The 56,913-nt window shown below is 64.7% G+C and carries 53 protein-coding genes (2 of these 53 only partly in view); 30 read left to right on the top strand and 23 right to left on the bottom strand.

All coding sequences use genetic code 11. The features are described 5' to 3' along the window. Window positions 1-54, bottom strand: the 5' portion of a protein-coding gene (locus B1756_RS17495) for an amphi-Trp domain-containing protein (protein ID WP_086889712.1). It extends 279 nt beyond the left edge of the window; 54 of the gene's 333 nt are visible here — the first part of the coding sequence; the start codon lies at window positions 52-54; its stop codon lies off the left edge, out of view. 123 nt (window positions 55-177) lie between these two features. On the opposite strand from B1756_RS17495, the gene B1756_RS17500 reads away from it, so the two are divergent. The 3 genes from B1756_RS17500 (at window position 178) to B1756_RS17510 (ending at window position 3,208) form a co-directional block, all read left to right on the top strand. Then, window positions 178-1,368 (top strand): M24 family metallopeptidase, encoded by a 1,191-nt coding sequence (locus B1756_RS17500; protein WP_086889713.1) that lies wholly within the window; start codon window positions 178-180, stop codon window positions 1,366-1,368. Between the two features lie 96 nt (window positions 1,369-1,464). Continuing rightward, complete coding sequence (locus B1756_RS17505) at window positions 1,465-2,751, top strand: O-acetylhomoserine aminocarboxypropyltransferase/cysteine synthase family protein (protein WP_086889714.1); 1,287 nt, start codon at window positions 1,465-1,467, stop codon at window positions 2,749-2,751. A gap of 67 nt (window positions 2,752-2,818) precedes the next feature. Beyond that, window positions 2,819-3,208: a DUF7522 family protein gene (locus B1756_RS17510; protein ID WP_086889715.1), complete on the top strand. Its 390-nt coding sequence runs from the start codon at window positions 2,819-2,821 to the stop codon at window positions 3,206-3,208. Here the strand turns inward: B1756_RS17510 and B1756_RS17515 are convergent. Beyond that, window positions 3,174-3,533, bottom strand: a complete 360-nt coding sequence (locus B1756_RS17515; protein ID WP_152031336.1) for a hypothetical protein — start codon at window positions 3,531-3,533, stop codon at window positions 3,174-3,176. The genes B1756_RS17510 and B1756_RS17515 overlap by 35 nt on opposite strands. Before the next feature lie 189 nt (window positions 3,534-3,722). On the opposite strand from B1756_RS17515, the gene B1756_RS17520 reads away from it, so the two are divergent. Further along, on the top strand, window positions 3,723-4,250 hold the full coding sequence (locus B1756_RS17520; protein WP_086889717.1) for a DUF5813 family protein: 528 nt from the start codon (window positions 3,723-3,725) through the stop codon (window positions 4,248-4,250). 60 nt (window positions 4,251-4,310) lie between these two features. On the opposite strand, the gene B1756_RS17525 is transcribed toward B1756_RS17520, so the two are convergent. Then, on the bottom strand, window positions 4,311-4,541 hold the full coding sequence (locus B1756_RS17525) for an Lrp/AsnC family transcriptional regulator (RefSeq protein WP_086889718.1): 231 nt from the start codon (window positions 4,539-4,541) through the stop codon (window positions 4,311-4,313). Beyond that, window positions 4,541-5,257 carry a potassium channel family protein gene (locus tag B1756_RS17530; protein WP_086889719.1) on the bottom strand — a complete coding sequence of 239 codons (717 nt, stop codon included), beginning with the start codon at window positions 5,255-5,257 and terminating at the stop codon, window positions 4,541-4,543. The genes B1756_RS17525 and B1756_RS17530 overlap by 1 nt, the downstream gene beginning before the upstream one ends. 122 nt (window positions 5,258-5,379) lie before the next feature. Between B1756_RS17530 and B1756_RS17535 the strand changes: the two genes are divergently transcribed. Beyond that, on the top strand, window positions 5,380-5,610 hold the full coding sequence (locus B1756_RS17535; RefSeq protein ID WP_086889720.1) for an Lrp/AsnC ligand binding domain-containing protein: 231 nt from the start codon (window positions 5,380-5,382) through the stop codon (window positions 5,608-5,610). Window positions 5,611-5,656: 46 nt separating this feature from the next. On the opposite strand, the gene tmk is transcribed toward B1756_RS17535, so the two are convergent. Then, on the bottom strand, window positions 5,657-6,265 hold the full coding sequence (gene tmk, locus B1756_RS17540; protein WP_086889721.1) for a dTMP kinase: 609 nt from the start codon (window positions 6,263-6,265) through the stop codon (window positions 5,657-5,659). Window positions 6,266-6,368: 103 nt separating this feature from the next. Here tmk and B1756_RS17545 point away from each other — a divergent pair, with 103 nt between their 5' ends. The 3 genes from B1756_RS17545 (at window position 6,369) to cofC (ending at window position 9,537) form a co-directional block, all read left to right on the top strand. Continuing rightward, window positions 6,369-7,268 carry a complex I NDUFA9 subunit family protein gene (locus tag B1756_RS17545; RefSeq protein WP_086890247.1) on the top strand — a complete coding sequence of 300 codons (900 nt, stop codon included), beginning with the start codon at window positions 6,369-6,371 and terminating at the stop codon, window positions 7,266-7,268. A 214-nt stretch (window positions 7,269-7,482) separates the two neighbouring features. Continuing rightward, window positions 7,483-8,661 carry a tubulin/FtsZ family protein gene (locus B1756_RS17550; protein WP_086889722.1) on the top strand — a complete coding sequence of 393 codons (1,179 nt, stop codon included), beginning with the start codon at window positions 7,483-7,485 and terminating at the stop codon, window positions 8,659-8,661. 150 nt (window positions 8,662-8,811) lie between these two features. After that, window positions 8,812-9,537, top strand: a complete 726-nt coding sequence (gene cofC, locus B1756_RS17555) for a 2-phospho-L-lactate guanylyltransferase (RefSeq protein ID WP_086889723.1) — start codon at window positions 8,812-8,814, stop codon at window positions 9,535-9,537. A gap of 69 nt (window positions 9,538-9,606) precedes the next feature. Here cofC and B1756_RS17560 read toward each other — a convergent pair whose 3' ends face one another. The 4 genes from B1756_RS17560 to B1756_RS17575 all read right to left on the bottom strand — a co-directional run bounded on the left by B1756_RS17560 (window position 9,607) and on the right by B1756_RS17575 (window position 13,175). Then, the gene (locus tag B1756_RS17560) at window positions 9,607-10,641 is read right to left on the bottom strand and encodes a dipeptide epimerase (protein WP_086890248.1); all 1,035 of its coding nucleotides are present in this window, start codon (window positions 10,639-10,641) and stop codon (window positions 9,607-9,609) included. Window positions 10,642-10,651: 10 nt separating this feature from the next. Continuing rightward, window positions 10,652-11,668 (bottom strand): N-acetyltransferase DgcN family protein, encoded by a 1,017-nt coding sequence (locus B1756_RS17565; protein ID WP_086889724.1) that lies wholly within the window; start codon window positions 11,666-11,668, stop codon window positions 10,652-10,654. A gap of 62 nt (window positions 11,669-11,730) precedes the next feature. Further along, window positions 11,731-12,663: a Vms1/Ankzf1 family peptidyl-tRNA hydrolase gene (locus B1756_RS17570; protein WP_086889725.1), complete on the bottom strand. Its 933-nt coding sequence runs from the start codon at window positions 12,661-12,663 to the stop codon at window positions 11,731-11,733. 92 nt (window positions 12,664-12,755) lie between these two features. Beyond that, window positions 12,756-13,175, bottom strand: a complete 420-nt coding sequence (locus tag B1756_RS17575) for a DUF5802 family protein (protein WP_228434407.1) — start codon at window positions 13,173-13,175, stop codon at window positions 12,756-12,758. Window positions 13,176-13,456: 281 nt separating this feature from the next. Between B1756_RS17575 and B1756_RS17580 the strand changes: the two genes are divergently transcribed. Both B1756_RS17580 and B1756_RS17585 read left to right on the top strand, forming a co-directional pair. Beyond that, window positions 13,457-14,656: a hypothetical protein gene (locus tag B1756_RS17580; protein WP_086889726.1), complete on the top strand. Its 1,200-nt coding sequence runs from the start codon at window positions 13,457-13,459 to the stop codon at window positions 14,654-14,656. Window positions 14,657-14,740: 84 nt separating this feature from the next. After that, the gene (locus B1756_RS17585; protein ID WP_086889727.1) at window positions 14,741-15,400 is read left to right on the top strand and encodes a metalloregulator ArsR/SmtB family transcription factor; all 660 of its coding nucleotides are present in this window, start codon (window positions 14,741-14,743) and stop codon (window positions 15,398-15,400) included. A 191-nt stretch (window positions 15,401-15,591) separates the two neighbouring features. On the opposite strand, the gene B1756_RS17590 is transcribed toward B1756_RS17585, so the two are convergent. Next, window positions 15,592-15,792, bottom strand: a complete 201-nt coding sequence (locus B1756_RS17590; RefSeq protein ID WP_086889728.1) for a DUF7835 family putative zinc beta-ribbon protein — start codon at window positions 15,790-15,792, stop codon at window positions 15,592-15,594. A 219-nt stretch (window positions 15,793-16,011) separates the two neighbouring features. Here B1756_RS17590 and B1756_RS17595 point away from each other — a divergent pair, with 219 nt between their 5' ends. Beyond that, window positions 16,012-16,749, top strand: coding sequence for a fumarylacetoacetate hydrolase family protein (locus B1756_RS17595; protein WP_086889729.1), 738 nt, complete (start codon window positions 16,012-16,014; stop codon window positions 16,747-16,749). 19 nt (window positions 16,750-16,768) lie between these two features. Here B1756_RS17595 and B1756_RS17600 read toward each other — a convergent pair whose 3' ends face one another. Further along, window positions 16,769-17,056 (bottom strand): DUF357 domain-containing protein, encoded by a 288-nt coding sequence (locus B1756_RS17600; RefSeq protein WP_086889730.1) that lies wholly within the window; start codon window positions 17,054-17,056, stop codon window positions 16,769-16,771. Between the two features lie 162 nt (window positions 17,057-17,218). On the opposite strand from B1756_RS17600, the gene B1756_RS17605 reads away from it, so the two are divergent. Beyond that, the gene (locus B1756_RS17605) at window positions 17,219-18,538 is read left to right on the top strand and encodes an FAD-dependent oxidoreductase (protein ID WP_086889731.1); all 1,320 of its coding nucleotides are present in this window, start codon (window positions 17,219-17,221) and stop codon (window positions 18,536-18,538) included. Window positions 18,539-18,568: 30 nt separating this feature from the next. On the opposite strand, the gene B1756_RS17610 is transcribed toward B1756_RS17605, so the two are convergent. Next, window positions 18,569-19,309 carry an SDR family NAD(P)-dependent oxidoreductase gene (locus B1756_RS17610; RefSeq protein ID WP_086889732.1) on the bottom strand — a complete coding sequence of 247 codons (741 nt, stop codon included), beginning with the start codon at window positions 19,307-19,309 and terminating at the stop codon, window positions 18,569-18,571. A 160-nt stretch (window positions 19,310-19,469) separates the two neighbouring features. On the opposite strand from B1756_RS17610, the gene B1756_RS17615 reads away from it, so the two are divergent. Then, window positions 19,470-19,928: a universal stress protein gene (locus B1756_RS17615; RefSeq protein WP_086889733.1), complete on the top strand. Its 459-nt coding sequence runs from the start codon at window positions 19,470-19,472 to the stop codon at window positions 19,926-19,928. Window positions 19,929-19,991: 63 nt separating this feature from the next. Next, window positions 19,992-20,456, top strand: coding sequence for a universal stress protein (locus tag B1756_RS17620; protein WP_086889734.1), 465 nt, complete (start codon window positions 19,992-19,994; stop codon window positions 20,454-20,456). Between the two features lie 104 nt (window positions 20,457-20,560). Here B1756_RS17620 and B1756_RS17625 read toward each other — a convergent pair whose 3' ends face one another. From B1756_RS17625 to B1756_RS17640, 4 genes are all read right to left on the bottom strand, one after another. Further along, window positions 20,561-22,261, bottom strand: coding sequence for an acyl-CoA mutase large subunit family protein (locus B1756_RS17625; protein ID WP_086889735.1), 1,701 nt, complete (start codon window positions 22,259-22,261; stop codon window positions 20,561-20,563). Window positions 22,262-22,328: 67 nt separating this feature from the next. Then, the gene (locus B1756_RS17630; protein ID WP_161493204.1) at window positions 22,329-22,880 is read right to left on the bottom strand and encodes a DedA family protein; all 552 of its coding nucleotides are present in this window, start codon (window positions 22,878-22,880) and stop codon (window positions 22,329-22,331) included. Between the two features lie 64 nt (window positions 22,881-22,944). Further along, on the bottom strand, window positions 22,945-23,748 hold the full coding sequence (locus B1756_RS17635; RefSeq protein WP_086889737.1) for a CBS domain-containing protein: 804 nt from the start codon (window positions 23,746-23,748) through the stop codon (window positions 22,945-22,947). A 54-nt stretch (window positions 23,749-23,802) separates the two neighbouring features. Further along, window positions 23,803-25,281 carry a DHH family phosphoesterase gene (locus B1756_RS17640; RefSeq protein ID WP_086889738.1) on the bottom strand — a complete coding sequence of 493 codons (1,479 nt, stop codon included), beginning with the start codon at window positions 25,279-25,281 and terminating at the stop codon, window positions 23,803-23,805. A gap of 118 nt (window positions 25,282-25,399) precedes the next feature. Here B1756_RS17640 and B1756_RS17645 point away from each other — a divergent pair, with 118 nt between their 5' ends. From B1756_RS17645 to B1756_RS17655, 3 genes are all read left to right on the top strand, one after another. Beyond that, window positions 25,400-26,134 (top strand): competence/damage-inducible protein A, encoded by a 735-nt coding sequence (locus B1756_RS17645; protein ID WP_086889739.1) that lies wholly within the window; start codon window positions 25,400-25,402, stop codon window positions 26,132-26,134. Between the two features lie 93 nt (window positions 26,135-26,227). Further along, window positions 26,228-26,893, top strand: coding sequence for an MBL fold metallo-hydrolase (locus B1756_RS17650; protein WP_086889740.1), 666 nt, complete (start codon window positions 26,228-26,230; stop codon window positions 26,891-26,893). 62 nt (window positions 26,894-26,955) lie between these two features. Further along, window positions 26,956-27,537, top strand: a complete 582-nt coding sequence (locus tag B1756_RS17655; protein WP_086889741.1) for a molybdopterin-guanine dinucleotide biosynthesis protein B — start codon at window positions 26,956-26,958, stop codon at window positions 27,535-27,537. A gap of 36 nt (window positions 27,538-27,573) precedes the next feature. Here the strand turns inward: B1756_RS17655 and B1756_RS17660 are convergent, their stop codons facing one another. Next, on the bottom strand, window positions 27,574-27,840 hold the full coding sequence (locus B1756_RS17660) for a hypothetical protein (protein WP_086889742.1): 267 nt from the start codon (window positions 27,838-27,840) through the stop codon (window positions 27,574-27,576). A 342-nt stretch (window positions 27,841-28,182) separates the two neighbouring features. On the opposite strand from B1756_RS17660, the gene B1756_RS17665 reads away from it, so the two are divergent. The 8 genes from B1756_RS17665 to B1756_RS17700 all read left to right on the top strand — a co-directional run bounded on the left by B1756_RS17665 (window position 28,183) and on the right by B1756_RS17700 (window position 43,042). Continuing rightward, window positions 28,183-28,398 (top strand): hypothetical protein, encoded by a 216-nt coding sequence (locus tag B1756_RS17665; RefSeq protein ID WP_086889743.1) that lies wholly within the window; start codon window positions 28,183-28,185, stop codon window positions 28,396-28,398. Window positions 28,399-28,405: 7 nt separating this feature from the next. Next, the gene (locus B1756_RS17670; RefSeq protein ID WP_086889744.1) at window positions 28,406-30,460 is read left to right on the top strand and encodes a sensor histidine kinase; all 2,055 of its coding nucleotides are present in this window, start codon (window positions 28,406-28,408) and stop codon (window positions 30,458-30,460) included. 179 nt (window positions 30,461-30,639) lie between these two features. Then, a complete protein-coding gene (locus tag B1756_RS17675) occupies window positions 30,640-31,755 on the top strand; it encodes a response regulator (RefSeq protein ID WP_086889745.1) in 1,116 nt (371 codons plus the stop codon). Between the two features lie 66 nt (window positions 31,756-31,821). Then, window positions 31,822-32,658 (top strand): winged helix-turn-helix transcriptional regulator, encoded by an 837-nt coding sequence (locus B1756_RS17680; protein ID WP_086889746.1) that lies wholly within the window; start codon window positions 31,822-31,824, stop codon window positions 32,656-32,658. 198 nt (window positions 32,659-32,856) lie between these two features. Next, window positions 32,857-40,443, top strand: coding sequence for a right-handed parallel beta-helix repeat-containing protein (locus B1756_RS17685; RefSeq protein ID WP_161493205.1), 7,587 nt, complete (start codon window positions 32,857-32,859; stop codon window positions 40,441-40,443). A gap of 201 nt (window positions 40,444-40,644) precedes the next feature. Further along, window positions 40,645-41,313, top strand: a complete 669-nt coding sequence (locus B1756_RS17690; RefSeq protein ID WP_086890249.1) for a helix-turn-helix domain-containing protein — start codon at window positions 40,645-40,647, stop codon at window positions 41,311-41,313. Window positions 41,314-41,516: 203 nt separating this feature from the next. Then, window positions 41,517-42,284 carry an enoyl-CoA hydratase/isomerase family protein gene (locus B1756_RS17695; RefSeq protein ID WP_086889748.1) on the top strand — a complete coding sequence of 256 codons (768 nt, stop codon included), beginning with the start codon at window positions 41,517-41,519 and terminating at the stop codon, window positions 42,282-42,284. A gap of 119 nt (window positions 42,285-42,403) precedes the next feature. Beyond that, complete coding sequence (locus B1756_RS17700) at window positions 42,404-43,042, top strand: hypothetical protein (protein WP_086889749.1); 639 nt, start codon at window positions 42,404-42,406, stop codon at window positions 43,040-43,042. 144 nt (window positions 43,043-43,186) lie between these two features. On the opposite strand, the gene B1756_RS17705 is transcribed toward B1756_RS17700, so the two are convergent. From B1756_RS17705 to pyrB, 3 genes are all read right to left on the bottom strand, one after another. Next, window positions 43,187-44,023: a hypothetical protein gene (locus B1756_RS17705; RefSeq protein WP_086889750.1), complete on the bottom strand. Its 837-nt coding sequence runs from the start codon at window positions 44,021-44,023 to the stop codon at window positions 43,187-43,189. Window positions 44,024-44,377: 354 nt separating this feature from the next. Further along, the gene (gene pyrI / locus B1756_RS17710) at window positions 44,378-44,854 is read right to left on the bottom strand and encodes an aspartate carbamoyltransferase regulatory subunit (protein WP_086889751.1); all 477 of its coding nucleotides are present in this window, start codon (window positions 44,852-44,854) and stop codon (window positions 44,378-44,380) included. Then, window positions 44,847-45,776: an aspartate carbamoyltransferase gene (pyrB, locus tag B1756_RS17715; RefSeq protein WP_086889752.1), complete on the bottom strand. Its 930-nt coding sequence runs from the start codon at window positions 45,774-45,776 to the stop codon at window positions 44,847-44,849. The genes pyrI and pyrB overlap by 8 nt, the downstream gene beginning before the upstream one ends. A 289-nt stretch (window positions 45,777-46,065) precedes the next feature. Here pyrB and B1756_RS17720 point away from each other — a divergent pair, with 289 nt between their 5' ends. Then, complete coding sequence (locus tag B1756_RS17720; protein WP_086889753.1) at window positions 46,066-46,692, top strand: RAD55 family ATPase; 627 nt, start codon at window positions 46,066-46,068, stop codon at window positions 46,690-46,692. Window positions 46,693-46,838: 146 nt separating this feature from the next. On the opposite strand, the gene B1756_RS17725 is transcribed toward B1756_RS17720, so the two are convergent. Together B1756_RS17725 and B1756_RS17730 are read right to left on the bottom strand one after the other, a co-directional pair. Continuing rightward, on the bottom strand, window positions 46,839-48,455 hold the full coding sequence (locus tag B1756_RS17725) for a uracil-xanthine permease family protein (protein WP_086889754.1): 1,617 nt from the start codon (window positions 48,453-48,455) through the stop codon (window positions 46,839-46,841). Between the two features lie 62 nt (window positions 48,456-48,517). Continuing rightward, window positions 48,518-50,740: a VWA domain-containing protein gene (locus B1756_RS17730; RefSeq protein WP_086889755.1), complete on the bottom strand. Its 2,223-nt coding sequence runs from the start codon at window positions 50,738-50,740 to the stop codon at window positions 48,518-48,520. Between the two features lie 35 nt (window positions 50,741-50,775). On the opposite strand from B1756_RS17730, the gene cobN reads away from it, so the two are divergent. From cobN to B1756_RS17745, 3 genes are all read left to right on the top strand, one after another. Then, a complete protein-coding gene (cobN, locus tag B1756_RS17735) occupies window positions 50,776-54,672 on the top strand; it encodes a cobaltochelatase subunit CobN (protein WP_086889756.1) in 3,897 nt (1,298 codons plus the stop codon). 124 nt (window positions 54,673-54,796) lie between these two features. Then, window positions 54,797-55,483 carry a precorrin-8X methylmutase gene (locus B1756_RS17740; protein WP_228434631.1) on the top strand — a complete coding sequence of 229 codons (687 nt, stop codon included), beginning with the start codon at window positions 54,797-54,799 and terminating at the stop codon, window positions 55,481-55,483. Further along, window positions 55,480-56,280: a cobalt-precorrin-7 (C(5))-methyltransferase gene (locus B1756_RS17745; protein WP_086889758.1), complete on the top strand. Its 801-nt coding sequence runs from the start codon at window positions 55,480-55,482 to the stop codon at window positions 56,278-56,280. The genes B1756_RS17740 and B1756_RS17745 overlap by 4 nt, the downstream gene beginning before the upstream one ends. Before the next feature lie 12 nt (window positions 56,281-56,292). On the opposite strand, the gene B1756_RS19740 is transcribed toward B1756_RS17745, so the two are convergent. Then, complete coding sequence (locus B1756_RS19740; protein WP_186336480.1) at window positions 56,293-56,457, bottom strand: hypothetical protein; 165 nt, start codon at window positions 56,455-56,457, stop codon at window positions 56,293-56,295. Window positions 56,458-56,642: 185 nt separating this feature from the next. Here B1756_RS19740 and B1756_RS17750 point away from each other — a divergent pair, with 185 nt between their 5' ends. Continuing rightward, on the top strand, window positions 56,643-56,913 hold the beginning of the coding sequence (locus tag B1756_RS17750) for an ROK family protein (protein ID WP_086889759.1). The gene runs 701 nt beyond the window's last position; the window shows 271 of its 972 coding nt (coding positions 1-271); its start codon is at window positions 56,643-56,645; the stop codon falls past the right edge of the window.

Below are 56,913 nucleotides of genomic sequence, written 5' to 3' on the forward strand. Positions count from 1 at the left end.
GACCTCGATGAGTTCCTCCTCTCTCTCCGCTTGCTCGTTCTCCTCGTCGGTCATACGTCGCCCCTTCAACCATCGAAAGGAAAAAGACGGGGCCTGCGTCTCACCCCGTGTCGTCCGAGTCGCCGATTTCGGTCCCAGCGCCGAACAGTTATGTCCCGAACGCGACCACTGTGGTGCATGGACATCGACCCCGATACCGCGCCCCTCGAGCGCCGACTCGAGGCGCTCGGCGTCGACGGCTACCTGATCGACGACGACGCGTCGGACCCGGACCAGCGCTACCTCTCCGGCTTTTCCGCCCCGGACCCCTATCAGACGCTCATTACCGCCGGCGAGACCGTCTTGCTGGTCTCCGGCCTCGAGTACGGCCGCGCTCGATCGGAGGCCACAGCGGACACGGTCGCCCGCCTGTCGGAATACGATTACCAGGACCACGTCGCCGAACACGGCCCCTTCGAGGGCAAGATTCGAACGATCGCGGCGTTTCTCGCAGATCACGGCGTCGGCTCGGTCGCGGTCCCGCGCCGGTTCCCGACCGGGACGGCAGACGGCCTGCGCGACCACGGGCTGTCGGTGACCGTCGAAACCGAGGGCGTCGTCGCGGGCATTCGAGCGACGAAGACCGCGTGGGAGATCGACCAGATCCGTGCGACCCAGCGGGCCAACCAGGCCGCCATGGGCCGTGCAGAGTCCCTGATCGCGAGCGCCGACGTTGCCGCGGACGGGACGCTCATCCACGACGACGAGCCGCTGACGAGCGAACGCGTGAAGACGGAGATCGAGCAAACGCTGCTCGAGTACGGCTGCGGACTCGACGAGACGATCGTCGCCTGTGGGGCCGACGGCGCAGACCCACACGACCGTGGCAGCGGGCCGCTCGAGGCCCACGAGCCGATCGTGATCGACATCTTCCCGCGGGACAAGGAGACCGGTTACTTCGGGGATATGACCCGGACCGTCTCCCACGGCGACCCCGGCGAGGAGGTCCGTCGACGATACGAGGTGACCCGCGAGGCCTACGAGGCGGGGCTCGAGGCCGTCGAACCGGGCGTAACCGGCGCGGCCGTCCACGACGTCGTCTGCGACGTGATCGAAGACGCCGGTTACGAGACGCTCCGGAGCGATCCGACCACAGAAACGGGGTTCATCCACAGCACGGGTCACGGCGTCGGCCTCGACATCCACGAGGAGCCCCGACTCTCGCCGGCCGGGGAGGAACTCGAGCCCGGCCACGTCGTCACCGTCGAGCCCGGAATCTACGACCCGGCGGTGGGCGGCATCCGCATCGAGGACCTCGTGGTCATCACCGAAGACGGCACGGAGAACCTCACCGACTACCCCGTCGCCCTCGAGGCGACCCTGCGGTAGCCACCGGTCACACGCCGCAAATCGACCGTCGCCGAAATCGGCGCGATTTGTGAGGACTTGCGGTTTTACGTTCCTACGCTATCAAGGTCCGGCCGTATGACCGACGACGGAGCAGATCGACAGTTCGCGACAGACAGCATTCACGCCGGACAGGAACCCGATCCGACCACGGGCGCGCGGGCACCACCGCTCTACCAGACTACCTCCTATCAGTTCGACGATACCGAACACGCCGCCGCGCTGTTCGGCCTCGAGGAGGCCGGCAACATCTATTCGCGGATCATGAACCCGACGAACGCGATGGTAGAGGAACGCATCGCCGCGCTCGAGGGTGGCGTCGGGGCGCTGGCCACCTCGTCGGGAATGGCTGCCTTCGACCTCGCGACGTTCATCCTCGCGGACGTCGGCGACAACATCGTCTCGGCGTCGTCGCTGTACGGGGGAACCTACACCTACCTCACTCATACCGTCGCCAAGCGCGGTATCGAGACGAAGTTCGTCGACACGCTCGACTACGAGGCCTACGAGGAGGCTATCGACGACGATACCGCCTTCGTCCACCTCGAGACGATCGGTAACCCCGCGCTCGTCACGCCGGACATCGAACGGATTGCCGATATCGCGCACGAAAACGACGTGCCGCTGTTCGTCGACAACACCTTCGCGACACCGTTCCTGTGCCGACCACTCGACCACGGCGCAGACCTCGTCTGGAACTCGACGACGAAGTGGATCCACGGCGCGGGCTCGACCGTCGGCGGGGTCCTCGTCGACGGCGGCTCGTTCCCCTGGGACCAGGGAGACTATCCCGAGGTTGCGGAGCCGAACCCCGCGTATCACGGCGTCAACTTCTACGAGACCTTCGGCGAGGCCGCTTTCGCGACCGTCGCCCGGACTCGCGGGCTGCGCGACCTCGGCAACCAGCAGTCGCCGTTCGACGCCTGGGTTACCCTCCAGAAACTCGAGTCGCTTCCCCTGCGCATGGAAAAACACTCCGAGAACGCGCTGGCCGTCGCCGAGTACCTCGAGGACCACTCGAAGGTCGACTGGGTCACCTATCCCGGCCTCGAGAGTCACGAGACCCACGAGAACGCGACGAAGTATCTCGAGGGCGGCTACGGCGGCATGATCACCTTCGGCCTCGAAGGTGGCTACGATGCCGCCGAGACAGTCTGCAACGAGGTCGAACTGTTCAGTCTGCTCGCGAACGTCGGCGACGCGAAGTCGCTGATCATCCACCCGGCGAGTACGACCCACCAGCAGCTCACCGAAGAGGAGAAGCTCTCGAGTGGCGTCACCGACGACCTCGTGCGGATCTCGGTCGGTATCGAGGACGTCGACGACATCATCGCGGATCTGGACCAGGCGATCGATCAGGCCTGACCGGTGCCGTTCTCGAGAACGGCAGGCCGCCCCCGCGGTTAAGTCCCCCGGGACCCCATCATCACGTATGGGAACCGGGTTACTCACGTCCGAGGCGGCCGATCGAATCGTCACCACCTGTCGGACAGCAATCGGCGACAGTCTCCGATCGGTGACCTACTTCACGCGCGACGACTACGAGCAGGTGTACCTGCGGAGCGACCTCGAGCGCGACGCCGACCTCTCGACGTTCATCGGCCACGAGTGGCGCGGGTTCAAAACAGCACAGACTGCCTACGAGGGCTCGGAACTGGGCGATTACAACTACACGATCCGCGTCTTCGACAACGGCTTTCTCCTTCGCGTCACGAGCCAGAGCGAAGGGGTCTTCGTCACGACTGACGGCCTCACGATGAACGACTTCGACGCGGTCGCGACGGCGATCAACGCGTTTCTCGAAGAACGAGACGTGAACTGATCGACCGGGTACCCTCCCGGTCCTGATCGCGGTCGTCGTCGTGGCCGTGGTCGTGGTCGCTGTCGGCTTCGCCGTCGGGATCCGGAATGGGATCGCTCGGCCGGTCACCGTCGATTTTCCCACCGGCCGTCGATCGCGGCGGTTCGTCGCGATGTCGGGCCGCGCCGGCACCGTTCGCATCGCCGATACTCGAACCGCCGCCCGAGCCGGTCGCTGCCGACCGGCGCCTGCGTGCCCGCACGGGGAGTCCCGACCCTTGCGCACCGTCCACGCCGAGAAGGCGCGCGAATCGTCGCCGGTCCACGGCGTTTCTGTCGAGTGTCATGCCGGCGAGCAACACCGAGGCGCGACGTAGTAATAGACGACGTTTTCGTTGGAAACCACCAGCTACCCGTTCGAAACGATAGCCGACTGCGGTTTCCGGGTTCGAGCGGTTTCGGGTGGCCGACGGTAACCACCGAACTGCGAGATATCGAGCGTAACGCCCTTCTCCGTCACGGACCTACCGCGAGTAATGAGTGATTCTGACCTCCCCCACGCCGTCGAGCGCGAACTCGAAACCCACGACGCGTTCGAGCGGACCGACGACGAGTTCGGCCTCGAGACGACCGTCTTCGAGGCGACAGTTGGAGCGAGCGAGGCCGAAGGGAAGCGCGACGGCGTCTTCACGGTCACCGTGACGATGCCGAGCCTCGGTGGGGCGACGGTCGACGAGGTCGCCCCCATCGTCGAAACCGACTGGGTCGAGACGTTCGAGCGCCGCCTCGAGGACGTCTTCACCGTCGCCCACACGAGCAGTCACGAGGAGCCGCGACTCGAGCACGAAGACGATGCGGTGACCGTCACCCTCGAGTACGTCGCCTGGGATGCACGGGAGGGCGTCGAGGACGCCAAGGCCCTGATCGAGTTCGTCGAAGGGACCTATGCACAGGGGATCATCCCCGGCTACGAGTATCGAGGCGAGGCCGCCGCGTTGCTCGAGAGCGCCCAGCGTCGCGGACAGGACGCAGCCGATGGTGAGCGTGGCGGGATGCCGATGTGACGAACTGGATCAGCCACGAAGACGGTTTCGTGATGGACGGAGTTCTCCGGGAAGGACACGCTAGTCCATCGCGATGTAGGTCTGGGTGTCCTCGATCCCCTCGACCTCCTGAATTCGCGTGGCGGCGATCTCTTTGACCGCCGCCGGCGTATCGACGCGCGCTTTGGCGATGAGGTCGACGTCGCCAGCGACGATGTACGCGGATTCGACGCCCTCGATGTCCTCGATATCGGTTCGCAAGCGGTCCGCCTCTCCCGTGTTCGCTTTGATCATGACGAATGCCGTAACCATCAGTTGACACCTCCCGTTCCGGTTCCTGCCTTCCCCGCGTTCGCGATCGCTTCCGTCGGCGACTCGCCGACGAGTAACTGCCGGACGTTGCTCAACTCCTCGAACGCCGCGAGGACGACCAGTCGATCACCCTTCTCGAGTGATTCGTCCTCGGTGGGTATCTCGAGGGGCTGATCCCGTTTGCCGAACGCGAGAATCCGCGCGTTGGCGGGGAGTTCGAGTTCGCCCATCGTGTAGCCGTTGACCGGGGCCTCGTTCCTGATCGTCAGTTCGACGATCTGGAGGTTCGGTGCGACGTCGGCGATGGCACGAATGGTCCCGCCGAGGAGCGCGTTCTTGGCACCGATCGCGCCGAGACGCTCGGGATAGATCACCTCGTCGACCTCGTCTGCGTACTTGCGATAGATCTCCTCCCGGTAGGCCTCGTCGATGCGCATGACCGTTCGACAGCCATGGTGGTTGGCGATCATGCTGGCGGTGAAGTTGACGTTGATGTCACTTGTCAGCGCCCCGACTGCGTCAGCCGACTCGACGCCAGCCGCCTCGAGTACTTCCTCCCGGGAGCCGTCCCCGTCGATGACGGTGAACGATTCGTTCCGGGCCCGCCTGACTCGTCTCTCCGCACACTCGACGAGCGTCACGTCGTGTCCTTCCTCACGGAGGACGCGTCCAGCGCGCAGCCCGACCCGTCCGGCCCCGATGATCACGAACCGCATGGGACCGAGTACGTCGGCACCCGTCAATAAGGTTGTGCCACTTTGACACGGCACCGATCGGCACAGTCTCGCGTGGTGGGCAAAGGCTTTAGTCGTGTCAGAGAGTACCACACCAGTGATCGATGGTTCACGCGTTCGTCATGGTGAAGACGGCAGCCGGGAAATCCGAGGGTCTGCTCGAGTCGATCCGCGACCTCGAGGCGGTCGGCGACGCCCACATCGTCGCGGGAAATTACGACATTATCGCCGAGGTAGACGCGCCCGAGATCTACGACGTCTTGCAGGCTGCCTCGACGAGTATCCAGGGACTCGAGGGCGTGACGGACACGAAAACGTACATCGCGATGGATTGACGTCGGTCCTCGTCAGTCGCGCAGGTTCCCGTCGATTCCCCGGCGTTCAGTCAGCCCCGTTCTCGCGGTGCTCGGCGAGCGCGTCCACTACGTCGGCGAGCACGGTATCGGTTTCCTGACCCGCGTCGATCCGGACGAATCGGTCCGGTTCAGCCGCGAGCAACCGCTCGTAGTTCCGGTGGACCGACTCGAGGTACTCGGCCCGTTCGAACTTGTTGGTTGCGCCCGCGCGCTCGGCCGCGACGGCGGGATCGACGTCGAGGTAGATCGTCAGATCGGGATCGATCGTAAACGGCGCGTGGAGCTCACGAACGTACGCGAGCGGGTCGTCGACGTCCAGACGGTCGAATCCCTCGAGAGTGGCGCCCTGATAGGCGTACCGGGAGTCTGCGTACCGGTCGGAAATTACGAGGTCGCCGCGCTCGAGTGCGGGTTCGATTACGCGCGAGAGGTGGTCGGCGTGGTCGGCGGTGTAGAGGAAGAGTTCCGCCAGCGGATCGGCCTCGTCGTCACCGATCGACCGGTAGACGGCATCCCCGTACCAGGAGTCGTCGGTCGGTTCGCGCGTGAACGTCGCCTCGGGATACCGCTCCCGGAGTGCCTCCCGGACCGTCGTCTTGCCGCTGCCGTCCAGCCCCTCGAGCGTGACCAGCATGGTCGCCTCTCGTGGCGAGAACTACTTAGATGGACCTATCGACGGGAGGACCCTCCTCACGGAGGCAACTACCTATTTGTCGATCGAACTGTACGTTCCACGTATGAAGGTCCTCGTCGCTGGCGGTACCGGCTTCATCGGGACGAACCTGTGTGCGGAACTGGCCGAACGCGGCCACGACGTTACGGCGCTCTCACGCAACCCTGGCCAGAGCGGACTCCCTGCAGGTGTCGACACGGCCGTGGGCGACGTCAACGCCTACGACTCGATCACCGACACCGTCGCCGCACACGACGCAGTCGTCAATCTCGTTTCCCTCTCGCCGCTGTTCCAGCCACCGAGTGGGCTCGATCACGAGACGGTTCACCTCGGGGGAACGGAGAACCTCGTCCGTGCCGCCGAAGCCGGCGATACGGATCGATTCGTCCAGATGAGTGGCCTCGACGCAGATCCCAACGCCCCCACCGCGTTCCTTCGCGCGAAGGGGCGCGCCGAGGAGGAAGTCCAGGCGTCGAGCCTCGAGTGGACGATCTTCCGGCCGTCGGTCGTCTTCGGCGACGGTGCGGAGTTCGTCGAGTTCACGAAGACGTTGACGACGCCGTACCTGACCGGCCTCCCGGGCGGCGGTGACACCCGATTCCAGCCGATCTGGGTGGGTGATCTCGCACCGATGCTCGCGGATGCACTCGAGGACGACGGCCACGTCGGCGAAATCTACGAGGTCGCCGGTCCCGAGGTGCTGACGCTCGCAGACGTGACGGAACTCGCCTACGAAGCAGAGGGCCGATCGGTCACGGTCCTTCCGATTCCGATGGCGCTGGCGAAGGTCGGCCTGACGGTGGTCGATCCCGTTCCGATCGTCCCGTTCGGTGCGGACCAGGGCCGCTCGCTGCAGGTTGACAACACCGTCGCGACAAACGACGTGACGGCCTTCGACCGTACGGAGTCAGAACTGCTGACACTCCCGGAATACCTCGGTCTCACCGGTCGACGGCCAAAATAGCCCTCGAGATCGGTCCGTCAGGGTCGAAATGCAATTTTATAAACGTTGCGCATCAGAGTAATGATACAGTAGTTATAGGTAACGCCTGAACGAGTATCAAGCAACGCTGTCTGTCGATTTCTTCTGACTTCTTGCTGTGAGAGAAATTCACATAATCAAAAGACTTATACTCCTGATTGCACTGGTGCAAGCCAACGGAGCCCCCTGACAAACAATGAAGCTGGCGATGATCGGATTTGGACAGGCCGGTGGGAAGATCGTCGATCGATTCCTCGATTACGACGATCGAACGAACAGCGGAATCGTCCGCGCGGCAATCGCGGTCAACTCCGCGAAAGCAGACCTCATGGGTCTCGATCGCATCCCACAGGAGAATCGCGTACTCATCGGCCAGGCCCGGGTAAAGGGCCATGGCGTGGGTGCAGACAACGAACTCGGCGCGGAAATCGCCGAAGAGGACATCGACGAGGTACAGAACGCGATCGATCAGATCCCGACCCACGAGGTCGACGCGTTCCTGATCGTCGCCGGTATGGGTGGCGGCACCGGTTCCGGTGGCGCACCCGTCCTCGCAAAACACCTCAAACGGATCTACACGATCCCCGTCTACGGGCTGGGCGTCCTGCCCGGAACGGACGAGGGTGGCATCTACACCCTCAACGCGGCCCGCTCGTTCCAGACGTTCGTCCGTGAGGTCGACAACCTGCTCGTCTTCGACAACGACTCCTGGCGACAGACCGGCGAGTCCGTCGAGGGCGGCTACGACCAGATCAACGAAGAGATCGTCCGACGCTTCGGGATTCTCTTCGGTGCCGGTGAGGTAAGCGGTAATCAGGACGTCGCAGAGAGCGTCGTCGACTCCTCGGAGATCATCAACACGCTCTCGGGCGGCGGCGTCTCGACCGTCGGCTTCGCGAGCGAGGGCGTCGAACTCAACAGCGGCGGCGGCCTCCTCTCCCGCTTCACGGGCGACGACAGTGGCGGCGACGGTCTCGACGCTGCGAACACGACCAACCGCATCACGAGCCTCGTCCGCAAGGCCGCCCTCGGCCGGCTCACGCTCCCCTGTGAGATCGAGGGAACCGAACGCGCGTTGCTCGTAGTCGCCGGCCCCTCGGAGTACCTCAACCGGAAGGGCATCGAACGCGGCCGCAAGTGGCTCGAAGAGGAGACCGGCAGCATGGAAGTCCGCGGCGGCGACTACCCGCGACAGGAACCGGAAGTCGCCGCGACAATCCTGCTCTCGGGCGTTACCAACGTCCCGCGCATCAAGCGTCTCCAGCAGGTCGCCATCGAGGCACAGGACAACATGGAGGACATCAAAGCCGAGAGCGAGGAGAACCTCGAGTCGCTGGTCGACGACGGCGAAGACGAACTCGAGCCGCTGTTCTAGACGCTCACAGCACCGAACCGACGGACGGCGACGACAACCGTCGTGTCGGGGGGCACGAATCGGTTGTTCTCTGTGGTGGACGCGACCGTACGGTCGAGTAGCCCAACCAAGTCGACGTTCTTTTGCCACGTCGGTCGATACTCCGGACAGATGGAGGTTCTCGTCCCGTTCGCCGCCGAGAGGCCGAAAACCCGCCTCGAGCCGGTGCTCTCGGCCGAGGAACGAGCGGCGTTCGCGCGGGTGATGCTCGCCGACGTCCTCGAAACCGTCACCGAGACTGGACACGACCCGGTGGTGCTCTCGACGGCACCGCTCGAGGATCGAGCGGTCGAGTCGGAGAGGCTGTCGCGAGAACCGGAGGTCGATCCGCGCGGAACCATCGAGGGCATCGACCCGCAAATCGTGATCGACGATCGATCGCTCTCGGCGGCCGTCGGCGGCCGTCTTCCCGGACCGGGTGACGATCCCGTCGCCGTGGTGATGGCCGATCTCGCGCTGGTGACACCTGTGTCACTCGAGACACTGTTCGAACCGCTCGTGGGTGACGGACCTCGAGGCGAGTCCGTCCCGGACGTCGTCATCGCGCCGGGCCGTGGCGGCGGGACGAACGCACTCGTCGTCGACCACCCCCAGTTTTCGGTCGACTATCACGGCGCGTCCTACCGTGACCACGTTCGGATCGCCCGCGAAGCCGGCGCGACTGTCGAATCCGTCGACTCCTACCGGCTGGGGACGGACGTCGACGAGCCAGCGGACCTGGTCGAAGTGGTACTCCACGGCGAGGGGCAAGCCGCTGCCTTTCTGGATGCACTCGGCTTCGACCTCGAAACGGGCAGTGGCCGGGTTACCGTCGCTCGAGACAGTGGTCCGATTTAGCTGAAAGGGAGGGCGCTAAGCCCCCGTCCTCAAGGAACCTGTGGTAGCAGGCGAGTAGGGCGGAGTAGTTCACCGAACGCCGGTCCCCGGCCGATCGAGTCCAGTGAGATCGATCTCGCCGTCAGGCATCGGGACGCCCTCGAACGGATCGTCGGCGAGCAACAGCGCACCGTCGAGATCCGCGTAATCGAGCAACGGCGAGAGGTGGCAGGCCGCAGCGATCGAGGCGTTCGACTCGAGCATACAGCCGCCCATCACCTCGAGGCCGTGGGCGCGGGCAGCGTGGACGAGACGGATCGCCTCGCGGATGCCACCGCACTTCATGAGTTTGCAGTTGACGACGTCACAGCGGTCGGCGATCCGGGGGACGTCTGCTGCTGTGAGACAGGATTCGTCGGCGACGATCGGGAGTGACGAACGCTCGAAGACCTCGCGCATGCCCGTCGGGTTCTCGGCTGGCACGGGCTGTTCGACGAGCGTTACGTCGAAGTCGGCGAGCCAGTCGATCCGGGTGATCGCGTCGGTCGGCGTCCACGCCTCGTTCGCGTCGACGAACAGCCGGACGTCGGGCGCGACCGACCGAATCGTCTCGATGATCTCACGGTCGCGGTCGGTTCCGAGTTTGACCTTGAGCGTCCCGAAGCCGCGGTCGACGGCTCGCTCGGTCTTCTCTCGCATCGTCTCGAGGTCGTCGATGGCGATCGTGTACGACGTCTCGAGGGCCTCGGCTGGATCGAGCCCCAGATAGCGATAGAGCGGTACCCCGAGCTGTCGGGCAACGAGATCGTGACAGGCGATGCTCACCGCCGTACGGGCCGCGGGGTTGGCCCGAACGGTTTCGCGCATCCGACGCTCGATCCGCTGGAGGTTGTGGCGATCGTCGACCTCCTCCACGGCTGCGAGAAGATCCGGGAGGACCGCCTCGACGGTCGCCGGCGTCTCCCCGTAGTGGGCCGCTGGTCCTGCCCCGCCGATACCCACGTTCCCGTCGTCGTCTTCGAGCCTGACGGTCACGACCTCCGCCGTCTTCTGGGTCCCGCGGGCGATCGTAAACTGGTCTTCGAGCGGAAGCGAGCGCCGTTCGAACGAGTGGCTGAGTGTCATCGTGGTCACCTCAGCAGACGGCCTCGAGGACGGTTTCGGGATCGAACCGGACCACGTCGGTCGCCGGCGCGCCGAGTTCGTCGGCGTAGTCGTCGATTGCGGCTCGAGCGGCGTCGCCCTCGAGCCCGGCGGTGTTCAGCGCACCGGCGACGACCTCGGCCTCGCTGACGGGATCGGCGAGCGACTCGTACTGCTCGACGTAGTACTCGATCGGGGGGAGCTCGAAGGAGTCGTAGCCGTGGATCACCTCCCGGGTCGGGTCGTGACAGATGACGAGCCGATCCGGCATCGAGCCGTGGAGGATCGCACAGGTCACGCCCGAGTACGCCGGGTGAAAGATGCTGCCCTGGCCCTCCACGAAGAGGTAGTCGTGCTCGTCGCCCGCCTCGAGGATCATTTCCTCGACGGCACCGGCCGCGAAGTCGCTGATCACCCGGTCGACGGGAGTGCCCCAGCCCTCGATCATGATCCCCGTCTGGCCAGTCGGGACGACGGCCGCATCGTAGCCGGCATCGCGTGCAGCCCGCGCGAGTTCCATCGTCGTCGTCATCTTCCCGACCGAACAGTCGGTGCCGACGGTGCAGATCACCTCTGCGTCGACCCTGTCCGCAACGCCCTCGGCGACGGTAAGGTCTTCGGGTGGTTTTCTGACGTCCCTGAGTTCACAACCGTTCTCGTCGGCCAACCGAACGAACTCCTCGTCCGCCGAGAGAAACGTGTGGAGGCCCGCGATCACGTCACAGCCGTACTCGAGGGCCGTCCGGACGTCGTCGCGCCAGCTGTCGTCGAACCCGCCGCCGATGGGCGCGATGCCGATCACGAGGGCGTCGACCGCGTCGGACTCGAGGTCGTCCATGCCAGCGACGATCGGGGCGTCCTGGACGTCCGGGAGGTACTCGGCTACGCGACTCCCCGCGTTCGCCCGGTCGAGGACCGCGATGACCTCGTCGTCTCCGTACCGGAGGATTCCCTGTGCCGTCTTCGCACGCTCTGGAAACTGTTCGTGAGCGAGAAGTGCAACGCGCATACGAACACGTCGGTCGGGAGGGACGTAAACGCTACCGACAGTCACCGTGGCTGGAACACAGCCTAGAGGACGTAACAATCGGTGGTCCAGAACGACCGTTCGGCGGCCTCGAGCGCCGACGTCGGGTCGCCGGTCGCGTCGACGGCCGCAGTCGCTGCCGGCTCGAATCCGGCCTCCTCGACGAGGGTTTCGACGACACCGCGCTGGCCCGTGAGGTACAGCGGGACGTCACCCACGTCGCCCCGGACCGCCGCGATGGCTTCTGCCGCACGCTCGAGGTGGGCGTCGATCTGTTCGTCGCGAATGCGTTCGAACCGCGCCTGCGAGAAACCGCCCTTGGAGTGGGATCCCTTTACGTCGCTCTCGAATCCACGGGAGTCGAGCCGTTCGTCGTCCTCGTAGACCCCGACAGCGAACAGGTCGGCCCGGACCACCGCGAGAAGGTGCTCGTCCGTCGGCAGGAACCACTCACGCTCGAGAACGAATCGGTCGTCCCAGGTCGGCTCGAGTACGGGTCGTACTGGCGGATCGAGCGCGACCGCGAGCAACCCTGCGTCGTCGACGTAGCACAGGCAGGGCGCGGCGTCCTCGAGCAGGACGAGACGGTCGTCAAGCAGGTCTTGAAGCGAGTGGTCGAGGTCGCTCACCCGCTCGTCGTCCTCGAGAACTGCCGTGAACGATCCCTCGGGGCCGGTCCGGACCGACGCCAGCCGATCGACGACGGCCTCGAGTTCGCGCCCCCGGAGGCGGTCCCGGCGACGGTACTCGAGTCCGCGGTCGTCGTCACGCTCGCGCTCGAGTTCGCCCTCGAGCTGGGCGATGCGATCCTCGAGCCGGTTGATTCGACGATCGGCCTCCTGCTTGGCCGTCGTCGCCTCGGCGCGGCGCTCTTTCTCGGCCTCGTAGCGCGACTGGAGCCGGTCGGTTTCCTCCTCGAGTTCGGCGATGCGGTCTTTGAGTGACGCGCGGCCGAGCAACTCGTCGACGTCGAACATCCGATCGAAACGGTGCGGGGAATCCACTTCTAGGTTCCGGCGAACTGTCACGCAGTGACGACAGGGGAGGAATTTCGATCGCGCTGGTCGGTCTACCCGGCCCGATACCCCGGGCCCCAGCCGTCGTCGTCTTCGTCGTCTTCGTCGGCTGGGCGACCTAACGCGTCGGCAGTGACGCCGCCGGCGTACTCGAGCAACTGTCTGGCCCGTTCCCGCCGCGCCAGAAACACTTCCTGCAGCGACGGCGGGTTGCGAACGTCGGTTCCCTCGAGAAGCGAGGTCGGAACCGCGAGGGTGTTCGCCGGCACCGATTCGTCGCCGTGGACGGGGAAGTGGTGGGACTCGAGTTTCATCACGAGTGGCGTATCGAGTCGCTCGAGTCCCTCGCCGGTGGCGTACACTTCCTCGTTGATCAGTTCGTGCTGGTCGCTGTGCATCAGTGCACGGTCACCGTCGGTGGGGGTGACGTAGAGACGCCCGAGGTAGTAGCTTCGGGAGAACACCTCGAACATGGTATCACATATCACGGGCTGGAACGGGATAACTATTTGCAGACACAGTTATGCCGTCGTCCTTTCAGCGTTCTTTTCTGACTGTCTCGTGAGTCGACGACACGTGTGGGGTGACTGTCCCAGCACGTTGTAGCCGGGATGGCCAGTTCGGACGACCCCGGTCAAAACGGCTCGAGAGCCGCCCGTGAACCGTCTCGACCCGTCTCGTCGCTCGATCCGGTTCGGTAAACGGTCCAAACGAATATTCGACTTTTTAGGGACGACGCGATACGTTCGAGTCGATGACACCGACCCGGACGATCGTCGTCCTCGTGATGGTCGTCGTCGCCGGGATCGCGCTCGCACCGGCCGTTGCGAGCGCTTTCACGTCCGGAGACGCGACCGAGGGGGGAAGTGAGGGGCTCGTCGCCGACGTAGGTAGCGACGGTAGCGAGAGTGACAGTGAGCCAGCCGAAAACGCGAGCCAGGACGATACCTCCACGGACGAACAGGGGCCGACGAACGCGTCCGGGCCGAGTCTCGCAGCGTTCATGCAGGCGAGCTCGGCGGACGTCGAACGGTCGGTCGAATCCGGGATGCGCGACGCGGCATACGAATCCGCAAGCGACGAGGAACGGGCGTCCCTCGTCACCGAGCGAATCGACTCCCTCGAAGAACGGCTCGACGAACTCGAGGAACGAAGCGAGGAACTCGAAGCCGAAGAGGACTCCCACGCCCGACGGCAGGGACAGCTCGCGCGACTGTCCGCCGAAATCGCATCGCTCGAGCGCGAGATCGAACGGGTCGATCAGCAGGCCGACACCGCCGGGGCCGACGACGAGCGGCTGGAAACGCTTCGGTCGAACGCGTCCTCGCTGTCGGGCTCCGAGGTTGCCGAGGAGGCACGATCCGTCGCCGGGTTCGACGAGCATCCGGGTGGTGGTCAGGCGAACGCGTCCGGTGGGCCACCGGGACAACCCGGAGCGCCCGGACACGACCGGGGAGAGGGCCCACACTCGAGTGACGACCATCCCGGACAGGGCCAGCAGTCAGGTGACGACCATCCCGGACAGAGCCAGCAGTCAGGTGACGACCAAAATGTCGCTGTCGGCACCGGTTCCAGTTCTGACGTCGGAGATCGTCCCGGACAGGATCGCCAGGAACGCCAGACCGGGGCGGAATCGGACGAACCACCGGGACAGGCGACCGATCGCGGTCACTCCAACGAGAACGAAGCACGGAACGACCGACGGGGTGGCGCGTCGGACGATCGGGGTTCTGGGTCCGACTCCGAGCGGGGAACGGATGCGAGTGACGATGCAGACGCCGATGACGACGACAGTGTCAGCGATGACGAAGGTCGTGATGACGCCAGCGACGACTCGACAGACGGTGAACGGAGTGACGCCTCCGACGAGAGTACCGACGAGGGTGGCGAAACCGATACCACCGGTCCGAACGACCGGGCTGGCGGACCGCACGAAGCGCCTCCCGGTCGATGACGGATCAGGCGGCTTGCGTTATGATGGGGCAGATACACCGGCGAGCAGACACGCTTTTGAGCGCTGACGCCATATCGTCGCTCGATGGACTCCGCCGCGTTACTCGATCTCCTCGGCAACGAGAATAGGCGGCGCATCCTTCGCCTGCTCGCACGGAAACCCTGTTACGTCACCGAAATTTCCGAATACCTCGGCGTGAGTCCCAAGGCCGTCATCGAACACCTGCGAAAACTCGAGGAAGCGGGCCTCATCGAGAGCCGGGTCGACGACCAGCGCCGAAAGTACTTCCACATCGCGCGGAACGTCCGTCTCGAGGTGAACGTCTCGCCGTACGGCTTCGCGAGCAAGAGTGCCTACCCGTCGAACAACAGCTTCGACATTACGACCTGTCGGCACCTCTCGCTCGACGTGACGTGTGACGACCTCGACGACCTCGACGAACTGCTCTCGACACTCGAGGACCTGGAGCAACTCGAGAACGAGCTTTCTCTCGCCCAGCGCTGGGTTCAGGGGCGACTCTGTGACGTCCTCGATCAGTTCTCTGAGACCGTTGGCGGCGGTCCAGAGAGCCGGATTTACGCGGACGTGCTCTCGAGTGTGCGCACGGAGCCGAAGTCGATCGGCGACCTGAGTCAGGACGTCGAGGTTCCACGCGAGATCGTCGCCGACGTGCTCGAGTCGATGGCCGACCGGGGAATCGTCAGGCGAACCGAGCGCGGCTGGGAGCTGACGACCAGTTCCTGACGGCGCTGGGCTCCGGGACAGAGATCTGGGCGAATCTCGAGCGCCGATACAGTCACGCTCACGAAGACTCGAGTGGAGAGCGATGTGACTCGAGCGAGACGCGGTCTCAGGAAGGTGAAAGACGTAGGGGGTGTCTTTGGTTCGGGGTGTGTCGAAAGGCAACAGACGCGCGTCTGTGCCTCGTCACAGCCTCACGCGTTGTTCATTCGCTGGCTCGATCGGTTCCCACAGCGCTGGCACTCGCACACCCGGTAAGGTTCACGGGAGAACTGGGCGTTCTCCTCTTTGGTGCTCTCGGTTCGAATCTGGACGGACACTTCGTGGAGCGTCTCGAGGTCGCAGTCTTCACAGTATTCAGTTAACCCATTGAATGAGTCATCTGTCGTTGCCATTACCCGGTTACTTTCGATAGGGGTATCTTAAATGCACTCGTTATATCGAACATTGAGTCGAGAACTCGGCTGGAAGAGAGAGTCCATCAGACCCAACGAGACAGTTTATCGGCCCCTCTCAGATCGTTTCAGCCGCGAGTATCGAACGTAACCACTGGTTACCTCTCTGGTAGACATGACATCTCAACGCTTTTCATGCCGCGGAGCGACCCATCGGGCATGAAATACGCACGATTCCGAGACCCGGCCGGAGCCGTTCGCCGAGGTAGCGTCGAGGACGGTCAGGTCCAGTTCGCGAACGACACGTACGATCTGTCCGACGACGCTATCGACGTCCTTCCACCATGTGAGCCCTCCAAAATCGTCTGCATCGGCCGAAACTATGCAGACCACGCCGCCGAGATGGGCTCGGACCTGCCGGACCGACCGATGCTCTTCCTCAAGCCGCCAAACACCGTTGCGAGCCACGGCGACACGATCACCGTCCCCGCGGGTAAAGAACGGATCGATCACGAAGCCGAAATCGGCGTCGTCATCGGCGAACAGTGTCGACACGTCTCCGAAGCCGAAGCGATGGACGTCGTCGCCGGGTTTACCTGCGTCGACGACGTCTCGAACCGCGACGACCAACAAGAGGAGCGAAACTGGGTCCGGGGAAAGGCCTTCGACGGCGCCGCACCGCTCGGCCCCGTCCTCGCGACGCCCGACGAAGTTCCCGCCGACGCGACCGTACAGACGCGAGTCAACGGCGACCTCCGACAGGACGGCTCGAGAGAGCAACTCATCTTCTCGGTCCCCGAACTGATCGCCGAGATCACCACCTTCCTCACCCTGGAACCCGGCGACGTGATCGCCACGGGAACGCCCGAGGGCGTCGGTCCGCTCGAGGACGGTGACGACGTCGAAATCGAGGTCGAAGGCGTCGGCACGCTCGAGCACAGCGTTCGAAAACCCTGAGTCTGACTCGCCTTCTCGCTCACTCGACGGTAAACAGGTGCCCGTCTGTCGGGACGTCGAAGAGGCCGATTCGCGCCCCCGCATCGAGCCAGGCGTGACCGTAAGAGAACGACGCCAGCGCGTTCACGAGATCGCCGTTCTGTTGGAAGTGACGCCCGTCCTCGAGGTACGAGTCGGCCATCTCGTAACAGTCGGCTGCGGCCTCGGCCATCGGGGTCCCCTCACGCGGCGCGATCGTCGCCGCCTCGAGCGCCTCTGTGAGTAACGATCCGTAGCGATCCGTCTTCTCCTCGAGATCGGCAGCCATATCGTATCGTCGGCGGGTTCGATCCTAAATCCGTCGGAGCCAGTTCCGGTGTCAGGCCACGTATCAGCCTCACAGCGAGGGTGATCAGCGTTCAGATACGAGACAGCGTACGTTACTGCAGGGAACGCAAGTCGTATACCGTTTCTTCCCCAACGCAGGTGTATGAGTGAGGAGCCACGCGTGGAAATATATACGAAGGAGAACTGCTCGTACTGTGACGAGGCGAAGGCCCTCTTCGACGAGAAGGGCATCGAGTACGCCGAATACAACGTCACCGGTGACGAGGAACGGTTCGAGGAGATGGTCGAACGTACAGGCGGGCGCAAGCGGGCCCCGGAAGTGTTCGTCGACGACGAGCTGATCGGCGGCTGGGACGACACCAGCGCACTCGAGGAGACGGGCGAACTCGACGAGAAACTGGGCCTGGTCACCGACGGCGGCGAGGACGTCGTCGAACACCGGAAACTGATCATCGCGGGAACGGGCATCGCGGGACTCACCGCAGCGATCTACGCCGGACGTGGTGACAACGATCCGCTGGTTATCGAGGGCGACGAACCCGGTGGCCAGCTCACCCTGACGACAGACGTAGCGAACTACCCCGGCTTCCCGGAGGGAATCAGCGGCCCCGAGCTGGTAAACAACATGAAAGAACAGGCCCGCAAGTTCGGTGCCGACCTGAAAAACGGCATCGTCGAGTCGGTCGATGCTGATCAGCGACCGTTCCGCGTCGAGTTGACCAACGGCGACGTCTACACGGCCGACGCGATCATCGCCGCCTCGGGGGCCAGCGCCCGCACCCTCGGTATCCCCGGCGAAGACGAACTGATGGGCTACGGCCTCTCGACGTGTGCGACCTGTGACGGCGCGTTCTTCCGCGACGAGGACATGCTCGTCGTCGGCGGCGGCGACGCCGCGATGGAGGAAGCTACGTTCCTCACCAAGTTCGCCGACACCGTCTACATCGCCCACCGGCGCGAGGAGTTCCGCGCCGAACAGTACTGGATCGACCGCGTCCACGAAAAAGTCGAAGCGGGCGAGATCGAGATCATGAAGAACACCGAACTGATCGAGATCCACGGTTCCAAGGAAGAGGGCGTCGACCACGTCACCCTCGTTCGCAACGACAAGGGTCACCCGACCGACCGCCTCGACGACCCCGAGACCGAAGAGTTCGACTTCGACGTCGGCGCCGTCTTCTTCGCGATCGGCCACACGCCCAACACGGAGTACCTCGAGGGCACGGGCGTCGAGATGGACGACGAGGGCTACCTCCGAACCCAGGGTGGGTCCGGCGGCGGCCAGACCGAAACCGACGTGCCCGGCATCTTCGGCGCCGGCGACGTCGTCGACTTCCACTACCAGCAGGCCGTCACCGCTGCGGGCATGGGATCGAAGGCCGCTCTCGACGTCGACGAATATCTGGAGGATCTCGAGCGAGCGTCGACGAGCGAGGCCGAGGCAGCGGCGGCCGACGACTGATCGTCTCTCCGTCCGAAATCTTCAGCGTTCTCAGACGGTTTCGGGGAGCCACCCGCCGTCGATCTCGAGATTCTGTCCGCTGACGTAGTCGCTGTCTGCCTCGAGGAAAAACAGGAGCGCCTGAACGAGGTCGTCGCAGGACGCCGGTCGGTCCCGTGGTAGTTCGTCCGGGAACTCCGCCGAGTTCTCGACGACGTACGGGGAAATGACGTTGACCGTGATGCCGTCGTCCTGTGTGTCTGCAGCGAGCATCCGGGTAAACTGGATAACACCGCTCTTGGCGACGAAGTACGGGAAGTTCTTCGGACTCGTCAGTCCCTTCTCCGAGGAGGCGTAGCCGACGTTGACGATCCGGCCGTATCCCGCCTCGCGCATTGCGGGTAGGGCCCGCTTCGAGCAGAGGTAGGTCCCATTGAGGTTGGTCTCGAGCACCCGGTTCCAGGTCTCGAAGTCGATGTCTTCCCAGTGGCGGGGAGCGAAGTCGCCGACGTTGTTCACGAGGACGTCGACGGTTCCGAGTTCGGCCTCGACCGCAGAGAAGATGCCGTCGACGCTCTCTGGGTCGGTCACGTCGCCCTGGACGGTCATCACTTCCGGTGCACCGCGGTCACGTGCTTCGTCGGCTACCTCACGTGCTTCGTCGGCGCTCGTGTGGTAGTGTACCGCCGCGTTCGCGCCACATTCGGCGAGCGCGAGCACGAACGCGCGACCGACGCCACGTGCGCTGCCCGTGACGAGCACCGTCTGCTCAGAGAGGTCTGGGTCGTCCATACGGGACGTATTGGCGCGAGCGGAATATATGCTGTCGCTGAGTGTTCTCGCTGTCGACGAACGACGAGATGTGTCACCGTCAGCCGCGACGAACGGGACCAGCACACAGTCACTGCCGTGGAGCGTGGATTTACAATAGTAGGGAATCGTAGTAGTCCCTATGCAACTCGACTCCGTACTGCTGGCAGTAGGTCCAGGCGACGCCGACCGACGCGACGATCTCGCCGCAGCCGTCCTCGAGGTCGCGACGCCCGCAGATGCGACCGTGACGCTCGCACACGTCTTCACGCAAGAGGAGTACGAAGAGGTCATCGACCGACTGGAGTTCGACGACGACGCCGAGATCGAACCCGACAGCGTCGCCGAGCGCCACGCGACGATTCGGGACATTCAGTCCGAGTTCGACGAGTACGGCCTCGAGTACGATATCCGCGGCGCAGTCGGCGATCACGGAGACACGATCGTCTCGCTCGCAGAAGAGGTCGACGCCGACCGCGTCGTCGTCGGTGGACGCCGCCGCTCACCGACCGGAAAGGCCGTCTTCGGCTCGACCGCCCAGGAAGTGCTGCTGTCGGCTCCCTGCCCGGTGACGTTCGTCCGGAGCGACGACAGCTTCTGATTCGTTCCTGTAATTCTGCACCGACGAGAATACTTAAGCGGGTAGCGAGGCCACGTTGAGAGTATGGCTATCGATACGGTACTACTCGCTGTCGGGCCGATGGATACGGTACGCGCCGAGGGACTCGCCGAGACGGTCCTCGAAATCGCCGAACCCCTCGAAGCGGACGTCGTGATTGGCCACGCGTTCACAGAAGACGAGTACGAGGACTTCCGGGAGGGCCTCGGGTTCGACGAACGCGTCGAGAACGTCGACCCCACGGAAGTGGCCAAACGACGGCCTCCAGTTGGTGACCTCGAGGAAATCTTCGAGGAAGCAGGTGTCGAGTACGAAGTTCGCGGTGCGCTGGGTGAAGTGTCCTCGAAGGTAGTCGACATGGCCATCGACGTCGACGCCGACCGCATGGTCCTCGGCGGACGTCGCCGGTCGCCCGCCGAAAAGGCCGTCCTCGGGTCAGTCTCTCAGGAGATTATCCTGCAGGCACCGTGTCCGGTTACCTACTTCCGGGACCTCGACGTCATGGAGTAAGGCAGGGTAGCCTGCAGTCGCCCCTTCTACATGCACCTGCGACGACCAGTCTCGAGTCTCGAGTAAGCGACTCGAGGAGCCCGCCCGGGAACCATCCGCTGGCCTCAGGCCAGCCCAATGGGCTCGCTGTAGGCACCGTACTGGTCCTCGAAGATCGCCATGATCTCGCCCATCGTGACGTACGCTTTCACTGCGTCGACGACGTACGGTAGCACGTTTTCACCCTCCTCGCTCGCCTCGGCCAGTGCGTCGAGCGTCTCCGCCACTGCGTCGTCGTCGCGCCTCGCTTTGACCTCCTCGAGTCGAGCGAGCTGTCGTTCCTGGGTGGTTTCGTCGACCTGCAGGACGTCCGGGCTGGTGTCTTCCTCGAGGGTGTACTCGTTGACACCAACGACGACTTCCTCGCCGCGCTCGACGCGGGTCTGGTACTCGTAGGACGCGTCCTGGATCTCCCGGTGGAAGTAGCCGTCGTCGATTCCCTGCAGGATGCCGTCCCTGACCGAGCCGTTACCCATGTCGCGAATCTCCTCGAGGTAGGCCATCGCCCGCTCTTCGAACTGGGTGGTCAGGGACTCGATCGCGTAGCTTCCCCCGAGCGGGTCGACGACGTCTGCGACGCCGGACTCCTCGGCGATGATCTGCTGGGTTCGCAGGGCGACGCGGACGGCCTCCTCGGAGGGAAGCGCGAGTGCCTCGTCGAAGCTGTTCGTGTGCAGCGACTGGGTGCCACCGAAGACGCCGGCCAGCGCCTGGATCGTCACCCTGACGACGTTGTTCAGCGGCTGTTGGGCGGTCAGCGACTGGCCCGCGGTCTGGGTGTGGAACTTCAGGCGCCTGGACTCGTCGGCCTCGGCGTCGTACCACTCGTCCATCACGCGGGCGTAGAGTCGCCGGGCAGCCCGGAACTTCGCGACCTCCTCGAGCAGCGAGTTGTGACAGTTGAAGAAAAAAGAGAGTCTGGGGGCGAACTCGTCGACCTCGAGCCCGCGGTCGACGGCGTCTTCGACGTACCCGAAGCCGTCTGCGAGCGTAAAGGCGAGTTCCTGGACGGCAGTGGAGCCAGCTTCACGGATGTGATAGCCCGAGACGGAGATTGGATGGAACTTCGGGGTCTCCTCGGTCGAGAACTCGAGGACGTCGGTGACCAGCTCGAGCGACGGCTCCGGCGGGACGACCCACTCCTTCTGGGCGATGAACTCCTTGAACATGTCGTTCTGAAGGGTGCCACGGAGCTTTTCGCGAGGGACGCCCTGCTGGTCGGCCAGCGCGACGTACATCGCGTAGATGACGGGCGCGGAGGGGTTGATGGTGAACGACGTCGAGATCTCCTCGAGGTCGATGTCGTCGAAGAGGATTTCCATGTCCCGAAGCGTGTCGACTGCGACGCCCTCTTTGCCCACCTCGCCGTCGCTCATCGGATCGTCCGAGTCGATTCCCATCAGCGTCGGCATGTCGAAGGCGACCGAGAGCCCCGTCTGACCCTCGTCGATCAGGTAGTGGAACCGCTCGTTGGTCTCCTCGGCCGTTCCGAAGCCGGCGAACTGGCGCATCGTCCACGTCCGCCCGCGGTACATCGTCGGATAGGCCCCGCGCGTGTAGGGTTCTTGCCCGGGGAAGCCGAGGTCCTCGAGGTAGTCGAGGTCGGCGACGTCGGCGGGCGTGTAGAGCCGGTCGACCTCGAGGTTCGAGACCGTGGCGAACCGGTCCCGGCGTTCGTCCCTGCGCTCGAGGGTCGCCTCGAGGGTTTCCGTCACCCACTCCTCCCGGGCGTCGCGGATCGCCTCGAGCTCGTCGTCGTCGAACATGGACGCAATATTTGCCAGCCACGGTGGTAAGGATTCCGGCGAACGGTAGCACGTTTCACGACGGTCGTTACCAGGGAATCGCACCGGCGACGTCGACCAGTCCCTTCGCGATAGCCGTCAGCACGAGGAGATAACAGGCGTTGCCGACGCTCGAGAACAGGAGAAATCGGCGACGTGGATAGTTACTCAATCCGGCAGGGATGCTCATCAGCGACCGAATGCCGGGGATGGCGTTGGTGATGCCGAGGGCCCAGCCGCCGAACCGATCGAACAGCCGGCTGACCAGCCGCATTCGTCGTTCGCCGACGCGGGCGCGGACGATCAGCGGGAGGCGGTCGACGTACGGGAGTGTCCGCCTGAGTCCGAAGACGTCCGGGCTCTCCTCGTTGAACCCACGGTAGAGGGCGTACTGTCCGAGTGTCCCGGCGATCGTCGAGAGTGCAGCGAGCGAGACCAGCATCGCAGCCGACGGACTCGCGAGTGCGACGTAGGCGACGTAGAGGGCAGCAGGCGGCGTGAGTTTCCCGAGGACCATCCCGTCGAGGAAAAACAGCAGGACGATCAGGGGAATCGCGAGCGCCTGCAAGAAGAGCACGACCGCTTCGGCGCTTGGGATCACAGCGAACGATCGGCTGCCCGATGGATAATTCCATCGGCCGGTCGGCGAAACCGACTCATCGAGGTCACTCCGACTGCAGTCGCTTCGTCGTCTGGACCAGCGGATGGCGCGCGTAGTCGACGACCTCGATATCCTCGATTCCCTCGAGGCCCTCATCGGCGGCGGTCTTGGCCATCCCGAGGTCGATTTCACGCTCGACGACGATCACGTAGGCGTCCATGTCGTCGACGCCCATCCGGTCGGCAGCGAGCACGCGATGATGGCCGTCGGCCAGCAGCGTCGTTCCGTCGTTGTCGATGACGACGAGCGGTTCAGCCAGTCCACGCTCGAGTTCGTAGCGCCGCCCCTCGAGTTCGTCGGCGTACACCCGCCCTTGGGTCGGGATCAGGTCCCCGATCGGAACCGTCCGGCGTTCTTGCTCGAGTTCGACGTCGTGGATCTGCTCGAGCGTTCGCATCAGTTTACCCACTTTTTCGGGCGTGGCCCGTTCGATCTGGCTGCGGATGACGTCCGAGTTCGAGATGATGCCGACGAGGTTGCCGGCGTCGTCGACGACGGGGAGTTTCTTGTTCCCCGACCGGAGGATCACGCGTGCGGCGTCGGTGACTTTCATCTCCGGGTGAGCGACGAGGATGTCGGTGGTCATCACCTTGAAGATGGGTTCGTCCTCGTCGGCGAGCAGGAGGTCCCGCGCGCCGACGAAACCCTCGACGCGGCGACGTTCACAGACCGGATAGCCGCTGTGGTCGTTGCTCTCGGCGATGCGTTTCGCGACCGCGCCGACGGTGGCGTCGGGCGAAACCGTGGCCACGTCGCGCGTCATGTAATCTGCTACCTGTGGTTTTCGTCCGTCCGACGTGACCGCCATGCTCGAGCGTACGCGGTCGCGGGGAAAAAAGGGCTCGGACCGGGCGTCCCGGGGTCAGTCGTCGCCGTCGGTGAACAGCCGCTGACTCGTCCCGCTGTAGGCCCCGACCGACGCCCCGGGACGTGAGCGGATCGCCTCGAAGAAGCGATTCGTGATCACCTCCTCGACGACGCTCAGGATCGAGTCGACCTCCTCGTCGTCGTCGACCTCACCGAGGATCCCCACCTCGAGTTGCGCGCCGGCCATGTCGGCGTGGCCGCCTGCGCTACCGATTCGATCGAACGCGTCACGGAGCGTCTCCCCGAGGTCGACGTCGTCGGCCCGCGACCGCGCCGAGAGGTAGGCCATCTCGTCACGAAACCCGAAGACGAGCGTCGTGTCGACGCCCTCCATCGCGAGCAACTGGTCTGCAGCCTGCGGGAGGGCGTCTCGGCTCCCGATACGGCCGACGCTCACAGCGGCGACCGATCCGCGCTGCTCGCGGTTCTTGATCGCCCGCGCAATGGTCTCGAGCGTGTCGCCGTCGATCGTCGGCTGCTCGATTCGCTCGAGGACGTCGACGTCGGCGTGCTCGAGCAGGATCGAAGCGGCCTGAAAGTCCTCACGGGAAACCTCGCGGGTGAAGTCGTCGGTGTCGATCCGGATGCCGTAGAGCAGTGCGGTCGCGGTGGCGACGTCGAACTCGACGTCGAGTCGGTGAACGTACTCTGTGAGAATCGTACTCGTCGCTCCGACGTGATCGCGCAGTTCGACGAAGGTCCCGGGAACCGGCCCGCGCGGCGGGTGGTGGTCGATCACGACGTCGACCTGGAGTTCTTCGGGGAGGCCATCGTTGACGCCCGGTCGCGAGTGATCGACCAGCGCAAACGACGAGAATTCGGTGAGCGAGTCCTCGGGACCGAGATTCCGGAGGTCGAGGTCGAGCAGGTTGACCATCGCCCGGTTCTCCTGATGGGAGATCTCACCGGAGTAACAGGCCTCGGCTTCGAGCCCGACCGACTCGGCCAGGTCGACGAGCGCGACGGCGCTCGCGATCGCATCGGGGTCCGGGTTGTCGTGCATGACGACAGCCAGTGGCCCCTCGAGTGACCGCAGGTGTGCTCTGAGCGCGAGCGCCGAATCGGTCGAGCGGCCGAGAGTCTCCTCGAGGACGGCGTCGGTGATCGCTCGATCGTCGACCACGTGATCGGCCAGCTCCGCGAATCGCTCGCGATCGGCAGGCGTCGGATTCCCGCCGAGCGTGGTGACGATCGACGCACGCGGGAACTGCCGCCGGGCGTTCTCCAGCGCGGTGCGGGTGACGTCGGTCCGGTCGCTCCCGACGAAGACCATCGCCGGGTCGTCGACGGTCTCGAGCGTGGCGGGATCAGCCGGATCGGCCGCTCGAGCCGGCACACTCTCGTCGCGAAGCGTCTTCACGGCGCTCTCGTCGTCGGTGACGACCAGCAACCGCTCGGCTAGCCCCCGGTCGGCGAGTCCGTCGACGACTCGCCGACTCACGCTCCCCCACCCGAGTACGAGCCGTCGGCGCATCTGTCCGCGCTTGCAACTGGGAGAGGTAAAAGCTACCGGGTATCCCGAACGAACTTGCGAACGCAAGGTCAGGTACCGAACTGTAGGCTTATCCCCGCAGAGCCCGTTCGACCCGTCGATGGAGGTTGCGATCTGTACCGTCGGCGACGAGGTGCTCGCGGGGGACACGACGAACACCAACGCGGCGTGGCTCGCCGCCGAGATTACCGACCGCGGCTCGAGCGTCGTCCGCATCCTGACGATTCCCGACGACCGCGAACTGATCACCGAGACGGTCATCCAGTGGGCGACCGCCTTCGACGCGGTGATCGTCACGGGTGGACTCGGGGGGACCCACGACGACGTCACGGCCGACGCCATCGCCGACGCGTTCGACCAGCCACTGGTCGTCGACGACGCGGTCCGCGAGGACGTCGTCGAAACCGTCGCCGACTACCGGGGGCTCGACCCCGAGCGAATCGACGACGACGATCTGGACCTCTCGGTCGAGTCGTGGGCCGCCGTACCCGCGAGCAGTCGACCGCTGTTGAATCCCGAGGGGCTGTGTCCGGGCTTCGTCCTCGAGAACGTCTACGCCTTCCCGGGCGTGCCGGACGAGGTGAGAGCGCTGTTCGACCGCGTCGCAGACGAGTTCGGCGGGGAGACGGTCTCGCAGACGTTCTACACGCCGCTTCCCGAAGCGGCGATGGTCGACGCGCTCGAGGACGCCAGAGAACGGTTCGACGTCACGATCGGTAGCTACCCGGACACCAGAGCACACAACCGCGTGAAGGTCTCTGGAACCGATTCCGAGGCCGTCGCGTCGGCAGCCAACTGGCTCGAGGGAGAACTCGAGACCGTCGACCCCGACTGATCGGCCGAGCGGACCGAAATGGCTGATTAGCCGGAGCCCCAGCGCGCGATTGAACCGCCGGGTTACAAGGCGAGTGCCGTCGTGGGCAGAGCTATGGCAATCGACTACGACGACCTCACCTTCGAGCGACTCGGCCACGCGAGCATCCGCATCGAGACCGGCGACGGCACCGTCGTCTACGTCGATCCGTGGAACGACGTTCTCGACGGCCAGCCGGGCGACGGCGACGTCGTCTTCGTCACCCACGACGACTTCGACCACTACGATCCCGGGGCCATCGAGGCCGTCGCCGGCGACGACGCGACCGTCGCCGTCTTCGAGGCCGTCGACACGACCGATCTCGAGCGCGACGTCGTTTCCCTCCCCCACGAGGGCGAGACGACCGTCGCGGGCATCGACGTCGAGACGATGCCGGCGTACAACGACCCCGACGGTGACCACGTCGACGAGGACGGCTCACCGTTCCACGCCGAAGGTGAGGTGATCGGTCTCGTCCTCGAGATCGACGGCTCGTCCGTCTTCTTCCCCTCGGACACCGACTTTCTCCCCCATCACGAGTCGGTCTCCGCGGACGTGTTCGTCCCGCCGATCGGCGGCCACTTCACGATGGATCGCCACGAGGCCGCCGACTTCGCTCGCGCCGTCGATCCCGACCTCGTCCTGCCCGAACACTACGATACCTTCGAGCCGATCGAGACCGACGCCGAGGCGTTCGTCGACGACCTCGAGGCCGACGACATCCGGGTCGAACTCTTCTGATTCCCAATGGGTCTCGGAGACGAGTCGAGGGTTTCGGCGAACGAGCGGCGGTGTGCAGGACGATGAAGGTGGTCTGTCTGGCCGGCCCGAGCGATTCGGGAAAGACCACGCTCGTCGAGCGACTGGTCCCACTCCTGCAGGAGGCTGGCGACCGGGTGGCGTCCGTCAAGTCGATCCATCACGACATCGAGATCGACACGCCGGGTGCGGACACCCATCGCCACCGGACAGCGGGCGCGGAGACTGTCGTCGGGATTACACCAGCGCTGACCTTCGACATCAGCACGCGGGGAAAACGGAATCCGCCCGAGGTGTCCGACGATGCGGCCGATTCGGGCCCGTTCGCAAACGCCGGGGATGGTTGCGAAGAGCTGGACGACACCGAGCGGACGGAATTGCAGGCCCTCGAACACACCCTCACTCGCCTCGAGCGTCGGGGCTACGACGTCGTCCTCGTCGAGGGGTTCTCGGCGGCACCACTGCCGACGATCGTCGTCGGCGAGCCCGGGTCGGCGTCGATCGGTGGGGACGTCGTCGGGACCGGCGACGAGGATCTCGACTCACTCTGTGAGACGATCAGGGGACTCGAGGAGGAATCGTTCCTCGACGATGGGTCCCGACCGAACTCGTCGTCGAAGGGGTGACCCCGGACTTCGGAAGCGGTCCGACGGCCGAAGCCGCTAGTCGTCCAGGTCGGAGTCAGTTCCCGGTTCCGACCCTGTTTGTCGCGATTCAGACGGGAACCGGGCCACCGACTCGAGCACCGCACCCGGCGCGGGACAGCCACAGGGGCTGGCGACGTGCTCGAGCGGGCCGCTCGACGTCACCGCCTCGATCGGGGTGCCACAGCGGGGACACGGCGTGACGCCGGGGCCGTACTCTGGCAGTTCGAACGGGTCGTCGGCCCAGAAGCAACCCCTTCTGGTCTCGGGGGCGTCGTCGCTCATCGGCCACACCTTCGGCGTTCGGCAGGTGGACGGGGCGCTCGCGTGGCTGTCGTGGTAGTCGATGGTCGATACGCTGGTCGTGCGAGACGTTTATATCTCGCGGGAAGGAACTGGAACATGGCTTGCATAGCTGCTCGTTATGGAAGCCAGGCCTCGGGTGCTCCACCACCCGGGACGTTTCACCGCACGCCCCCGCGTCTCACTGGAGGTGGCTTCCACTTCACTCGTTCTACCCTGATAGAGTTGAATGTATTGAACAATTGCTAATGGAAACGAGAACGCACACTCAGCGAAACCAGCTTTGACGTTCGGCGATGGCCCGTGACTATCGGGCGTCTCGAGATGAGCGACGGCACGCCTGAAGTCGCCCGCGAGCACGGTGTGGCCGTCCTCGAACAGCCCGGAACCGGCATCGCACCATCGAAGATGGGAGTCCGTGCTCGGTGGGCAACGGGTTCGTCGATCCTCGGGAACGCAGCCGAAGGCGTGGACATCTCGATCGAGGTCTGTGACCGCGGGCCAGAGTCCCACAACACTTTTCTCGAGTACGTTCCCTGAGTGAGTCGTGCCTGTTGCGTTCACGTCGCTGCACGCGGCGACACTGGTCTCTGTCGGGCTCTTGAACCTCGGGCTCGCCGTCCTGATTCTCAGGACGCGATCGGACCAGGACGTCCTGCCCCTCGGCGCATTCCTCACCGGGATCTCGCTGTGGACGATCCCACAGGGATTCCTGCTCGTCGAAACCGACCCGTCCGTCGGACTCGCGCTGTCGGTCGTGATCAACTCCGGGGCCGTGATCATGGCGACGGGACTTTTCCACTTCGCGCTCGCGTACACGGGCCGCACCGAGTGGCTCAGACCGGGTCGACTCGGCCTGATCTACCTCGGCACGTGTGCCTGGCTGCTCGTGATCTGGACCGACCCGATCCACAGCTGGATGCACCAGCCGATGGAGTACACGGAGGTGTTGCTTCCGGTCGTCGAGTACCAGAAGACCGGCTACTGGCTCTACGTCTTCTGGAACTGGTCGCTCTCTGCCGGTGGGATCTTTCTGTTCTTCCTCGAGTACGTCGACGCCCGCGGCAGCGGCGTCTACCACAGGCAGTCCCGTCTGGTCGTGCTTGCACCCCTGATCCCGGGCGCGGCGAACGTCCTCGCCTTCTTCGAGATGACCGCCGTTAACTACTCGGTCTGGGGATTCGGCGCGACGGGAGCCCTCATCGCTATCGCCCTCTACCGGTACCGCTGGCTCGAGCTCGTCCCGATCGCCCGCGACCGAGTTATCGACGAGATGCGCGATGGCTACCTCGTGATCGACGAGGGCCGGCGCGTCGTCGACTACAATGCTGCGGCCCGTTCGATCGTCGACCAAGACGTCGCCGTCGGAGACCCGATACGGACCGTTCTCCCGGAGGCTGGGCCACTGCTCGACGGCAAGCGGACCGAACTGACGATCACCCGTGGCGCGACGGTCGTCGACGCGACCGTCTCGAGCGTCGGCGACGAGCGTGCCGAAGGTGCGGTGTTGATGCTCAGAGACGTCACCGAACAGCGCCGGGCCGAACGACGGTTTCAGGCGCTCATCGAGAACGTTACCGACGTCGTCGTGGTGGTGACCGCCGACGGTGAGATTACCTACGCGAGTCCATCGGTCAGATCCGTCCTCGGCTATCGGCCCGCCGACGTCGTCGGGAAATCTGTGTTCGAGTTCGTCCACGACGACGACCGCCAGCGTGCCATCGACGCCTTCGACGAACTGCGAACGGGCCCCGCCGAGGAGACGCGGTTCGAGTACCGTGGTCGACATCGCGATGGCTCCTGGGTTGGCCTCGAGGGCGGTTCAGTCGACCTGCTCGACAACGAGCTCGTCGACGGCGTCGTCATCAGTATCCGTGACGTCACCGAGCGAAACGAACGCGAGCGCGAACTCGAGCGGACGAACCAGCGGTTAGACGAGTTCGTCGGCGTCATCAGCCACGACCTGCAGAACCCGCTCGGACTGGCGAAAAACTACACCAGACTGGCCAGCCAGTCCGGGAGTCCCGAGGACGTCAGGATGGTAGCGGACGTCCTCGATCGGATGGAACGAATGATCCAGCGATTCCTGACGATGGCCCGGGCGGGGACGACGATCACCGAAACCGAACCGGTCGAGTTCGCTACCGTGGCGAGAGACTCGTGGGATGCGACGGCGACCGAAGGATCGACCCTCGAGTGTGAGCTACCGGCCGACTGGACGGTCGACGGTGACTACTACCGGTTGCGACACGTCTTCGAGAACCTCTTTCGCAACGCCATCGTCCACAACGATCGACCCGTAACCGTGCGGGTCGGAGCGCTCGGTCTCGATGATAGCGCAGTCCAGTACCTGGACGAGTTCGCCGATGGAGGGGATCGGAAGGCGGCTGGAGACCCGGCTGGCGTCTTCGTCGAGGACGACGGCGCGGGGATTCCGGAGTCGATCCGCCCGTTCGTGTTCGAGCGGGGCCACACCACGAGTGACGACGGGGCCGGATTCGGGCTCGCCATCGTTCGCGACGTCGTGGAAGCGCACGGGTGGCGCGTTACGGTCGAGGACGGACGCGACGGCGGTGCACGGTTCGAAATCGTAACGACGTAATCGACTGGGCTGTGGGCAGGATCGGTAACTGGACTGATTGGAGTGGTTTGCGGGCCAGCCTCGAGTCGGAAGACAGTCGTCGAAAGAGATAGGTCCCCCTCCCCCAAACTTCTGGGGGTGACTCCGGACAGTCGTAACGCGACGTCGTCGGATTGCCCGCAGTCGTCGCGGGTGAGAAGATGACGGTTTCCGGCCCCCTCGACGTGTTATTGCTCGAGGACAATCCCGACGAGGCGGCGCTCGTCGAACGGGTCGTTCGCGGGGGCGGATCGATCGACTCCCGTGGGCAGGACCCGACCGTCGATGTCGGTGAGTGGTACCACGCCACGTCACTCGCAGCGGCACTCGATCTCCTGAGTCGGACGTCCGTCGACGTCGTGCTCTCTGATCTCATGGTTCCCGATAGCCGGGGCGTCGATACGATCTCCGCGCTGGTCGGTCACGCACCGACCGTGCCGATCATCGCGTTGACGTCCCACGACGAGACCGTCGCCGGCACACAGACCATCGAGGCTGGTGCCCAGGACTACATTGCCAAGGGACAGATCGACGGCGAACTGGTCGGCCGGGCAATCCGGTATGCGATTCAGCGTAAACGTCACGAACTCGAAGTGGTCGAGGCGAACCGGCGACTCGCGCTGCTCAACCGGATCATCGGACACGACATCCAGCGCGAGATGAGCGTCGCAGTCGGCTGGGCCGGTGAACTGGCAACACAGGTCGACGAGGACACCGAGGCGCTCGAGTCCCTGAACGACGCCCTCGCCAACGTCGTCGGATTCACCGACGCGGCCGCGGACGTGGTGACCGTCGTCGAACAGGAAGCCGGGGACGCCCTCGAGACCCGGTCGATCGACGCCATCGTCGAGGCAGAAGTCGACTGGTTCGCACGCGAACATCCGACAGTCGAATTCACCGTCGACGGGACGAACGGCGAGGCGACGGTGCTCGCCACGCCGATGCTGGGATCGGTGTTCGAGCACCTCTTCGCAGAGGCGATCCGCCACCACGACCGCGACCGTGACAGGGACCGTGACCGCCCTCGGCCACACGTCGCCATCACGGACGACGGCGATCACGTCAGCGTGACGCTCGAGGGAGCGGGCGTCACACTCTCAGACGGCCAGGAGGCGTTCCTGAACGCCCACGAGACGCCGACGGAGTCAGCTCGTCGAATGCGAACCGGGCTGTATCTCGCCACGACCGTGGTCGAACACCTCGGTGGGACGATTTCGGTGACACCGGGCCCGCGGATCACGGTAACGCTCGAGCGCCCACCCGAATCGGACAGTTGATCTGCGAGTCGGTGACACTGTCAACCGACCGTGACGTATATCGACCCCCGCCCGAATGGACGGGTGATGAACGACGAGGACGGCAGTCAGGACGACGCGCTGTCCGCCACGCTGTCGGTGGTCTCGAGAAAGTGGACGCCCCAGCTAGTTGTGGCGCTGGCCGCCGAGGGACCGCTCGGCTTTTCGGAACTGCAGTCGGCCATCCCCGGTGTCTCGTCGAAAGTCCTCACGCAGCGTCTCGAGACGCTTGGAGCGGCCGGCGTCGTCGATCGAACGGTCGTCAGCGAATCGCCGCTACGCGTCGAGTATACCCTCACCGAGGCGGGACGGGAACTCGAGGCCGTCTTCGACAGCCTCGAGTCGTGGGGTGAGCGCTATCTCGTGACCGACGTCCCGGAGATCGTCGTCGCCGACGAAGATCGCCGACTCACGGGACTCTTCCAGCGATGGTTCGAACCGACGTCCGTCGTTCACCGCGCACACGATCGCGCTGAACTGCTCGAGGCGCTCGACGAGGAAACGACGGTCGTCGTCTACGACGCCCACCTCCCCGGATCGGAACACGTCGACGTTCCCGCACTCGTCGGGAGCGTCACCGAGGTGTGTCGGCTCGTCGCGTTGCACACTGGCCGGATCGATCTCGGATTGCTCGAGCACGATTTCGACGCGGTAGTGCGAAAACCGGCCACGAAGGATACCGTCGACGAGGTCATCGGGAGACAGATCGAACGATACGGTGAGCCACCGGGCGATCGTGAGTACCACGCGCTCTGTGAGAAACGCGAGGCACTCTCGTCGAACGTCTCGGCGGCCGTACTGGCCGAGAGCGAGCGGTACGAGAAACTGTGTGAACGGGTCGAGGGACTCGCCGACGACCGTGAGTCCGGCGGAAACGAGTCGTAAGTTGCCGGTGCATCGCCTGGTTGTCCCGCCGATACCGCCACCTCCCCGCACTTACCTCGAGGTAACCGTACCCGTACCCCGGGGTAAGCGCCAAGTTATAGATCAGTACTGGAGACTGTCTGTATGATTCATGGGTGTCTGGGTAAACGAATCAGGGGTTGCAGACCGCAGGTGTTCGCCGTCTTATTTTCCATACTGATGGTGACCTCTATCGTCGCTCCGGTAGGTGCCGCGAGTGCGTCAAACGTCGCTGCGGACGATAGTGGTGGAACGTTCGACGCGTTTACCGACGATGGGGATACCGTCGCCGGGGACGACACCACGGAAGCGACCACAGCATCGACCCACTCGAGCAACGAATCGACCGACGAGAACGAGATGGAGGAGGATTCGAGCACTCTCGACACACCCGAGTCCACTACTGCAGACTCGGACGAGGACTCTCTGGAGAAACAGCGTACCCAGGACGAGTCTGACGAGATCGTTGGCACGCAACTCTCGAGTTCGGCCGAACCAATCACCGAGTGCAGGATACTCGACGAACCTGGCGAGTACGAATTGCAGAATGATCTCAACAGTTCGTCGACCTGCCTTCAAGTCGAGGCTGACGGCGTCACTATCGACGGCAACGGCCACACGATTACCGGCGACGGCTCGAGTGACAGTTACGGGATCGAGGTCGGGGTCGTCGACCACCCGTACTCGACGGATATCGAGCCCTGGAACGTCCACGTCCGCGACGTCACGCTCGAGGGCTGGGACAACGGGCTCACCGCGAGGAGTGTCGAACGCCTCACCGTAGAGGGGGTTACCGCCGAGAACAGTGCCAGCGACGGCATTCGAGTACGGGGCGGCGTTGGTGTCGAAATCAGTGAGGTGAAGGTGACCAACAACGGTGGAGACGGCGTCTCTTTCGGGGACGTCCACGACAGTACGGTCGAGTACGTGACGGCGTCGATGAACGACGATTCGGGTATCTCCTTCTTCATGCCGCCGGGCGACAACCCCGGGTACAACACGAACGTCACCGTCGCGCACAACGTCGTCACCGACAACGGCCAGGACTTCAACGGCGACGGCATTCGCGTGACCGGCGACGAGATAGTCGTCGTGAACAACACGGCGACTGGGAACGACGGCAATGGGATTGTCGACGAGCGTTCGTCGGTGGACAATACGTACACGCACAACACCGTCTTAGACAACTACGGCCACGGCATCCTGGTCGATTATACGACCGAGGGAACCGTCGTCGAGTACACGAACGCGACCGAGAATACGGGCTCAGGAATCAAAGTCGACCCATACGCAAAAGATGTCACGGTCGCCCACAACCACCTCGAAAGGAACAACCACGGCGTCTACGTCGCCAGCGGCACCGACAACTGGATCGAAAACAACACCGCCGTCGCGAGCAGCGCAACCGGCTTCCGAGCGGAAAACGGGGCGTCCAACACCACCTTCATCGACAATCGAGCGATCGACAACGAACAGCAAGGCATCCTCATCGAGGGATCGAGTAACGACGCCAAACTGATCGACAACACGATTCGCGGAAGCGGCGACCGCGGCGTCGACGTTCGCGGATCCGACGGCGTCACGCTTTCGGGCGACACGATTCTCGACAGCGGCACTTGGGACGTCAGGGCAGGCGATTACCTCGACAGCAGTACGACCGGCGCCGAGATCGAGAACCTCATCGCGAGTGACGTCACGATTGGCAGCATGGATGGCGGCGAGATGACCCTCGACTTCGTCGCGACCGACGTCGCGTTCGGTTCGGTCGTGCCGCCGAGCGCCCCCGAGGATCTGACCGCCGTTGGAAGGGTGCTCGACGTCGAGTCGCACCCGACGGACGGGTCGCTCGAGATCACCTTCCACTACGAAGCGGACGACGTCGACGATCCGGACACGCTCGGCATCTGGTCCCACGACGGCGCCGAGTGGAGCGAGATCGGTGGGGAGATCGATACGGACGCGCGGACGGCGACGGCGACGACGACCGAGGACGGAAAAATCGGACTCTTCGGTGAGCGAGACGCCGAGGCACCCGAGACTGGGACGCTCGAGGGCATCGTCACTGGCGACAGTTCGCCGATCGAAGGAGCGACCGTCACCGTGACCGACGACGCTGGCGTCACCGAGACGGTCGAGACCGACGGGACCGGAAGCTACGAACTCACCGTTCCCGTTGGGACGTACGAGCTTACGGTGAGCGCCGACGGCTACGTCGACGCTCAAGTGACCGACCTCGTTGTGGTTGAAGACGGAGCCACAGAAAACGTCGAACTGGTGGAACAGGCGACCGATACAGGAATCATCACCGGTCAGGTGACGACGGAGGACGGAAACCCCGTGGAGTGGGCCTACGTTCAAGAACCGACCACCCCGGTAGTAGATACCACCGACAGCGCGGGGTTCTACGAGCTGGAACTCTCGCCTGGAACATACGTGATCGACGTATTCACTGAGGACGTAGAGCCGCTCACCGGGTCGGCCGAGGGTGTCGTGGTGACCGAGAGTGAAGTAACGACCCAGGACATCGTCGTCTCACCTGCGTCACCCGACCCGGACGACCCCGAACTCGAAGTCAGTGAGGCAAGCGCAACGCCGACCGAACTCGAAACCGGAGAGAACGTGACGATCACTGCGTCGGTCGAGAACGTCGGCGACGAGGATGGTGAACTGATCGTGCCCCTCGAAGTCGACGGCGAGGTCATCGACACCGAGACCGTCGAACTCGACGTCGGAAATACAACTCCCGTCGCGTTCACGCACGCGTTCGATACGCGCGGCGAGTACGAGGTGTCCGTCGGTGGCGTCGACGCCGGAACGGTCACCGTTAACGCGGGTCCCAACCTCGTCGTCTACGGCGCGAACGTCGACGAAGCGGCAGTCGAACTCGGTGAAGAGGACGTCGTCGTCTCGGCCAGCCTGATAAACACCGGCGGCGTGGAGGGGACGGAGTTGGTCGAACTGCGCGTCCGCGAGTCGGGGACGGACGCGGGTCTTCGAACTGTCGAGAGCGAGTCGTTCAATGTCACGCCCGGTGAGATCCACTCTCTCGAACTATCCTGGGACCCAGACGCGGACGAAGAATTCGCCCTCGATGACGACGACCTCAGTGCCGAATTCGACCTCTACCTCGGTGACCTGTTCGTGGACACGGTTTCCGTCGAGGATCGCGAGTCGGACATTCAGGTGATCGCGGCGTTGGCGTCGACCGACGAAGTCGTTGCGGGCGAGGAGATGTACGCGACCGGCAGCATCTACCAGGCAGGGACTGTCGACGACAGCCAAGAGATCGATCTCACCGCGGTCGACACCGAGAACGAAAGCAACGTGACCCTTGCGACCAGCGAACACTCGCTCGAGCCGGGCTGGTACCACCTGGGTGCGATCAACGAGACCTTCGCGTTCGAGGACCCCGGAACCTACGAGATCTTCGTCGGCGACCGTCCCGCGGGGACGGTCGAGGTGATCGAGGCCTACTCTGACATCCAGGTGATCGCGGCGTCGGCGTCGACCGACGAGATCGTCGCGGGTGAGGAGGAGTTCTACGCGACCGGGAGTATCTACCAGAACGGGACGATAGAGGGGTCGGAGACGATCAATCTGACCGCCGAGCACGTCGAGAGCGGGAATACGACGACGGTCGGGACCCAGGACGACGTGAACCTGAAACCGGGGTTCTACCACCTGGGCGCGCTGAACGTTTCGGGAACGATCGAGGAGCCGGGGACGCACAACCTGACGCTGGGCGATCGCAGTATCGGCACCATCGAGGTGATCGAGGCGTACTCGGAGATCCAGGTGATCGCGGCGTCGGCGTCGACCGACGAGATCGTCGCGGGTGAGGAGGAGTTCTACGCGACCGGGAGCATCTACCAGAACGGCACGGTCGAGGGCTCGGAGACGATCGAGTTGACCGCCGAGCACGTCGAGACCGGAAATACGACGACGGTCGGCACCCAGAAAGACGTCGAGCTTGCGCCGGGGTTCTACCACCTGGGCGCGTTGAACGTTTCGGGAACGATCGAGGAGCCGGGGACGCACAACCTGACGCTGGGCGATCGCAGTATCGGCACCATCGAGGTGATCGAATCCTACTCTGATATCCAGGTGATCGCAGCGTCGGCATCGACCGACGAGATCGTCGCGGGTGAGGAGGAGTTCTACGCGACCGGGAGCATCTACCAGAACGGGACGATAGAGGGGTCGGAGACGATCAATCTGACCGCCGAGCACGTCGAGAGCGGGAATACGACGACGGCCGGGACCCAGGACGACGTGAACCTGAAACCGGGCTTCTACCACCTGGGTGCGCTGAACGTCTCGGGGACGATCGAGAAACCGGGAACGCACAACCTGACGCTGGGCGATCGCAGTATCGGCACCATCGAGGTGACCGAAGCCTACTCTGACATCCAGGTGATCGCGGCGTCGGCAGATGCGATGAACGTCTCCGTCGACGAGGAGTTCCACGTCGTGGGGAGCATCTACCAGAACGGGACGATCGATGGATCCGAGCGCATCGCGCTGAACGCGACGCTCGTCGAAGACGAAGAGGGTAATTCCGTGGACGATAGCGAACCGTTCGAACTCGGCGCTCAGGATAACGTGGAGCTCGAACCAGGCTATTACCACCTGGGAGCGCTGAACGTCTCGGGGACGTTCGACAGTGATAAGGCCGATCCGGGAACGTACGACCTTACCCTGGGCGATCGAAATGCGGGGACGATCTCCGTTGAACAGTCTCCTTCCGACATCCAGGTGATCGCCGCCTCGCTCTCGGAGATCGAGGTGCTCGAAGACGAGCAACTGAACGTGACAGGCAGCGTCTATCAGAACGGGACGAAGGACGTCGAACAGACGATCGAGCTCACGGCGATCGAGCAGACGGATCCCGACGAGGAGGAACTCCCGCTGGGGAACCAGACGATATCGCTCGAGGCCGGCCACTACCACCTCGGCGCGATCGAGATCGACTTCGCGATCGACGAGCCGGGAACGTACGACCTCTATCTGGACGACCACTCCGCGGGCGAACTCGAGGTGATCGAACGGTACTCCGACATCGAAGTGATCGCAGCGTCTGCGGACGCCGACGAGGTGGTGGCCGGCGAAGAGTCGTTCTACACCGTCGGGAGCATCTACCAGAACGGGACGATCGACGGGCCGGAGGACGTCGCGTTGAACGCGACGCCGCTTGACGACGGTGGCAACCTCATCGAGGGTGAGACGTTCGAACTCGCCAGTCAGGAGGACGTGACGCTGGAACCGGGCTTCTACCACCTCGGTGCCGTGAACATATCCGCCTCGTTCGACGCCAACCAGACTGGGACGTACCGCCTCGACCTGGGTGAGCGCTACGCCGGAACTGTGGAGGTTCTCCCCGCAGCGTCGGACATCGAAGTGATCGCGGCGTCGGCGTCGACCGACGAGATCGTCGCTGGTGAAGAGCTGTACGCGGTCGGGAGCATCTACCAGAACGGGACGATCGCGGAACCCGAGACGTTCGAGCTGACGGCCGAGCACGTCGACACCGGAGAGACAATTACGCTCGGCGAGCAGGCGGACGTCGAGCTCGACCCGGGCTTTTACCACCTGGGTGCACTGAACATCTCCGGGACGATCGACGAGCCGGGAACGTACGATCTAGTGTTAGGCGACCGTCTCACCGGAACCGTGGAGGTTCTCCCCGCAGAGTCGGACATCGAGGTGATCGCGGCGTCTGTGTCGGCCGACGAGGTTGCCGTCGGGGAGTCGTTCTACTCCGTCGGGAGCATCTACCAGAACGGGACGGTCGACGACCCCGAAGACGTCGCCCTGACGGCGACAGCGCTGGACGGAGACGGTGTCCCCATCGAGGGTAAGACGGTCGAACTCGGCGTTCAGGAGGGTATCGAGCTCACACCGGGCTTCTACCATCTGGGTGCGCTGAACATCTCCGCCTCGTTCGACGCCGAGCAGACTGGGACGTACCGCCTCGACCTCGGCGACCGGAGTGCGGGCACGATCGAGGTCCGCGAACCGGTCGTCGAACCGTCGATCGTAGACGTCGACGGCCACTTCTCGGCCATCGATCCAGACTTCGACGAACGCACCGCGACGTACGCGAACGACGACGTCACGGTCGAACTCGACGTCGAGTCGGACCTGCCGGTCGAGGACGTGTACGTTCACGTCTCCTCGCTCCAGACGAACTACCTGGTGGAGATCGAGGCCGAACCCGACGCTGATGGCACGCCAATCGTAGAGATTCCGATCGACGACGAACGGGTGATCCCCGACGACGGAGGGTACGACCTGTCGGTAATCGCTGTCGACGAACACGGGACCGTCGGGACGACACCCGAGACCGAACTCCTCGTGATCGACCGTGACGAGCCAACGATGTCGGTAAGCATCGAAGACGTCACGGCCGACGATGCCACGGTCGCCGTCGAGAGCGACGAGCCGCTCTCGTCGACGCCATCGGTCTCACTCGACGTCGAGGGGTTCTCGACGCAGTCATCGACGCCGCCGGTCGAACTCGAAGCGACCGACGCGACGAACACGACGTTCGAGGGGACGTTGCCATTCGACGGCTCCGGCGAGTACACTGTGTCGGTGACCGGCACCGACCGGGCGGGCAACGTGGTAACCGATTCGACTGCCGTGGTCCACCACGAGTTCACGCTAGACGACGGCGTGATCGAGATCGAGGAGCTCGACGTTCAGGTCGTCCTCGACGTTGTCGACGACGTCGACGAAGCCCTCCTCGAGAAAGACCTGGCGATGGCACTCGCCGAGAGCGCCACCAACGCCAACCTCGACGAGGGTGCCCGCGGTGTTGGATTCCTCCAGACCGAACTGCCCGGACTACTCGAGGTCCACCTCGAGAGTGCAGAGATCGCGATACCGATCGACGAAGACGACGATTTCCCGACCGGTTTCGAGGCATCGGACGTCGAGCTGCAACACTACGACTCACAGACCGACCAGTGGACGACGGTCGAAGACGCGTATCTCGACAACGAGCTCGGCGACGATCCGTACCTCGTCGGGACTGTCCCGCACTTCTCGACCTACGGGGCCGTGATCCCCGACGAAACGCCACCGGAGATCACGACCGTCTCGCCGACCGACGGCACGAAGTACGCTTCAGACACCGACGAGGTCCACGTCGCCTTCGAGTACACGGACGACCTCTCAGGTATCGACGTCTCGAGCGTCGAACTGGAGATCAACGGTGACCTCCAGACCGATCCGGACGTAACCGTTACCAACTCTACCGCTACCACCCACACCCACACTGTAACCGATGGTGAGTCGTACGAGGTAATGATATCCGTCGCCGACGAGGCTGGAAACGTGGCGAACGAGACGGTGACGTTCACGGTGGAAGAGGAGGACGATTCCGATGACTCGGACGACTCTGGCGGTTCGGGTAGTTCCGGCGGCTCGAGTGGGTCTGGTGGCACGGGCGACGCGTCACCGACTCCGACGCCGACCGATCCGGACGACGACGGCACCGACGAGAGCGACCCCGACGACGAGGGTGACCGCGATAGCGAGGCCGACGATGGTACCATCACTGACCCTTCCGAAGACGGTGATGACGCCGGCACCGACGCGTCCGGGGATGGTGCGTCTGACGACACGGACGAATCGCCCACCGAAGCGGACGACAGCCCCGACGACGTAACAGGGGACGACGACTCCATCCCCGGCTTCGGGATCGTGATTGCACTGCTGGTACTCGCTGTCTTGCTGTCGGTCAGTCTTCGGCGTCGGGCCTGACGGCCACGAGCCACACCACAGGCTTCTTCGTACGTTCAGCACGAGTTTGAGGGCCACACGGAAGGGGTGTCCTACCCATTATCAAACGAATAACTGACAATAGTAGCAGACCGTTTCCAGAGGGTGAAAGTCGGCTTAATCGGCGCTAATAGCTTTGGAAGTGCGATTATGGCCATCGTCGTGGTACCCTGTGGTACCGTTATGACTTCGATCGCTGACATCGAGATTCCAGCCGACGGAACCGGACTGGGCGAGCTCTTCGAGGCCGTCCCGGAACTGAACTGCGAGATGGAGCGGGTGATCGCCTCGAGCGGACACGGACTGTGGCTCTCGGGCGCTTCCCAGTCCGAGGTCGAAGCGGCGCTGGAGGAGGCGTCGGCAATCGGGGAGTACTCCCTGATCAGCAGCGACGAGGACCGCTGGCTCTACGACATCGAGTTCGATCCGAACACTGTGGACGTATTCGACCTCGTCCTCGAGCAGGACGGAACCGTCCTGTCGGCGTCGGCCTCGAGCGGAACGTGGCTGCTGAGCATCCGCGTCGTCGACCGTGAGAGCGTCAGTACGCTGTACGATCGGCTTGTCGAGCAGGACGTCTCGCCGACGATCGTTCGGCTGTACGACCTCGCAGAGGAGGCCCACTCCCAGTGTGGTCTGACCCCGCGACAGTACGAGACGCTGGTCGCGGCGATCGATCACGGCTACTTCGAGATCCCACGAGAGGTGTCGATGCAGGAGCTCTCCGAGGAGCTCGAGATCTCCCATCAGGCGCTCTCGGAGCGACTCCGACGGGCCTACCGCGCACTCGTCACGTCGGAGCTCAACGTGGCCGAAGACGAGACGACCGCGCCACCGATTCCGTCGAACTGATCGCCCACGAAACAACCGATTTCGAAGAAACCAGTCCGCACCCGGCCCGGCCCACGCTCTGGTACTCGTTTTCGAGGAGTCGACTTCGCAGGAGCCGTTCGATCAGCCGCCGCTGAGCTGGGACGGTGTGGGAAACGAACGACTTGCCAGTTTCCGATCGTTACCGGTACACACACAATCCCCTGTGCCGACGGTGAAGTCGTATGCACGTCGAGACCGACGACGGGGCGCTCCGGCTCACCTTCGATCGACCCGGCGTCCTGAACGCACTGAATCGCGAGACCGTCTCCGAGATGGCCGACGTCTTCGAGGACGCCTCGCCCGAAGAGTACCACGCGATCGTCCTCTCCGGCGAGGGCGATGCCTTCAGCGCTGGCGGCGACCTCGAGATGCTCTCTCAACCGCCCGGCTCACCGAAAGCGGCCTACCAGGAAGTGAGCAAGACCTTCGGGCGACTCGTCGAGGCGATGCTCGAGTGTCCGGTGCCGATCGTGGCGAAGGTCAACGGCGACGCGGTTGGTGCGGGACTGGCGGTCGTCGCACTCTCTGACATCGCCTACGCGGCCGAGGACGCGACCTTCTCATGTGCGTTCGTCCGGGTCGGGCTCATCCCCGACACCGGCGGGACGTTCATGCTACCCCACATCGTGGGGCTGCGGGCGGCCAAGAAGCTGGCGTTCACCGGCGAGTTCTTCGACGCCGAGCGTGCGGCCGACCTCGAGTTAGTCAACGAGGCCGTTCCCGCCGACGACCTCGACGAACGCGTTGCAGAGACGGTCGACAGGCTCTCGCGTCGCCCGACGGACGTGATCGGCATGATGAAACAGGCGATGCACGAGAACATGGCCCGTCACTACTCCGAGGCCCTCGACTACGAGAATCTCCTGCAGGTGCAAGCGCGGGCCTCCGACGCTCACGAGGAGGGCGTCGCAGCGTTCCTCGAGGGCAGACAACCGTCGTTCAACGAGTGAACGGCGGCCCCGTCTCGAGGCGTGAACTGCCGATTCTCCCGACCAGCGTTCTGATTCGAGGGACGCAAGCCTGCGCAAGCAACAGCACTGTCCGGTGGAGAGACGTGCATAGAGGTGCAATGTCCCCAGAATTTACTGACGACGACATCGGCAAGACAGTCGTCAACGCAGACGACGAGGAAGTTGGAATCGTCGCGAACGTCGAACACGGTACCGCGCACGTCGAACCGGATCCCGGAATCACGGACACGATCAAGGCCAAACTCGGCTGGGGTGGCACAGACGAAAGCGCCTATCCCCTGCAGGAGGAGTCGGTCGCTCGAGTGACCGACGACGCCGTTCACCTCGAGCGAAATCTTGGTAGCACCGAGACTCGAGCGGGCCGAACCGGCGAGCAGGAGACGATGGATCCGTCGGGTGATCGCACGGAGACGGGCATGGACACAGACGATCGGTCGACCGGCACGGAAGCCGGGATGGGAACGGAGGCAACCGGCAGTGCCGGGGCCGGAACGACCGATTCCCGGACAGACGTCGGTGACGACGACGACGACCTCATCGGCGATGACGATGAAGGACTGATCGGCGACGATGACGACCTCATCGGCGACGACGACGATACAACCAGAGACGATGAAGGACTGATGGGGGACGACGACGACGACCTCATCGGCGACGACGACGATGAAGGACTGATGGGGGACGACGACGACGACCTCATCGGCGACGACGACGATACTGTCGGGGAGACGCGGTAGAGTAGCTACTTACTCGTCGGAGCAGACGCCGATTCGGTAGTAGCGGGGGGCCGACGATCGCACGCGTTTTCGAGGTTTGCAGTCGCTCGGGTGACATCCTCAGGAGCCACGTCCCAGTACACACGAACCGACGACCGTGGTAGGTCAGCTATCGCTCGGCTCGCCGAAGGTCTCGCCCTCGCGTTCGTCGGCGCGCAGTCGGCGAATCGCAGCCCGGGCGTTTCCTGCCTCGTACCCGAAGAAGACGTCTTCGCCATACGCTGACGCAACTTCGGTCGCGTGGATGAGATTGTCGACGTCGACGTTCACCGCGTACAGTTCGATGCTAAACGGTGTCTCGAGTGCGCTCTCGAAACCCTTCGCGATCGTCTCGAGCCAGTAGGTGGTCCCGTAGGCGGTGTCGTACAGCGGGACGACGAACTCGTCGACGTACTCCTCGAGAGCCGCGAGGTCGAGGCCCGATCGTTCGTAGAGGTGGCCGGGGTAGGGATCGGGGTAGAGCGTCAGATAGACCGTTCCGGGGATTCGGTCTGCTGCCTCGGCGACGAAGTCGGTGATGACGCTCGCGCGCCAGGCCATCCGGTCGTCGTACTCGCTTGCTTCGAACGCCTGCTCGCAGACGCCACACCGGCAGTACTCGGGTCTCGGGAAGCCGACGTCGTCGAGCCGAACGTCCTCGTTGGCGTCGACACAGTCGTCGATGATCTCGAGGAGTCCCTCGCGGTAGTCGGTGCGAGAGGGGCAGATGTAGGCCCAGTCGAAGTACTTCCGGTCACGGGTGGCTGGTCGACCGAAGTCGTCCACCGGGACGAGCGACGGATCGGCGTCGGCGGCCGCGTTGTCGCCGAAACACGAGACCATGTTCACTCCGTCGGAGACTGGTTCCTCGGACCGTCCGGTGACGTCTTTGACCTCGTAGAAGCCTCGGTCGAACTCCGACCAGCCGATTTCGTCTGCGTTTCGCGTGACGACGCCGTACATACGAGAAGATACGGTTCCGCCGCCGTAAGCCGTTCGGAACGTCGCGCTCGAGCGTGATCGAGAGATGCGGAAAAAGGGGCGAGAGATCAGTCGATCGGGTCGTAATCGATCTCTGCGGAGCCGGTGCGGCTGCTGATGACGATCCAGAGGACCGCGATAACTACCAGGGCGATCAGAATTTTGACTGTCCGTGACATGTCCACAGCATCCTTCGTCAGACGACCACTTAGATATTCTGGATACGCGTTCTGGTCCCAAGGACAGTCACCGGCGACAGAATCGGCGGCGAGAACGGAGAGCGATTCGATCCGGACAGCGGACCGGGAGACTCCAGTCTCGAGCGAGCAGCGACGCTCAGGTCTCGATCAGGTCGGCGATTCCCTCGCGGACGATCGTCCCACAGAAGTCACAGCGAACGCCGTCCTCGAGCACCTCGAATCGCGAGTCGACGGGTTCGTCACCGGTCGTGATACAACCGGGGTTCGGACAGGAGAGGACGCCTTCGACCGTCTCCGGGGGCTCGACGCGGTGTTTCTCTTCCACCTCGAACTCGCGTACGATGTTGATCGTCGCATCTGGCGCGATCAGCGAGAGGACGTCGACTTCATCCTGACTCAACTCGCGCCCCTCGACCTTCACGATGTCCTTGCGCGCGAGCCGGTCAGAGGGGACGTTCATCCCGACGGAAACCTCCTCTCCCTCGCTGCCATCGATACCGACGATCGCAAGCACGTTCAGCGCCTGCCCACCGCGGACGTGGTCGATGACGGTTCCATCGCGGATCTTGCTGACCCGGAGTTCGTGGTCGTCTGGGGTGGACTCCTCACTCATCGTTCTCACCTCCCTCGAGCAGGAGATCGAGTATCGCCATCCTGACCGGGACGCCGTTGTGGGCCTGTTCGAAGTACGCGGCGTAGTCGGTATCGTCGATTTCGGGGGCAATCTCGTCGACCCGGGGTAGCGGGTGCATCACTGTCAGGTCGTCGCTCGCCGTCTCGAGGGTCTCCGTATCGATCCGGTACTCGCCGGCGACCTTCTGGTACTCGCTCTCGTCCGGGAACCGCTCACGCTGGATGCGGGTCACGTACAGCACGTCGAGCGATGGCAGCACCTCCGAGAGGCTGTCGTGTTCGCGAATCTGGCCGCCGCCGCCCTGCTGGTGAAGGTCGAAGACGACCTCGCGCGGGAGTTGCAGGCTTTCGGGGCTGATGAAGTGCTGGTGGGCGTCGAAGTTCGCGAGCGCGTAGGCGAGCGAGTGGACGGTTCGACCGTACTTCAGGTCACCCATGATCCCGATCGTCAGATCCTCGAGGCCGGCGTTCTGCCGGATCGTGTAGAGGTCGAGTAGCGTCTGGGTCGGGTGGTGACCGGCGCCGTCGCCGGCGTTCAGCAGCGGCACGTCGACGAACTCGCTGGCCATCGTCGCCGCACCCTGCCTGGGATGGCGCAAGACCAGCGCGTCGGCGTAGCCTTCGATAACCCGGACCGTGTCGGCGAGCGTCTCCCCCTTTTTTACGCTCGAGGACTCGACCGAGCCCATGTCGACGACGTCGCCCCCGAGGCGTTTCATCGCGGTCTCGAAGCTCATCTTCGTTCGGGTGCTGGGTTCGAAAAAGAGGAGTCCGAGGAGCCGGCCCGCGTGACGGTCGGCGACGGCCGCAGGGTCGGCGTCGATTTCGGCCGCGCGGTCGAGGACGGCCTCGACGTCGTCCCGCGAGAGTTGTTTGCTCGTGATGAGGTGATCGTGGCGCATTCGTTCGTCAACGGTCCGGCGTGCACCTTGAATCCCCCGTTCGATGCCGGAGGTCACGAGGAACCCGGTAGGCACCCAACGGGCAAAACCGCGGCGCTACGAGGGCGTTGCCGTCCGTCGGAACCATCGGCATCCGACACCTGCCCGCTTGCGCACACTCTGGATCGCCGTGGGCAATTTTGTAAGCTCCCCAACAGTATCTGGGGAACGGTCGGACCCCAGTTCCGGATGGTTATTTCCACGAAGACCAAAGAGTTATGCGGCCGCTTCAGTAAGAAGGCGACAGTGTATGGAGGAGCGGTTACAGACTGGCATCGAGGTGCTGGATCGGAAACTCGACGGTGGGTTGCCGCCGGGATACGTCGTCGCGTTTACCGCAGACCCGGCCAGCCAGTCCGAACTTCTCCTCTACGAACTCACCGCCGCCAGAGGGACGCTGTACGTCACCACCGAGCGAACGGACGAGGTGGTCCGGCGCGCGATCGACGTTTCGCCGTCGGCCGTCGGGAGCCCCACGGTGAGACACGTCAGCGGTGAGAACCCACTCGAGGAGACCGCCCGTCTCGTCGAGGCGCTGCCCGACGGTGCGAACCTGATCGTCGACACGCTCGACGTCCTCGAGGCGGCCGACGAGACCGAGTACGTCTCCTTTCTCAACGGACTCAAAACCCGGATGCTCGAGACCGGGAGCATCGCGGTCCTCCACTGCCTGAAAGGGACCAGCGAACCCGAAAACCGGACCCGAACACATCACGCAGCCGACGCCGTTTTCGACCTCAGAACGCAGGTCGCCGGCACTGACCTCGAGAACACGCTCGCGATCCCGAAGTTCAGAGACGGCGGGCAACCGACCGAGACGATCAAACTCGAGTTGACTGAAGAGGTCGCAATCGACACGAGTCGCGACATCGCCTGAAGCGGGCGACGAGGTCAGGGAGCGTTTCGAAACTGTACTCAGAGAGCGAGCGCTGTGGCTGGCGTGGAGACTCGAGGTTCGACGTCGTGCGGCGAGATACGAAACGAGATCGAGCGAAGAACGACCGGGCGTCGAGTGACGCCGCGTTACTTCCGGTTCGATTCCGCCGAAGCCGCGTCACCAGCGTCGTCGCTGCCGACCCAGCGGTCCCAGAACGGGTTGAACGAGCCCTCGTCCTCGGTGATCCGACTCCATTCGGCGAGGCCACGTTCTTTCCGGGTCCCCGGAATCGTGTTGTCGAGGACGAGCGCAGCGAGTCCGCCGACGGCCATCCCGGTCGAGCCGATGATGAAGACCGTGTCGACGAGGGCGATCACCGCACCCTCGAGCCAGCCGTCGAGACCGATCGCCTCGACGGCCGCTGCATCGAGAACCGGTGCGAGCGTCGTCTCGAGTGCGACGGCGTCGCGGAACTCGAGGGTGGTCTCGAAGTTGCCCATGTAGGCGGGAACGGCGAGGCCAACGAACAGCGCGAAGCCGACGACGAAGACGTTTCGCGAGGACTCGAGGTCGACGTAGCGGAGGGTGCCGAGACCGACGGCGACGATCTGAGCGAACATGGCGATGAAGAGGCCGCCGACGATCGGGTCCGGGATCGTGGCGATCAACTGGCCGAAGGGACCGAAGAAACCGATGACGAGCATGACGACGGCCCCCACCTGGACGACGTATCGGGAGGCGACGCCGGTGAGACCGATCGCACCCACGTTCTCGGAGTACGACGTGGAGCCGCCGGTGCCCATGATCCCCGAGAAGACGTTCATCACCCCTTCCATCCCGATGCCGTGGTTGATCCGTCGCTCGCTGGGTGCCGCCGAGCCGGTGAGGTTCGCGACCGCGTAGTAGTCGCCGATGCTTTCGACGATCGAGGCGAGCACGCCAGCGAACATCCCGATGACGAACGCCGAGGTTACTTCGGGCGTTCCCCACTGAAGGGGGTGGATCGGCATCAGGAGCGACGCCTCGGTCACGTCACCGAGTGCGACGTATCCGGGGTGACCGTCACCGATGGTCCCAGTCACAGAGAGGACAGCAGCGACGACCCAGGCGATCCCGATCGCGAGGATCACCGGGTAGAGCTGAAACGCGCGGTGTTTGACGTCGAGGTACTGCGAGAACAGCAGAATGAGTCCGAGCGTGAGACCGAGCAGCAACCAGCTCTGGTCCGTCGTCGTAATCTGTGGCGCGTCGAACAGCGCCAGCCCGATGAGCGCGATGGTCGGCGCGATGACGACCGGCGAGAGGAACCGGCGAAGTCTCCCGACGAGACCGAGGTACCCCATCGCCACCTGAACGGTCGCGGCGACGATGATCGCGCCCTGCAACTGGACCAGTGCCGCTTGCCAGTCGGGTTGCCCCTGTACGCCACCGGCGGTCACGACCGCGATGATCGCCAGTGCAGGCGCGAGCATCGAGAACGGTGCCCCCTGAACGATCGGGTACCGGTTCCCGAACGTCGTCTGGGCGAGCGTCGCGATCCCCGAGACGACGAAGAAGGTCCCGATGAACTGCGCCGTCACCGCTGGATCCTCGGTCATCCCCATCGCGCCCGCGAGAATGAGCGGCACCGCGATGTTCGCCCCCACCATCGTCAGGTAGTGTTGCACGCCGAGCACTGCCGATTCGCCCAGCGGTGGTCGATCCTCGATTCCGTACTCGAGATCACCGACGTCCCCCTCGTCGGCTTCCGTCTCAGTTCCCATCGCTTCGCGGAGAAGAATAGCGTCCTGAAAGGCGTGTTGATCCCCACTGGGGGGCCCGTCCCTCACTGCTCGTCGGTCGCCCACGCTGCGGTTTCGCGGACTCGGTCGACAGACAGCGCCTCGAGTGCCACGCGTTCACCGTTCGTTTCGTCCGCGACGACGCCCGCAAGTCCCGCGCGGGAGTCAGCGCCCGCCTCGACGACGAGTACGCTCGCTCCGGTTCGCCCGAGTCGACGGGCCGCTCGTCGGGTCGCCTCGGTCGGACTCCCGTCGGCGACGTTCGCCCGCCCATCTGTGACGAGAACGACCACCGAGGCGTCGGACTCCGCGCGCTCGAGCACTTCCCGTGCGGTCTCGAGACCGGCCGGGAGCGGCGTCCGGTCACCAGAGGGGAGGTCCTTGAGGTGGCGGGCAGCGAGCGAGACGCTGTCGGTCGGCGGGAGCAGCACGTCGGCGTCTTCCCCGGCGAAAGCGACGAACGCGACGTCGTCGCGGTGTTCGTAGCTGTCCTGAAGCAACTCGAGGACGACGCCCTTCGCAGTGGCCATCGCGGGTCGCATCGACGCGCTGGCGTCGACCGCGAAGACGATCGTCACCGACGTCTCGCCGGCACGGACCGTCTGTCGGAGGTCTCGGGCCTCGGGGCGAGACCGGCCGCGAGTCGCGGCCGATCGCACCGACGCAGCGGCGTCGATCGGACCCTCGCCGGTCGCCTGTTCCGTCCGGACGCGCGCGCCGCGGTTGTCGACGTTCGGGGCAGTCCGTGCACGTGAACCACCGCTTCCGGTCGCGCTTCGAGCCTCGCCTTCGGGCCCCTCGAGCGCCGGTGCGGCGGCCTCTCCGGCGGCGACCACGTCGCCACGGCGCTGGCCAGGGACGAGTGGCTGGGCGTCGGTCTCGTCGTCCGGCCCGTCTTCCTCGCCTCCGTCGTCGTCCGATCCGTCTGCGCCGTCGGGTTCGTGGTCGGCCCCGCCCGTGTCGGCACCCGGTTCGCGTCCGGCGTCAGAACTGGCGGAGTCGACGCCGCCCCGTGAGGGATCCGTACCGCACCCCGAACGGTCGTCACCGCTCGAGTCGTCCCCGGTTTCAGGCCCCGAATCGGTACCCGTCTCGTCTCCCGATTCGTCGCCGGAGTGGGGCCGGTCGTCGGCCTCACTCGAGTCCTCGTCGGCCGAATCGGAGCCGTCGTCATCGGATTCTGCTCCGTCGCTGTCGGCCCCGGACTGGTCCTCACCGTCAGCATCGCCTGCCGCTTCGTCGTCGAATCGCTCGTCGAGTACGTCCTCGAGGTCGGGTTCGTCCTCGAACGGGGTCGAGCGCAAGCGGTGGGGAAGTGCGTACTCAGCGGCCTCGCGGACGTCCGGTTCGATCACCGTGGTTCGTCCCTCGAGCGCGGCCAGCGCCATCGCGGTCCGGGCGATCGCCACGTCGCCACGGTGGCCGTCGACGCCGGCGTCGATACAGAGCTCCGCGATTTCGGCCACGAACTCGTCGGGCAGGGAAACGCGGGAGAGACGATCGCGGGCCTGGAGAAGGTCCTCCCGGAGACGTTCGATCTCCTCAGCGTACTCCCGGTGTGGGTCTCCCTCGTCGCTCGTCCCGAGGACGCGCTCGAGAATCGTGACCCGTTCGTCGACGTCTCGGCTTCCCTCGACGGTGGCCTGGAGGGCGAAACGGTCGCGAAGCTGTGGGCGGAGGTCGCCTTCCTCGGGGTTCATCGTCCCGATCAGGGTGAACTCGGCCGGGTGGGAGACGCTGATTCCGTCCCGTTCGACGGTGTTGACACCGCTTGCGGCCGCGTCGAGGACGACGTCGACGAGGTGGTCCTCGAGAAGGTTCACCTCGTCGACGTAGAGGATGCCCCGGTGGGCCCGCGCGAGGAGACCGGGGTCGAAGTCGGCCTCACCGGCCAGGGCGTCCTCGACCGAGAGGGTGCCGACGACCCGGTCGCGCGTCGCGCCCAGCGGGAGCGTCACCAGCGGGACGGCACGGGTCTCGATCGGGAGGTCCGCGGCCGTTCGCTCACGGCACGACTCACACTGGAAACTGGGGTCGTCGGGTGCACAGCCATACGGACAGTCCGCCACGGCCCGCTGTTCGGGGAGGAGATCGACCAGTCCCCGGACGGCGGTCGACTTCGCGGTTCCCTTCTCGCCGACGATCAGCGCGCCGTCGAGGTCGTCGGTTACGGCAGTCGTGAGCAGGACTCGCTTCAGTTCTTCCTGCCCGACGATCGCCGGGAAGGGGAGTGACGACAGGTTTTTGTTCCCGCGCTTTGCAACCATGCTTGAGCTAATACAAGGGAGGTTTATAAAAGGCGATGACACGGATCGGAATCTACACCGCGACGGAGAACGAACTCGGATCGATCGGTCAGGCCGCCGAACGACTTCCGGACGCCGACCTGGTCGTCCGCTCGGAGAGCGATCTGGACGACGAGGCCGCCATCGAGGAGTTCGTCGAGGAATTGCGCGACGCCGCAGCCGCCATCTTCTGGCTGCACGGTGGCGAAGACAGCATGCCCGGTTACGACTACGCCACGGGCGCACTCGAGGAGGCGACCGTCCCGCTGGTCGTCAAGGCGACCGGCGACGCGTTCGCGTTCGAGGACACGACGGTCAGTGACGACCACCGCGACCAGGCGTACGAGTACCTCGAGAAAGGGGGGACGATCAACGTCGAGAACCTGTGTCGGTTCCTCGCGAGCGAGTACGACGACCGCGACCTCGAGTACGACGAGCCCGCCGCGCTCCCCACGGAGGGCGTCTACCACCCCGACCACCCCGGAATCGGGTACGAGGAACTGCTCGAGACCCACGACCCCGAGAAGCCGACGGTCGCGATCTGGTTCTACGAATCCCACTGGACACACGAGAATACGAGGTACGTCGACGCACAGGTGCGCGCACTCGAGGAGCAGGGGGCGAATTCCCTCCCGATCTTCTGTAACCCCGCCACGGACACGGAAGAGCAAGAGGACGCCGAGTGGGTGACAGACAACTGGTTGATCGACGACGAGGGACAGCCGGTCGTCGACGCCGTGCTCTCCTCGTTCATGTTCTCCCTGTCGATGGACGAACGCGGCCGCTCGGCGAGCGACGAGGGCCAGAGCGCCGAAGACGTCTTCCTCGACCGCCTCGGCGTCCCGGTGATCCAGACGATCACGACGATGCGCTCGCGGTCGCGCTACGAGTCGAGCGACACAGGCGTGATGGGATTCGAACTCGCCCTCTCGGTCGCCCTGCCGGAGTTCGATGGGAACGTCATCACACACCCGATTTCCGGGAAAGAACGCACCGACGACGAGGGAGGGATCGGCTCCGCGCCGAAACACCACTTCCCGATCGAGGACCGGATCGACCACGCGACCCGGCTCGCGGTCAACTGGGCAAACCTGCGTCACACCCCGAACGAGGAGAAGAACGTGGCCGTCGTCCTCCACAACTACCCGCCGAGCGACGACGGCATCGGGACTGCGTTCGGCCTCGACAGTCCCGAGTCGACCGTCAACCTGCTCTCCGAACTCGAGGGTCGCAATTACGACCTCGGCGGCCAGATGCCCGAGGACGGCCAAACACTCGTCGAGACGCTCACCTCGCAACTGACCCTCGAGGACCGCTGGGTCGCCCCCGAGGACGTCCGCGACCTCTCTGTCGACGTCGTCTCTACCGAGCAGTACGCGGCGTGGTTCGCCGAGACCGACGAGCGGTTCCAGAAGAACGTCGTCGAGGAGTGGGGCGAGGTTCCAGACAGGCCGTTCGCCATTCCAGGAACCCAGTTCGGTAACGTCCTCGTCACCGTCCAGCCGCCACGCGGGTTCGGGATGGACCCCTCGAAGGTCTACCACGACTCGGACCTCCAGCCGCCCCACGACTACTACGCGTTCTACGGCTGGCTGCGCAACGAGTTCGAGGCCGACGCCGTCGTCCATCTGGGGACTCACGGCAGCCTCGAGTGGCTCCCCGGCAAGACGGTCGGCCTGAACGGCGAGAGTGCCCCGGACCAGCTGGTCGACGACCTCCCGAACGTCTATCCCTACATCGTGAACAACCCGGGTGAGGGGACCCAGGCCAAGCGGCGCTCCTATGCAGCGATCGTCGACTACCTGACCCCCGTGATGCGCTCGGCGGGAACCTACGACGAACTCGCGGACCTCGAGGAACTCGCCAATCAGTACCGTGAAGCGGGTATGGAAGACGCCCGTGCGGACGATGGTGCACAGCTCGAGACGCTGATTCGCGAGAAAGTCGACGAGATGGACCTGGCGGTCGAACTGGGCGTCGAGGGCACCATCGACGAGAGGGCGGACGTCCGTGGCCCCGAGGAAGCGGGGTCGACCCTCGCGGAAGGCGATGTCGAGGGCGAGGACCTCGCGATCGACGACCTCGTCGAGCGCATCCACGAGTACCTCACGGACGTCAAGACGACCCAGATCCGGCTGGGGCTGCATACGATGTCCGAACCGCCGAAAGGCGAACGACTCGTCGAGTACCTCGTCGCGCTCACCCGTCTCGAGAACCCCGGCGCACCGAGCCTGCGTGAGAGCGTTGCGGGCGCGCTGGGCGTCGACTACGAGACGATGCTGAACGCGCCTGGCGAGTACGACGCGGATCTCGGGATGACCTACGCCGAGGCCGCCGACGTCGTCTACGAGACGAGTCTCGAGCTGATCGAGACGCTCGCCGAACACGACTTCGACGTCCCCGTCTCCGAACTCGAGGGTGGGCCCGAGGACGAGGTCAATATCAACCTCCTGATCGTCGACCTCGGGCCGGTCGGTGACGCGAAGGCGAAGCCGGGTGCCCACGACGACCTCCGGAAGGCCCTCGCGTACGTCTGTGAGGAGGCCCAGCCGCGCGTGCAGGGTGCCGAAGACGAGATTCCGCGGACCGCAGAAGCGTTGTCGGGCGAGTACGTGCCGCCGGGCGGCTCCGGCGCGCCGACCCGCGGTGGCGTCGACCTGCTGCCGACCGCGCGGAACTTCTACACGCTCGATCCGCGGAAGGTACCCGCCAAGCCGGCGTGGCAGGTCGGCAAGGAAGTCGCGGAGGGCGTCCTCGAGCGTCACCATACTGAAAACGGCGAGTACCCCGAGGAGATCGGCGTCGTCGCGTGGGGGACCCCCACGGTGCGCACCCGCGGAGAGACCATCGCTCAGGTGCTCGCGATGATGGGCGTCGAACCGCAGTGGACCGACGCCGGCCGGATCGACGACGTCGAACCGATCCCACTCGAGGACCTGGGCCGACCCCGGATCGACGTTACGACGCGCGTCTCCGGGCTGTTCCGCGACGCGTTCCCGGCTGCCGCAGGCGTGATCCACGACGCCGTCGACGCCGTGGTCGACCTCGACGAGCCCCACGAGATGAACTACGTGAAGAAACACGTCGAGGCGGAAGCCGAACAGTTGCAAGACGAGGAGGGCCTCGACGAGTCAGACGCCTGGACGGCCGCGAAACACCGCGTGTTCACCACGAAACCCGGCGGCTACGGTGCCGGAACGAACAAGGCCGTCGACGAAGGCAACTGGGACGATCGCTCCGATCTCGCGAGCGTCTACGTCCAGTGGGGTGGCTACGCGATGGGGTCGAGAGGACGCGTCTCCGACGCTCACGCCTCCTTCGAGCGCCGACTTTCCAGTGTGGACGCCACCGTCAAGCTCGAGGATACGATGGAACAGGACGAGTTCGACTCCTCTGACTGGTACGCGTTCCACGGCGGGTTCATCTCCGCCGTCGCGGAAGTCTCGGGCGAGGAACCGGCTTCCTACGTGGGCGACTCCTCGGATCCAGACAACGTCGACGTCTACACGAACGAAGAGAAGGTCCGCAAGGCCATGCGCGCACGCGTGCTCAATCCCGACTGGCTCGAGTCCATGGAAGAGCACGGCTACAAGGGCGCGGGCGACCTCTCGACCACGGTCGACGTCACTCTCGGCTGGGACGCGACGACTGGCGTCGTGAGCGATACCCTGTGGGAGGAAGTCGCCGAGAAGTTCGCCTTCGACGACGACCGCCAGGCGTGGATGCGCGACGTGAACCCGTGGGCACTCGAGTCGATCACCGACACGCTGCTCGAGGCGATCGATCGGGACCTCTGGGACGCAGACGACGAGACGGTCGACCGCCTGCGCGACCTGAACCTCGAGGTCGAGGGTGATCTCGAGGCGCGCACGACGAACGAGGCCGTCGGCGCGGGGGTGAGTACCGATGACTGACGACGGCACGCTCGAGGGCCGAGCGAAGATCGATGGGAACGCAGTCGACGATCGACTGGTACCCGACGGTGGGACGGAGTACGACCGCGAGTACGCCGACCTCGGCGCGACGACCCAGGAGGCGATGGACATCGCCGAGACGAGCATGGACATCGTCCGGCAGTTCGTGCCCGACGAGACGCTTGCCGATCGAGTCCGACAGAAGGCCGTCCACTCGATGGGCGACATCGAGTTCCAGCACCTGATCCGCTTTACCGGCGAAGACGACCTCGGCGACGACGAAGATGCGCCGGTCCGGGCGGGCGCGAAAGCCGTCCTCGCAGAGGCGAACGTCGTCACAGACATCACGATGGCTCAGGCGGGAATCACCGGTCGGGGTCACGACTGTGAGAAACACAAGGCGATCGGCCACGGGGCCGAACTCGCGGCGGAAACGGGCATGACTCGCACCGCCGCGGGCGTCCTCGAGCTGGACAAACGGGGCGTCTACGACGGGTCGATCGCGACGGTCGGCAACGCGCCGACGGCCGCCTTCGCACTCGCCGACTGTATCGAGAACGGCACTCGACCGGCAGTGGTCGTCGCCACCCCGGTTGGGTTCGTCAAGGCAGAAGAGAGTCGCCAGCGAATCCGCGAGGTGAGCGAGGCTTACGGCGTGCCCGCGATCACGAACGTTGGGAGACGCGGTGGTAGCGGACTCGCTGCCGCGTTGACGAACGAGCTGATCCACGTCGCCAAAGACGTTCGGACGGGCGACCTCGAACTCGAGCGCACGGCTGAAGAGCGGAGCGCCGACGAGGTGGAATCGTGAGCGACGAGTACGACCTCGACAGCGGTCCCGATCCGGCAACGTTTGCGGCCGCCGAATCAGAGCCAGACGTCGACGAATCGATAGCCGACCCCGTTTACGCCGTCGGCGTCGGCCCGGGCAATCAGGAGTACCTCACCCCACGCGGCCGGCGAGCGATCGAAGAGGCCGACGTCGTCGTCGGCTTCACGACCGTCGTCGAGTTCGTCGCCGACCTGACCGACGCCGACCTGTTGACCTGCGGCTACGCCGACGAGGCCGAGGCGCTCGAGGCCTTCACCGAACGCGTGGCCGACGGCGAATCGGGGACGGCCGTCGCGATGGGCGACCCGAACCACTCGGGCTACCAGTTCGTCGGGAAGGTCCAGCAGGCAGTCCAGTCAGTCGACCCCAGTACGCCCGTTCGCGTTATCCCCGGCATCTCCTCGTTGCAGGTGGCCGCCAGTCGCGCCCGAACGCCGATGGAAGACACCGAGTTCGTCACACTCCACAAGAGCGGCGACCTCGAGGGCGATATGGATCGCCTCGCGACGGCCGTCGTCGAGGACCGCCGGCACGCGCTCGTCCTCCCGCGACCGTACGACCGGATGCCGGGCGACCTCGCCGCCGTCCTGCTCGAGCGCGGCGCGCCGGCCGACCTCGAGGCGCTGGTGCTCGAGAAGCTGACCCACGACGAGGAGACGGTCCACCGGTTTACCCTCGAGACGCTCGCAGAGCACGCAGGCGGCGACGGGAGAGAAGAGACGCCGTTTTCGGATCTGGTGGTCCTCGCCGTCCGGCAGCCGGTCGCACCGAGTTAGGCGCTGCTGGCGTTAGGAGTCGCTCTGGCGCTCGCGCAACACCGTCCCGACCGTCTTCGAGACTTCCTCGAGGGCGACCGAGTGGGTCTTTCGAAGGTCACCCTCCTGCGCGTCGTCGAGATGCTGGAGGGCTTCACGAAGGTGGCGTTCGACGTCTGGTTCGCCATCATCGGTCATAGTGATCTCACCTAGGAGACTCGCGCGGGAAAGTCCATCGCCGTCACGAGAGTGGCGGTCACGCTGGCAACCCTCGTCGGCAGGTCGATAGCCCGGGTGACGCCGCTCGACAGTGGTGTGCGATCGTCACTCGCGTCCGAGTATAATATGTGCAGTTAAGTAGCGCGGCGGCGGTCGTTCACCTAATGGGCTACTATGCGGGCGTCGACCTCGGTGCGACGAACGTCCGGGCGATCGTGGCCGACGGCGATGGGACGACGATCGGCACGAGTCGTAACCGGACACCGCGCGGACCGACCGGGATCGACGTCACCGAGGGCGTCCTCGAGACTCTCCGGGAAGCCTGCGCGGCCGCAGGGATTACACCGGACGAGATCGAGGCTGCCGGAATTGGCTCGATCGGACCGTTCGACCTCGCGGAGGGGGCGGTAATCGACCCGGCGAACCTTCCGGACT

Source organism: Natrarchaeobaculum aegyptiacum (assembly GCF_002156705.1).
Lineage (GTDB): Archaea > Halobacteriota > Halobacteria > Halobacteriales > Natrialbaceae > Natrarchaeobaculum > Natrarchaeobaculum aegyptiacum.

Excerpts from the sequence above, each read along its gene's own strand:
- B1756_RS17500 (WP_086889713.1), top strand. The coding sequence starts at position 178 with ATGGACATCGACCCCGATACCGCGCCCCTCGAGCGCCGACTCGAGGCG.
- B1756_RS17505 (WP_086889714.1), top strand. The coding sequence starts at position 1,465 with ATGACCGACGACGGAGCAGATCGACAGTTCGCGACAGACAGCATTCAC.
- B1756_RS17510 (WP_086889715.1), top strand. The coding sequence starts at position 2,819 with ATGGGAACCGGGTTACTCACGTCCGAGGCGGCCGATCGAATCGTCACC.
- B1756_RS17515 (WP_152031336.1), bottom strand. The coding sequence starts at position 3,533 with ATGACACTCGACAGAAACGCCGTGGACCGGCGACGATTCGCGCGCCTT.
- B1756_RS17520 (WP_086889717.1), top strand. The coding sequence starts at position 3,723 with ATGAGTGATTCTGACCTCCCCCACGCCGTCGAGCGCGAACTCGAAACC.
- B1756_RS17525 (WP_086889718.1), bottom strand. The coding sequence starts at position 4,541 with ATGGTTACGGCATTCGTCATGATCAAAGCGAACACGGGAGAGGCGGAC.
- B1756_RS17530 (WP_086889719.1), bottom strand. The coding sequence starts at position 5,257 with ATGCGGTTCGTGATCATCGGGGCCGGACGGGTCGGGCTGCGCGCTGGA.
- B1756_RS17535 (WP_086889720.1), top strand. The coding sequence starts at position 5,380 with ATGGTTCACGCGTTCGTCATGGTGAAGACGGCAGCCGGGAAATCCGAG.
- tmk (WP_086889721.1), bottom strand. The coding sequence starts at position 6,265 with ATGCTGGTCACGCTCGAGGGGCTGGACGGCAGCGGCAAGACGACGGTC.
- B1756_RS17545 (WP_086890247.1), top strand. The coding sequence starts at position 6,369 with ATGAAGGTCCTCGTCGCTGGCGGTACCGGCTTCATCGGGACGAACCTG.
- B1756_RS17550 (WP_086889722.1), top strand. The coding sequence starts at position 7,483 with ATGAAGCTGGCGATGATCGGATTTGGACAGGCCGGTGGGAAGATCGTC.
- cofC (WP_086889723.1), top strand. The coding sequence starts at position 8,812 with ATGGAGGTTCTCGTCCCGTTCGCCGCCGAGAGGCCGAAAACCCGCCTC.
- B1756_RS17560 (WP_086890248.1), bottom strand. The coding sequence starts at position 10,641 with ATGACACTCAGCCACTCGTTCGAACGGCGCTCGCTTCCGCTCGAAGAC.
- B1756_RS17565 (WP_086889724.1), bottom strand. The coding sequence starts at position 11,668 with ATGCGCGTTGCACTTCTCGCTCACGAACAGTTTCCAGAGCGTGCGAAG.
- B1756_RS17570 (WP_086889725.1), bottom strand. The coding sequence starts at position 12,663 with ATGTTCGACGTCGACGAGTTGCTCGGCCGCGCGTCACTCAAAGACCGC.
- B1756_RS17575 (WP_228434407.1), bottom strand. The coding sequence starts at position 13,175 with ATGTTCGAGGTGTTCTCCCGAAGCTACTACCTCGGGCGTCTCTACGTC.
- B1756_RS17580 (WP_086889726.1), top strand. The coding sequence starts at position 13,457 with ATGACACCGACCCGGACGATCGTCGTCCTCGTGATGGTCGTCGTCGCC.
- B1756_RS17585 (WP_086889727.1), top strand. The coding sequence starts at position 14,741 with ATGGACTCCGCCGCGTTACTCGATCTCCTCGGCAACGAGAATAGGCGG.
- B1756_RS17590 (WP_086889728.1), bottom strand. The coding sequence starts at position 15,792 with ATGGCAACGACAGATGACTCATTCAATGGGTTAACTGAATACTGTGAA.
- B1756_RS17595 (WP_086889729.1), top strand. The coding sequence starts at position 16,012 with ATGAAATACGCACGATTCCGAGACCCGGCCGGAGCCGTTCGCCGAGGT.
- B1756_RS17600 (WP_086889730.1), bottom strand. The coding sequence starts at position 17,056 with ATGGCTGCCGATCTCGAGGAGAAGACGGATCGCTACGGATCGTTACTC.
- B1756_RS17605 (WP_086889731.1), top strand. The coding sequence starts at position 17,219 with ATGAGTGAGGAGCCACGCGTGGAAATATATACGAAGGAGAACTGCTCG.
- B1756_RS17610 (WP_086889732.1), bottom strand. The coding sequence starts at position 19,309 with ATGGACGACCCAGACCTCTCTGAGCAGACGGTGCTCGTCACGGGCAGC.
- B1756_RS17615 (WP_086889733.1), top strand. The coding sequence starts at position 19,470 with ATGCAACTCGACTCCGTACTGCTGGCAGTAGGTCCAGGCGACGCCGAC.
- B1756_RS17620 (WP_086889734.1), top strand. The coding sequence starts at position 19,992 with ATGGCTATCGATACGGTACTACTCGCTGTCGGGCCGATGGATACGGTA.
- B1756_RS17625 (WP_086889735.1), bottom strand. The coding sequence starts at position 22,261 with ATGTTCGACGACGACGAGCTCGAGGCGATCCGCGACGCCCGGGAGGAG.
- B1756_RS17635 (WP_086889737.1), bottom strand. The coding sequence starts at position 23,748 with ATGGCGGTCACGTCGGACGGACGAAAACCACAGGTAGCAGATTACATG.
- B1756_RS17640 (WP_086889738.1), bottom strand. The coding sequence starts at position 25,281 with ATGCGCCGACGGCTCGTACTCGGGTGGGGGAGCGTGAGTCGGCGAGTC.
- B1756_RS17645 (WP_086889739.1), top strand. The coding sequence starts at position 25,400 with ATGGAGGTTGCGATCTGTACCGTCGGCGACGAGGTGCTCGCGGGGGAC.
- B1756_RS17650 (WP_086889740.1), top strand. The coding sequence starts at position 26,228 with ATGGCAATCGACTACGACGACCTCACCTTCGAGCGACTCGGCCACGCG.
- B1756_RS17655 (WP_086889741.1), top strand. The coding sequence starts at position 26,956 with ATGAAGGTGGTCTGTCTGGCCGGCCCGAGCGATTCGGGAAAGACCACG.
- B1756_RS17660 (WP_086889742.1), bottom strand. The coding sequence starts at position 27,840 with ATGAGCGACGACGCCCCCGAGACCAGAAGGGGTTGCTTCTGGGCCGAC.
- B1756_RS17665 (WP_086889743.1), top strand. The coding sequence starts at position 28,183 with ATGAGCGACGGCACGCCTGAAGTCGCCCGCGAGCACGGTGTGGCCGTC.
- B1756_RS17675 (WP_086889745.1), top strand. The coding sequence starts at position 30,640 with ATGACGGTTTCCGGCCCCCTCGACGTGTTATTGCTCGAGGACAATCCC.
- B1756_RS17680 (WP_086889746.1), top strand. The coding sequence starts at position 31,822 with ATGAACGACGAGGACGGCAGTCAGGACGACGCGCTGTCCGCCACGCTG.
- B1756_RS17685 (WP_161493205.1), top strand. The coding sequence starts at position 32,857 with ATGGTGACCTCTATCGTCGCTCCGGTAGGTGCCGCGAGTGCGTCAAAC.
- B1756_RS17690 (WP_086890249.1), top strand. The coding sequence starts at position 40,645 with ATGACTTCGATCGCTGACATCGAGATTCCAGCCGACGGAACCGGACTG.
- B1756_RS17695 (WP_086889748.1), top strand. The coding sequence starts at position 41,517 with ATGCACGTCGAGACCGACGACGGGGCGCTCCGGCTCACCTTCGATCGA.
- B1756_RS17700 (WP_086889749.1), top strand. The coding sequence starts at position 42,404 with ATGTCCCCAGAATTTACTGACGACGACATCGGCAAGACAGTCGTCAAC.
- B1756_RS17705 (WP_086889750.1), bottom strand. The coding sequence starts at position 44,023 with ATGTACGGCGTCGTCACGCGAAACGCAGACGAAATCGGCTGGTCGGAG.
- pyrI (WP_086889751.1), bottom strand. The coding sequence starts at position 44,854 with ATGAGTGAGGAGTCCACCCCAGACGACCACGAACTCCGGGTCAGCAAG.
- pyrB (WP_086889752.1), bottom strand. The coding sequence starts at position 45,776 with ATGCGCCACGATCACCTCATCACGAGCAAACAACTCTCGCGGGACGAC.
- B1756_RS17720 (WP_086889753.1), top strand. The coding sequence starts at position 46,066 with ATGGAGGAGCGGTTACAGACTGGCATCGAGGTGCTGGATCGGAAACTC.
- B1756_RS17725 (WP_086889754.1), bottom strand. The coding sequence starts at position 48,455 with ATGGGAACTGAGACGGAAGCCGACGAGGGGGACGTCGGTGATCTCGAG.
- B1756_RS17730 (WP_086889755.1), bottom strand. The coding sequence starts at position 50,740 with ATGGTTGCAAAGCGCGGGAACAAAAACCTGTCGTCACTCCCCTTCCCG.
- cobN (WP_086889756.1), top strand. The coding sequence starts at position 50,776 with ATGACACGGATCGGAATCTACACCGCGACGGAGAACGAACTCGGATCG.
- B1756_RS17740 (WP_228434631.1), top strand. The coding sequence starts at position 54,797 with ATGGACATCGCCGAGACGAGCATGGACATCGTCCGGCAGTTCGTGCCC.
- B1756_RS19740 (WP_186336480.1), bottom strand. The coding sequence starts at position 56,457 with ATGACCGATGATGGCGAACCAGACGTCGAACGCCACCTTCGTGAAGCC.